The sequence below is a fragment of the Clostridium sp. E02 genome, from assembly GCF_003833015.1.
In the GTDB taxonomy this organism is placed as follows: Bacteria; Bacillota; Clostridia; order Lachnospirales; family Lachnospiraceae; genus Lacrimispora.
Window position 1 is genome coordinate 1 of record NZ_RJLQ01000013.1, and the last position, 57,671, is coordinate 57,671.

Here is a 57,671-nt window from a genome sequence, read left to right on the forward strand (position 1 = left end):
CATAGCCGGCTAACTTACCGGAACCAAACGAAAAACAGTCTTACCGCCCTGAAGTACGGTACCAGTCTGCCCAGGTAAGGTCAAGAGCAAGACAAGTGCAAGCACTCTTGACTTTACCTGAGCGGACCGGTACTAGATGATCAAGGCGGTTAAGTTGAAATTTAATTTGCGCAAAACTATTGACAGTATCATACATTTCCTGTTCTGTTCTCAATTTTACACCTCCAATAAAACGTATTTTCATTCTACTTCTGATTTTAATCCTTTATAATGTGATTTACAATAATTTATACGTTTTTTAACTTTTTATAAATTATCTCGTCAACGACATCAAGTGGATCATACTGAATACGCCTCCTTTTAAAAACCAGTATAACAAAAGAATTAATTTGATGTTCTCTACTTGTTCTATGTGCGTTCTCTATGTATAATTTCCCCCTTTGTTTCCCATTGCTTTAATAAGTTGTAACAATAAAAGAAACCCCGAAAGTATAAGCATTTTCGGGGTTGTTGCATTTTTATTAAATATGCAATTATTATCTCTTTGAGAACTGTGGAGCACGACGAGCTGCTTTTAAGCCGTACTTCTTTCTTTCTTTCATTCTTGGATCTCTGGTTAAATAACCAGCTTTTTTAAGAATTGGACGATATTCAATATCAGCCTGAAGTAACGCTCTTGCGATACCGTGTCTGATTGCACCAGCCTGTCCGGTAAATCCACCGCCACGAACGGTAACTAATACGTCAAACTTATCAACTGTCTCTGTAGCAACAAGTGGCTGACGAACGATCACCTTTAATGTTTCAAGACCTAAGTACTGGTCAATATCTCTCTTGTTGATAGTGACTTTACCTGTACCTGGTACTAAATATACTCTAGCAATTGACTTTTTTCTTCTACCTGTTCCGTAAAATTTTACACTAGCCATGATAACTTCCTCCTTTCAGCACCTCTAATTAAAATTTGATTTCTAAAACTTCTGGTTTCTGAGCAGCGTGATTATGATCTGCACCAGCATAAACATGAAGTTTTGTTATCATGCTTCTTCCTAAAGGTCCTTTTGGAAGCATACCCTTAACTGCTAATTCCATAACTTTTTCTGGCTTTTTCGCCATCATCTCTTTTAAAGTAGTTTCTTTCATACCGCCAACATACTCAGAGTGATTATAATAGATCTTCTGATCCATCTTTTTACCTGTAACTTTGATCTTGTCCGCATTGACAATAATCACGTTATCGCCACAATCCATATGTGGTGTATAAGTTGGTTTGTTCTTACCTCTTAATACTTTAGCTATTTCTGAACCTAAGCGTCCTAATGTATATCCTGTAGCATCAACTACATACCATTTTCTCTCAATTGTTGCTGGACTAGCCATAAAAGTCTTCATTGGACATCCTCCTGTTATTTATGGTGTTATTAAGCATAACTATATTGCAAAATGCTCACTCCGGGGCATTGGATGAACATTTTCGTCTAACGTCACAGTTATACATTATATAACATTCATCCGGTTGTGTCAACCTTTTTCCCCATAAAATCAGGGTCAAAACAAGTATTTTCTGTCACTGCCCAACCAGAATTCTCCGTTGCCTTTTGAAACTTGTAAAAACCATATGACTTTCCAAAAATAAGCCTGCCCTCAACTTCTTCATCCTTTACAAAAACAGTTTTTGCTCCATTCCGGACTGCCTGATGAACCACACGAATTACAAGACGTTCGAATTCTTCATTAAGGCATCGATGTATCCGAAGCCATGCCTTTCCTTCTGTGGGAATTTGATCTTGAAAAAGGGTATAGCTCCAATACTTATTCTCCCCTTTTATCTCACTTGGCATTTCCGTTTCATAGTCAAGACTGATAAGGGTAAGCCCCTTTGCCGCTGCCTTAGGTCCCGCTGCATTCCGATTTCTTGCAGAAAGAATCTCTTCCACATGTTCCGGTGGATATCCTGCCATTCCCACCATCATCAAGGTCCCTGCTATGATACGAACCATATTATATAAAAATCCACTTCCCTGAATGCGGATTGTCACCAAGTCCCCGTCCCTTGTAACATCCAGACTGTAAATCTTCCTTACTGTATTCACTGTCTGTCCACGATCGGTACAAAAGCTCTTAAAATCATGTTCACCCACCAGGAACCTGGCACCTGCCTGCATCAATTCTACATCAAGGGGATTATAGCAAAAATGGCTATAGAGGCGTCTAATGGGTACTTCTATCTTCCTATTTAAAATCTGGTACTCATATGTTTTTACACAGTTTTGTTTTCTTGGATGAAAATCAAGAGGCACCTCTTCTGAATGAAGAACCCGTACATCGTCTGGAAGTCTATGATTCAATGCAAAACACATTTTATCCGCTGGCATGCGGTTCTCCGTATCAAACACTGCTACATTCCCCATGGCGTGAACTCCAGAATCCGTCCTGCTTGCACCGATTATGATGATCGGCTCATTTAACAATTTCGTCAGAGCCTGATTCAATACCTCCTCGATGGTAATCCCATTTTTCTGAATCTGCCATCCGCAGTAATTGGTCCCGTCGTAGGCCACGATCATCTTAACCCGTTTCATATATCCTCCTCATATCCTTCGTATCGTAAGAATTCATTATCAAATAAAGCGAAGTACTGTGATTACACCTAGGTATACAATATACACTAGATAGGTGATACAGTCCTGTTTTCTATATCGGAGAGGCTTCATCTTCGTTCTTCCTTCTCCCCCCCGGTAGCATCTGGCCTCCATCGCCATGGCAAGATCCGTTGCCCGACGAAATGCAGATATAAACAGGGGAACCAGAAGAGGGATCATATTTTTAGCTTTCTGAATTAGATTTCCTGTTTCAAAGTTAGCACCTCTTGCCATTTGGGCCTTCATAATCTTATCCGTTTCCTCCACTAAGATCGGAATAAACCGGAGCGCAATGGACATCATCATCGATACTTCATGCACAGGTACACCTACTTTATTGAACATACCCAAACTTTTTTCTAACCCATCTGTCAACTGATTTGGAGTCGTTGTCAGTGTCATAATGGTAGATCCCACCACTAGATAAATCAGCCTGATTCCCATAAATCCAGCTACTTTAATGCCTTCTTTGGTCAGCTTTAAAAAGCCAAATGAAACGATTGCCTCACCAGGCGTGAGGAATAGATTAAAACTAATGCTGATAAGTAAAAGAAATACAATTGCTTTTAAACCACGAACCATAAACCGAACTGGTACCTGGCTAAGAGCAATGGCACCAACAAGAAAACCAGTCGCGATCAAATAACCCCATATATCATTTGCAATAAATAGAGAAATAATAAAAATCATTGTCCCAAACAGCTTTGTCCTGGGGTCCAGTCTGTGCAAAACAGAATTCACCGGATAATACTGTCCTAATGTAATATCTTTTAACATGCTATCTCCCTGCCTATTTTCCCAGAAGCCGTAAAATCTCGTCTCTGGCCTCATCTATCGTTGTAATCGTGTCATCTATGGGAATTCCATGGCTTCTGAGCGTATGGACCACATAGGTGATCTGAGGCGCCGCTAGACCCATGTCTTCCAACTCCTTATAGTGTATAAATACATCTTTCGGTGTACCGTCAAATACTTTTTCTCCCTGATTCATAACAAGAATCCGGTCTACATATCTTGCGACATCCTCCATGCTGTGAGATACAAGAAGTACCGTCATGTTTCTTTCTTTATGCAGGCGCTCAATCTGATCCAATATCTCATCTCTTCCTTTGGGATCCAGACCCGCTGTAGGCTCGTCCAGAATTAAGACATCCGGATTCATTGCAAGGACTCCTGCAATTGCCACTCTACGTTTCTGACCTCCTGATAATTCAAAAGGAGAACGTTTATAATAACTTTCATCAAGTCCCACCATAGCAAGTGCTTCTTTTGCTCGATTTATCGTTTCCTCTTTGGATAGTCCTTGATTTTTGGGACCGAAACAGACATCAGTAAGAACATCTACTTCAAAAAGCTGATGCTCCGGATACTGAAACACCAGTCCAACGTGACTTCTTAATCCACGCAGATCATATCCCTCATTGTATATGTTTGTCCCATTGTATTGAATTGATCCCCCTGTTGCACGAATCAATCCGTTTAGATGCTGGATCAGCGTGGATTTCCCGGAGCCTGTATGCCCGATCAATCCAATAAACTCTCCATTTTTAATCTCTAGATTAACATCTTTTATGGCATGTTGTTCAAAAGCAGTTCCCTGTCCATAAATGTAACTTAAGTGTTCTATTTTAATTGCCATAGTTTCCTCCAGTCATACCTTTCACATTGGGATCATGCTTTGCAAATTCGGGCAGAAGATACTTCATTAATTCCTCTAGGGTCAGGATCCCATCCGGTAACTCTACGCCCCCTTTTTTTAACTCATAAGCAAGCTCTGTCACCTGTGGTACGTCCAGACGATAAGATTTTAATTCCTCCACACGGGTAAATATCTCTTTCGGTGTTCCATCCATCACCACTTTACCTGCGTCCATAACGATTACTCTATCTGCCCCCGTGACTTCTTCCATGTAGTGAGTGATTAGAATTACCGTTATTTTTTCTTTCCTATTCAATTCACGAACCGTTCTTACTACTTCCTTCCGCCCGTTGGGATCAAGCATGGCCGTTGGCTCATCAAGAATAATACATTGAGGTCTCATTGCCATTACTCCAGCGATGGCCACTCTCTGTTTCTGTCCTCCAGATAATCTATTTGGAGATTTTTGACGATAAGCCGCCATCCCAACTGCTTCAAGACTCTCATCCACCCGTCTCCATATCTCATCGGTAGGCACACCAAGGTTTTCAGGTCCAAACCCTACGTCCTCTTCTACAATATTGCCGATGATCTGGTTGTCGGGATTCTGGAAAACCATTCCAGATTTTTTACGAACTTCCCATATATTCTCTTCTATGGAGGTATCCATGCCCTGAATCCATACCGTTCCTTCGGTTGGTAAAAGTATGGCATCCAGATGCTTTGCAAAAGTAGATTTTCCCGAACCATTGTGACCAAGGACTGCCACAAATTGTCCTTTCTCTATTTCCAGACTGACATCATCAATCGCACGCTTAATTTCTTCAATATTCTGTTCCTCATCTCTTCTGATATAATCATAAATCAGCTTCGACGTTTTTATTATACCCATCGCAAACCTTTCTTCCATTGAATTTAAACATTCGTATGTCTCATAATTTTAGTTTAATATCTTCAAACAGTCAAGCATGGACAGAAATGTTTTATGATTCAGCCAATTTTTACCATGGTAATACATACCTTGTACACCAAAGTGTACCTCCTCCGGAAAGGAAAGAGATTGTCAAATCAATTCTAACGCTGACGTGCTTTCCCCAAAAAAAGTATCCGCTTGGTCATTGCTAACCATCCGGATACTTTCACTTATATATTATGATTCCCATAATCCATTGCTATTTAGCTTGTATATTCCTTCAACCGTGGTATTTGTCGCCATACTTCCATCCGCATTCAGATAATACCATTTGCCAGGCTGAGGTTGGATCCAACCAGTTGCCATATCACCGTCCGTATTAAAATAGTACCAGGTTTCTCCGATCTGCTGCCAATCTTTTTTTAGTTTAGAATCATTGCCCATGTAATACCACTTATCTAAAAGTTCAAGCCAGCCGGTAACTGCATACCCATCTTGATCAAAATAGTACCAATCTCCAGTTATCATCTTCCAACTGTTTTTGACATATTCCCCGTCTTCAGCCCGATATCTTTTTCCTTTTTCATTATTTATCCAGATCCCCTTATTGTCACCAATTTCTTGAACAACGGAATCGTCAGAAGTCATTGTGTCGCCTTCTTTTAAATAATCATCTTCAGAAGAATTTTTTACTATAGCCTTTACGGTATAATAATATTTATTTCCATCATCCAGATATTCCATCAGATCTACCGATGTAGAAGAAGTCGTCAGGCTCTTTAGCCATATTCCACCCTCTTTATAAAGAACTACCTGATAGCGCGATGCAAAAGGAACCTTTTTCCAGGATGCCTTTGTCTTCGTATTGTCACTCCAGCCTGCCCTTTCTGGACATTCCAGTTTCGCAACCGGAATATATGAAAAACGAATGACTGTTTCTCCGTTTTCTGCCCTTACTGATATCAGTTTTCCACCATAAACAGTACAGTCAGATGTTTGATAGTTCCCAGAAACTCGTATGGAACCTGTAATCTTTTTCCCAGGTTTCCATTCATCTTCGGGCTTGTTCCAATCCGGGTTTTCTTCTGAGTAATTAACAGTAACCGTTGGTGTCTGAATTCCATCTGTCCAGTCGCTTCTTCTTCCATTTTCCAAACGAATCTTTAAATCTACTGAAGCCAAAGACGACATCGCTGTCGCAAGCAATATCCCTGTACAGAGGAAAAACAACCATATTCCTTTTCCTTTCATCCATCTCATAGATTGCAGCTCCTTTTCATTCTACTTGTGCCATACCCCATTGGCATCGATCCGGAATCCGCTGATGGTTGCATTCACTGCCATGGAACCATCTCCCGGATAGAAATAGTACCAATTACTGTTTACCTGCTTCCAGCCTTCTTCCATGCCCCCGCTGGTGTCTGCATGATACCACTTATTATTATAATGAATCCAGCCAATACTCATGGCTCCCTCAATTCCAGTGGATGAAGATTGGTTCATATAATACCATTTGTTGTTAGATTTAATCCAACCAGTTACCATTGTTCCATCACCATTTAGATAATACCACACGTTATTCTTCTGCTGCCAACCACTTAGCATCGCACCATTTGTGTCAAAGAGATACCACCTTCCATTGATTTGAGACCAGTTATTTTTTAAATAACTCCCATCTGGGTATCGATAATACCAAGTATTTCCACTTTTAATCCAGCCAACATCGTTGCTCGTCACAATCACATCGTTATTTTGTCCACGACCATCCGATACTTTTTCCTTGGGTAAATACACCTCATCTGATTCGGTCCAATCACTTTTCTTCCCAAACTTATTTTCTTTCTCCGTATAGGCGACTGTGCGAACTTTAAAACTATAAGTCCCTTCCTTCGTCATATAAGGATAAAAATTATAAGAATTCGCCTTTAACTTCTCCAATTTTTTAATAATTGTATTCCCACGATATAAATACACATCATAAGCCTTCGAACCATACTCAGGAGCACTCCATCTAGCATTCCCAAATCCAGAATCCTTCCACTCAGCTTCCTCGGGTGATTCATAGGTACCCTTTACTGGCTTAAATGTAAAAGTAATATACAAAGTATCTGTCCCGGAACGGTTCGAAGATACATAATCTCCCCCCTTAATGGATACATTGCTAGAACGATATCCACCTTTAAACGCATATTCATCAGGATCTGTCGCCCTAAGAGTTACCTTCATCTTAGGTTCCGATCCAATCTTCATCTCTCTGCTGTCAGAAGTGATCCAGTCAAGATCGCTCACTTCATATCTACTATTATTACTGTAAACGTAATTTCCTCCACTATTCTTTAAATCAAAAGAATTCTCTGACGGCAATGTTTCTCCTGTAGTAATATCTTCAAGACCTACGTTAATGGTCACCGATGATATGGTTTTGGTAGTAGCTGCTAAAGATAGTATTGGTAACGTGAATCCTAGCATACTAACTACAGAGGCGACAGCCACCAACCTCTTCAAAATCTTCATTCTAATTACCTCCCATTTTCTAATTTTGCGCAAATTAACAGAATAGGAATTTTATTCTATTGATACCATTATAGACCGATTTCTAATTAATCGTCAACTTACGATATTCTTTCTTTATTCTTTCAAACCTTAATAATCGAAAGAATACGATCACAGGAAAAGACCCGGTATAGAATTATCTTCTATATCGGGTCTTATGATTATTTATTATACAAGCTCAAGAACAACTTCCATTGCTGCATCACCTTTACGAAGTCCGATCTTAACGATACGAGTATAACCGCCATTACGGGAAACGTATTTTGGTGCTACATCATCAAAAAGCTTCTTTGGCAAATCAACAGATTTTGTATTTTTCTTTCTTCCTGCAGCCTCAGTTGGAACCTCGGTTACATCGTAAAGAACCTTTAACATCTGTCTTCTTGCATGAAGTCTAGAAGGAAGATCTTTCTTGATTTCCTTTTCCACTTCATCATAAACAGTAACCTTCTTACCGTTTACAACTTCTTTGACTCTCTTGCCTTCTTTATCTTTTCGAGCAACTTTAGCTGTAACCTTTACAGTTTCGAAGTTATCCTTCTCTTTTACTGCTAAAGCAATCAGACCTTCCGCAACTTTGCGAATTTCTTTTGCCCTTGCTTCCGTTGTCACGATTTTGCCATTGTAAATCAATGCAGTTACCTGGCTTCTAATTAATGCTTTTCTCTGACTGGAAGTTCTTCCAAGTTTTCTATATCCTGCCATTTTCATATTCCTCCATTTGCGGAACACGGATACATGCTTCTTCGGTCTTACTGTACCCGCGCTTAATCTCATTGCATTGAACACTTGACGTCAACATCCAGACGCAAGTGTCATAATTCAAGCATTCCAATTAAGCATTAGAATCATCGCTTGGGTTAAGCTGTAAGCCTAACTCTTTTAATTTTGCCAACACTTCTTCTAAAGACTTGCGGCCAAGGTTACGAACCTTCATCATATCTTCGGACGTTCTGTTACACAGTTCTTCCACAGTATTGATGCCAGCTCTCTTGAGACAATTATAGGAACGGACAGAAAGCTCCAATTCATCAATATTCATCTCCAGAACCTTTTCTTTTTCATTGTCTTCTTTTTCTACCATAACTTCTGCAGTTTTGGCATTCTCTGATAGATCAATGAAGAGATTCAAATGTTCACTTAACACTTTTGCGGCAAGGCTAACTGCCTCATCCGGCGCCAAGGTTCCGTTTGTAAATACATCTAATGTCAGCTTATCATAATCGGTAACCTGACCTACTCGGGTGTTTTCTACCGCCATGTTGACGCGTTCTACTGGTGTATAAATAGAATCAACGGCAATCACGCCAATCGGTAAATCTTCACTTTTATTCTTGTCTGCACTTACGTAGCCACGACCTTTGGTAATGGTAAGCTCCATATAAAACTTACTGTCTGTGCCGCCACTAAGCGTAGCGAGTACCTGATCCGGGTTCGTGATCTCAATATCAGGATCTGCCTGGATATCCGCAGCTGTTACCACACCTTCGCCTTCAAACTCGATGTATGCAACTTTTGCTTCATTGGTATCGCTGTTATTCTTAATAGATAAGCTCTTGATGTTCATAATGATTTCAGTCACGTCTTCCTTAACTCCCGGAATCGAACTAAATTCATGCAAAACGCCGTCGATTTTTACCTGACTGACTGCAGCGCCCGGTAAGGAAGAAAGCATGATTCTTCTCAAGGAATTACCCAAAGTCGTTCCATAACCTCTTTCAAGCGGTTCAACTACAAATTTGCCATATTTTTTGTCTTCTGAGATTTCAGCAATCTCAATGTTTGGTTTTTCAAAATCGAACACTAATAGCCCCTCCTTTTGGGTGTATTGTATCGAGGCTCTTATACTCAAACCTTGCCCGGAAGCAAAATACTCCCGGGCGAAAGCCGGCTTCTATCAACAGACTTTCAATTATTTGGAGTACAACTCGACGATAAGCATTTCATTCACTGGAACGTCAATCTCATCTCTTGTTGGTAACTCTTTAACAGTACCACGTAAATTCTCAAGGTCAACATCTTGCCATGCTGGAACCATACGCCCAGCAGAAGCTTCCTGAACACCCTTAAATCTTGCATTGGTTTTGCATTTTTCTTTCACTTCAATTACATCACCTGCTTTAACAAGGTAGGAAGGAATGTTTACGCATTTACCATTTACAAGGATGCTCTTATGATCAACAATCTGTCTGGTTTCTCTTCTTGTTCTTCCAAATCCCATACGGAATACTACATTGTCAAGTCTTCTCTCCAGAAGGATCATCAGGTTTTCACCTACAAGTCCCTTCATCTTTTCAGCTTTTGCATAGTAGTTACGGAATGGTTTCTCAAGTACACCATAGATGAACTTTGCCTTCTGCTTTTCTCTTAACTGAAGACCATATTCACTCATCTTTCTGTTGGATCTTTTTATTTCTCTCTTTGATTTTTTATCTATTCCTAAATAGATCGGATCAAGACCAAGGGATCTACATCTTTTAAGAACAGGAACTCTATCAACTGCCACTGTAATTACCTCCTAATTAGACTCTTCTACGCTTTGGTGGACGACAACCGTTATGTGGAACTGGTGTTACATCCTTAATACTGGTTACTTCTAATCCGCATGCCTGAAGTGCGCGAATAGCTGCTTCACGGCCTGAACCAGGACCTTTAACCATAACGTCTACTGATTTTAAACCATGTACAAGAGCTGCCTTAGTAGCAGTTTCTGCCGCCATCTGAGCTGCATATGGAGTAGATTTCCTTGAACCTCTAAATCCCAGACCACCAGCACTTGCCCAGGATAATGCATTTCCCTGTGTATCCGTTAATGTCACGATTGTGTTATTAAAAGATGACTGGATATGTGCTTGTCCGCGTTCAACGTTTTTCTTTACGCGCTTTTTTGTCACTTTTTTAGTAGTGGACATTTTCTTAGCCATTTTAAACTAACCTACTTTCTTTTTACTTGCTCCGCCCTGCAATATTGACAAGGTACGAATATTCGAATCCTGTTATTCCTGTTTTTAAAACATGTAACGTGATTCTGTGTTGTTAGTTGTGAAGATGCTCTTCACTTTGTTCAGGGTATCCGCTTTCTCACTAAACTCGGTAAACCTCGTTAAGTGTTCAATGCGAATCCCTATTTCTTCTTGTTTGCTACAGTCTTTCTAGGACCCTTACGTGTTCTTGCATTGGTTTTAGTTTTCTGACCACGAACCGGAAGACTCTTTCTATGACGGATTCCACGGTAGCAACCGATCTCCTGTAATCTCTTGATGTTCATAGCGATTTCTCTACGTAAATCACCTTCTACAGTCTGAGATTCTGTAATAACTTCTAAAATTCTTTTTACTTCATCGTCTGTTAAGTCCTTGACACGAGTGTCAGGATTTACGCCAGCTTTTGTAAGAATGCGATTAGAACTAGTTCTACCAATACCGTAGATATAAGTTAAACCGATCTCAACACGTTTTTCTCTTGGTAAATCAACACCTGAAATACGAGCCATGTGTGTAGTACACCTCCATTATTTTTTTTAACCTTGTCTCTGCTTATGCTTAGGATTTTCACAGATTACTCTGATACTGCCTTTTCTTTTAATGATTTTGCATTTTTCGCAAATCGGTTTGACTGATGATCTAACCTTCACAGCAATTCTCCTTTCCTTTATGCGCTCTTTCTCATAAGCACAAAATGCCTGTTAGACAGACGTTCTTGTGCAAAAGCCCTCCCCGGCACCTAGTGAAAAACCTCACTATTTTGGTGACGATGAAGTCTCTTTCTGCAAAGAGCTTTCTGAGTATACCCGCAGTGTGTTTTATCTTAAAACCAGTGCTGTCCCTATGGACATAATACACCCAGTATTTCAACAAAGTCGCTATAGCATTATAACACTGATTATAATATAATGCAAGCGATTTTACCCATATATTTATTAACCCTTTGCCCTGGTGTGTCGCACTCTGAAAAAAGAGACTTCTACAATTCGAAGCTCTTATTTATCTCTCCAGATGATTCTTCCCTTTGTTAAATCATAAGGTGACATCTCGATCGTAACTTTATCGCCTGGTAAAATACGAATGTAGTGTAAGCGAAGCTTTCCGCTTATATGTGCCAACACCTGATGACCATTTTCTAATTCAACCTGGAACATAGCATTGGGGAGCTTCTCCACAACGACCCCTTCAATTTCAATAACATCTGCTTTTGACATAAATCTTACCTCCTAACAACCTGATTTTCTCTTTTGAAACATCTGATAAACTGTTTGATCTCTTCATCGGTGACCTTTTTATATTCCCGGATTTTGATTCCAGGGGATTGTTTCTCCCAATCAAGGGCAATTACATGCTTTTTCTTTTTCTTCTTCGGGCAGTCGAGACGTTTTATTTTTCCGTCCACCAGATATATATATTCGCCTTCTTCATATAATATGAAGAAAAAGCTATTTTTATCGTGTCCTGCCGTTGATTTTACAAATGTTCCGGCTTTAAGCATCCTTTTCTCTTTCCATCGGCTTTTATAAAACCAGACTCAGTATTTCGGGCTCGCCTTCTGTAATCAGTACTGTATTCTCATAATGAGCGGAAAGACTACCATCTTCCGTTACTACGGTCCAGTCGTCATCAAGCCACTCAACTTCAAGGGAACCTTCGTTGATCATTGGCTCGATGGCAAGCGTCATACCCGGCCTTAACTTAATCCCACGCCTTTTTGTTGCGAAATTAGGAATCTCCGGATCTTCGTGAAGACGGGTCCCAATCCCGTGACCGACCAGATCGCGGACTACACCGAAGCCATAGGTTTCTGCATGTTTTTGGATGGCTGCAGATATATCACCTAAATGATTGCCAGATTTTGCAAATTTAATCCCTTCAAAGAAACATTGTTTTGTCACTTCTATAAGTTGCCCCGCCGAAGGAGTGATTTCTCCGATTCCATAAGTTCTTGCTGCATCGGAGTGATATCCTTTATAAATAACACCGGCATCCAGGCTTACGATATCTCCTTCTCTTAAAATACGTTTTTTATCTGGAATCCCATGAACCACCTCATCATTGACAGATACACAGATGGAGGCAGGATAGCCATTGTAATTTAAGAAGGATGGCGTACAGCCGTAACTCCTTATGATGCTTTCTCCCAGATGATCAATATCCCAGGTTGTCATACCCGGCTTCAAAGCTTTTTTTAATTCTTCGTGAGTGTTACAAAGAATTCTTCCAGCCTCTCTCATAAGTTCTATCTCTCTTGCAGATTTAATCGTAACTGACATAGACTAAGCTCCTAATATAGCAGTGATATCTGAGAACACTTTATTTAATTCCTGTGTTCCGTCCACATCTACCAGCACGCCTTCATTTTTATAGTATTCAATCAAAGGCTGGGTTTGTTCGTGATATACGGATAGACGTTTTTTCACGGTTTCCGGTTTATCATCGTCTCTTAATACAAGTTCTGAACCACACACATCGCACACTCCAGGTATCTTGCTTGGATTGTATACAATATGATATGTAGCTCCACAGGAAACGCAGGCACGTCGGCCTGACATTCTGCTGATGATTTTCTCATCCGGTACATCAACATTAATGGCAAAGTCTATTTTTTGTTCCAGCTTTATGAGCGCGTTTCTCAAACTCTCCGCCTGAGGAATGTTTCTAGGAAATCCATCCAACACATATCCCGGTTTACAGTCTTCCTTCTTAATCCGGTCCATTAACATTCCAATGGTCAGTTCATCTGGTACCAGCAAGCCCTGATCCATATATTCCTTTGCCTTTCTGCCTAGCTCCGTTCCTTTTTTTATGTTAAAACGGAAAATATCCCCGGTAGATATATGCGGAATCTGATATTCTTCAGCAATTTTTTTCGCCTGGGTACCTTTTCCGGCACCAGGGGCACCTAACATGATGATCTTCATCAACAGTCACTCCTTTTAAATATTCGGTTATATAGCATAAATTCCAAGGAAAACACGCCATAGCGTGTTTCCCTTGGTTTCTCATCTAATCGTTTAAAAAACCTTTATAATTACGCACAAGCATTTGTGATTCAATTGCCTTCAGTGTCTCTAAGACAACACTGACAATGATAATAAGAGAGGTACCTCCAAATGACAAACGGCTTACACCAAATAAACCGGATACCATAATCGGGATAATACAGACAATTGACAAACCGCACGCTCCTATAAAAACGATATAATCCAAGATGGAATTCAGATAATCACTGGTAGGCTTTCCAGGACGGATGCCTGGAATAAATCCACCTGATTTTTTCATATTATTTGCAACTTCAAGTGGGTTAAACGTGATTGATGTATAGAAATAAGCAAACACTACGATCAAAGCCACATAAACCAACATACCAATTGAATAAGCTGGCTTCTCTGCCTTGAACCAGTTGGAAGAACTCATTGCTGCTAAGATATGGCCTCCAATGCTGTCATAATTAATCTTATCCTGAAAGAACTGAGAAACCACAACTGGAGTTGACATAATAGAAGAAGCGAAAATAACCGGAATAACACCGGCTGTATTTACTTTTAACGGAATGTTGGTTGCTTGTCCTCCAACCATCTTCCGTCCCTGCATCTTTTTGGAATATTGCACAGGGATTCTTCTCTCTCCATCCTGAAGGATCACAACAAATACAACAATTGCTGAGACGATTGCTACGATAATAATAGCTGCTACTGCTGCTACTGCTACCGATTTTCCAGACATAAATCTGGTATACATAGTTAACGCATCTGACGGTAAACTGGAGATAATGTTAAATAACAGGACAATTGATATTCCGTTACCAACACCTTTTTCAGTAATTCGTTCGCCAATCCACATCAAAAGTGCACTTCCTGCTGTCATCGTAACAACAACAATCATAACACTAATGAAATTATATTCTTTTAACAGTCCCTGGCCACCGAATCCTATCGCCATAGCGATGGATTCGATTAATGCCAAACCAACTGTTACATAACGGGTGTATTCTGCAATCTTTTTTCTTCCGTCCTCACCATCCTGCTGCATCTCTTCAAGCTTTGGAATCGCTATGGTAAGCAGCTGCATGATAATGGAAGATGTAATGTAAGGGGTAATGCTCAGTGCAAGAACGGACATGTTGGTAAATGAATTACCCGTCACCGCATTGAAAAATCCAAATGCATCATTATTCTGCTGAGCAAAAAAATCTTTAAAAAAGCTTGTTTCAACTCCTGGAATTGGCAACTGAGAACCAATTCTAGTAACCACCAGCATCATGAACGTATAGAGCAGTTTTGTCCTAATGTCCTTGATCTTAAATGCATTACGGAGTGTTTTCAACATATTAGACCACCTCGCAGGTTCCACCTAAAGCCTCAATTTTGGTTTTTGCGCCTTCACTGAAAGCATCTACCTGTACTGTAAGCTTTTTGGTTAATTCTCCATTTCCAAGGATCTTAACACCGTCACGCGGATTCTTAACGATTCCACTCTCTAATAAAGTCTCAACAGTTACAACTGTACCGTTGTCGAATGCTTCTAAAGCGCTTACATTAATGCCGATAATAACCTTTGAATTTCTGTTTGTAAAGCCTCTTTTCGGAATACGTCTGTATAAAGGCATCTGACCGCCTTCAAATCCTGGTCTTGTAGCACCAGAACGGGCTTTTTGTCCTTTATGACCTTTACCTGCTGTTTTTCCGTTTCCTGAACCATGTCCACGGCCTCTTCTAAAATTATCGCTGTGTTTGGAACCTAAAGCAGGCTGTAAATTTGATAAATCCATCGTTTGCACCTCCTTACTCTATTCTCTTAAATCTCTTCAACTTTTACCAAATGACGCACATTAGCGATCATGCCTCTGATTGCTTCATTATTCGGCATTTCAACTGTTTTGTGAAGCTTCTTTAAACCTAAAGCTAAAACAGTTGCCTTATGCTTCGGAATTGCACCAATCGGGGATTTCACCAATGTGATTTTTAATTTATCTGCCATTTTCATATCCTCCTTAGCCTAAAATCTCTTCAACAGATTTTCCGCGAAGCTTTGCAACTTCCTCAGGAGTTTTTAACTGAGTTAATCCCTTGATTGTAGCTAAAACTACATTGGTTTTATTATTGGAACCTAAGGATTTTGTACGGATGTTCTTGATACCTGCAAGTTCTACTACCGCACGAACAGGACCTCCTGCAATAACTCCTGTACCTTCAGATGCTCTCTTAAGAAGTACAGAAGCACTTCCAAATATACCTGTGAGATCATGAGGAATACTGTTGTTATCATCCATAGGGATGGTAACCAAATTTTTAACGGCAGCCTCTTTTCCTTTACGGATTGCTTCTGGAACTTCTCCAGCTTTGCCAAGACCAGCACCTACATGACCATTACCATCGCCCACGACTACTAAAGCAGAGAATCTCATGGTACGTCCACCTTTAACGGTTTTAGATACACGTTTGATAGCAACTACTCTGTCGTTTAATTCAAATTGACCTGCATCAATAATTGTACGTTTCACGCTGTCATTCTCCTCTCTACTAGAATTCCAGACCAGCTTCTCTTGCTGCGTCTGCTAATGCTTGAACTTTACCCTGATATATAAATCCGCCTCTATCAAAGACAACTTCTTTAATTCCTTTTTCCATAGCTCTTTTTGCAACTACGGTACCTACATATGCTGCAGCATCAACGACGTTAGTTTTCTCTAATTCTGCCTTTACATCTTTTTCCACTGTAGAAGCAGCGACTAAAGTCTTACCAACTGTATCGTCAATAATTTGAGCATACATATGATTATTACTTCTAAATACAGCTAAACGTGGTCTTTCTGCAGTGCCTGCAAAACGATTACGTAATCTGTTGTGTTTTTTAACACGAACTTCGCTTCTTGACTGTTTGCTAACCATCTTTACACTCTCCTTAATTATTTCTTACCAGTTTTACCAACTTTACGTCTGATTACTTCGTCAGCATACTTGATTCCCTTACCCTTATATGGTTCAGGTCTTCTCTTATCTCTGATTTCAGCAGCGTACTGGCCAACTTTTTCTTTATCGATACCTTTAATGATGATGACGTTCTGGCCTTCCATGGTAGATTCGATTCCTTCTGGATCTTCCATCTCTACCGGGTGGGAGTAACCAAGAGAAAGAACCAGTTTCTTACCCTGTTTCAGAGCTCTGTAACCAACACCATTGATTTCTAATTTTTTCTCATAACCGCTGGTAACACCTACGACCATGTTATTTACTAATGTTCTTGTAAGACCGTGCAGTGATTTCATTTTCTTTAAATCATTTGGTCTTGTAACAAGGATATGACCATCTTCTTCTTTGATTGTCATTTCAACTGGTAACTCTTTTACAAGAGTTCCCTTCGGACCTTTTACAGTCACTTTGTTCTTTTCTGCGATTGAGACAGTAACTTCTGCCGGAATCGCGATAGGCATTCTTCCTATACGTGACATGCCGTTTACCTCCTTAAATTTTCGGAAGGAACCTTTGTTCCCTCTGTTTTCAGATGAATTGTCCCTGCGTCCCACTAGGTTTCACTGGGTGTTCAATGCCTACCAAACAAATGCTAATACTTCTCCGCCAACACCTACATTGCGTGCAGCCTTATCGGTAATAACGCCCTGATTCGTTGAGATGATTGCTGTTCCCAATCCTCCAAGTACTCTTGGCAACTCTTCCTTGTTTGCATATACACGCAAACCTGGCTTAGAGATTTTCTTAATACCTGTAATAATTTTTTCATTTTTATCTTTACCGTATTTTAAGGTGATACGAATTGTCTTGAATGCACCATCTTCTACGATATCATATTTTTTAACGTAACCTTCTTTTACAAGGATATCAGCAATAGCTAATTTCATCCTGGATGAAGGTACATCTACTGTGTCATGTTTAGCAGTATTTGCATTACGAATTCTTGTAAGCATATCTGCAATTGGATCGCTCATTGTCATTTTGAATTTGCCTCCTTCCTTATTTTACCAGCTTGCTTTTCTAACGCCTGGGATCTGACCTTTGTATGCTAATTCACGGAAGCAAATTCTGCAAATTCCGTATTTTCTTAAATAAGCATGTGGACGACCACAGATTCTGCAACGATTATATTCTCTTGAAGAGAATTTTGCAGGTCTCTGCTGTTTGATCTTCATTGAAGTCTTAGCCATGAATATTTCCTCCTACTATTTTGCAAATGGCATATTGAATAATGTCAAAAGTTCACGGGCTTCTTCGTCTGTTTTCGCGGTAGTAACGAAAATAACGTCCATACCTCGTACTTTGTCAACTTTATCGTACTCAATTTCAGGGAAAATAAGCTGTTCCTTAATTCCAAGTGCGAAGTTTCCTCTGCCATCAAATGCATTAGGATTTACACCTCTAAAGTCACGTACACGAGGAAGTGCAAGGTTGATCAGACGATCTGCAAATTCATACATTCTCTCACCACGTAATGTAACTTTGCATCCGATTGGCATACCTTCTCTAAGTTTAAAGTTAGCAATTGATTTCTTCGCCTTTGTTAAGACTGCTTTCTGACCGGAGATGATTTCTAAATCTCTGACTGCAGAGTCTAAAACCTTGGCATTTTCCTTTGCTTCACCAATACCCATATTAATGACAATCTTATTCAGCTTAGGTACTTCCATGGCGTTTTTATAACCAAATTTTTTTACCATAGCTTCTACGATCTCTGTCTTATACGTTTCTTTTAATCTAGCCAATTTTTATTCCTCCTCTCCGAATTAGTCAATTACTTTACCGGTTGCTTTTGCAACACGAACTTTTTTACCGTCTTTTAGTTCAAATTTAACTCTGGTAGCTTTTCCGCCAACAAGAAGCATTACATTGGAAATATCAAGTGCTGCTTCTTTCTGAACGATACCACCCTGTGGGTTACCCTGGCCCGGTTTCACATGTTTTGTTACCATGTTCACACCTTCTACAACCACTTTACTATTCTTCATATCTACATGAAGAACTTTACCCTGTTTATCTTTATCTTTACCTGTAATCACTTTTACAAGATCTTCTCTTTTTATTTTATGCACAGTCCGACACCTCCTTATAATACTTCTGGAGCTAAGGAAACAATCTTCATGAAATGTTTCTCTCTTAACTCTCTGGCAACCGGTCCAAAGATACGAGTACCTTTTGGAGTCTTGTCATCTTTGATAATAACGGCAGCGTTCTCATCGAACTTGATATAGGATCCGTCTTTACGACGTGCGCCCTTTACAGTGCGTACAACAACGGCCTTTACAACGTCGCCCTTCTTAACAACACCACCAGGTGTTGCATCCTTAATGGTGGCAACGATAACATCACCAATGCTAGCATATCTTCTTGTAGATCCGCCCAACACTCGGATACAAAGTATTTCTTTTGCACCAGTATTGTCGGCAACCTTTAATCTGGTTTCCTGCTGAATCATGCCTGTTACTCCTTCCTAGAAATAAATTATTTCGCTCTTACGAGAACTTCAACAAGTCTCCATCTTTTGTCTTTAGACAATGGTCTTGTCTCCATAACTTTTACTGTATCGCCCATGTTGCAATCATTTTTCTCATCATGAGCTTTTAATTTATACGTTCTTTTTACGATCTTGCCGTATAAAGGATGTTCTACATGGTCTACAATGGCTACAACGATGGTCTTATCCATCTTGTTGCTCACAACCTTACCAGTACGGGTTTTTCTAAGATTTCTTTCCACGTTCGGTGTTCTCCTTTCAAGTTTGGCCTTATCGGCCCTATCTATAAGTTTACACACACTCGTGTGTGTCATGCTTTTTAAAAAATAAGCTGGAACCTAAGCTAATTTAGCCTTCTCAGTTATAACAGTCTGAATTCTGGCAATGTTTTTGCGAACATCTTTGATTCGGCTTGTGTTATCAAGCTGATTGGTTGCATTCTGAAATCTTAAGTTAAAAAGTTCTTTCTTTGCAGCTACTAATTCTTCATTCAGTTCAGCAGCTGATTTTCCTTTTAATTCTTCAACATACTTATTCATTTTCACTGTCATTCACCGCCTTCTAAATCTGCTTTAGCAGCAATTTTACATCTGCATGGTAACTTATGCATAGCAAGACGTAAAGCTTCACGTGCTGTTTCTTCAGGTACTCCAGCGATTTCGAATAATACACGGCCTGGCTTTACGACTGCTACCCAGTACTCCAGAGCGCCCTTACCGGAACCCATACGGGTCTCTGCTGGCTTTGCTGTTACGGGTTTATCTGGGAAAATCTTAATCCAGACTTTACCACCACGCTTAATATAACGAGTCATGGCAACACGTGCTGCCTCGATCTGATTAGATTTGATCCAACATGGGTCTAAAGCGACTAAACCGAACTCACCGTTGCTGATCTTATTGCCTCTTAACGCTTTACCAGCCATGGATCCACGGAACTGTTTACGACGCTTAACTCTTTTAGGCATTAACATTATTTATCGCTCCCTTCCTTTTTTCCTTTAGTTGGAAGTACTTCGCCATTGTAGATCCATACCTTAACGCCAACTTTACCGAAGGTAGTATCTGCTTCTGCGAAACCATAGTCAATATCTGCTCTGAGTGTCTGTAACGGAATCGTTCCTTCGCTGTAGAACTCAGTACGAGCCATATCAGCACCGCCAAGACGTCCTGCAACTGCAGTCTTAATTCCCTTAATCCCAGATTTCATGGAACGACCCATAGTAGATTTCATAGCACGACGGAAGGAAATACGATTCACTAACTGCTGTGCAATGGATTCAGCTACTAATTGAGCATCTTTGTCTGGTCTTTTGATTTCTTTGATATCAACGAATAATCTTTTATCTGTAAGCTTCTGAACTTCTTTCTTTAATTTCTCAATCTCAGATCCGCCTTTGCCGATAACAACGCCAGGTTTAGCTGTGTGAATGATAAGTTTAATACGTTCAGATGCTCTTTCAATTTCAATATTAGAAATGCCGGCGCTGTATAATCTCTTTTTCAGGAATTTTCTGATTGCATAATCTTCTACCAGGTTATCTGCGAAATCAGCTTCAGCATACCATTTTGAGTCCCAGTCTTTAATAACACCGACTCTTAAGCCGTGTGGATTAACTTTCTGTCCCATTATTTGCCTCCTTATTTTTCATTAAGCACGATGGAAATATGGCTCATTCTCTTTTCGATTCTATAAGCGCGACCCTGTGCTCTTGGTTTTACTCTTTTCATTGTCGGTCCCTTGTTCGCAAAACATTCTTCAACATAAAGTTTCGCAGGGTCCATACCATTGTTATTCTCAGCGTTTGCAATTGCTGATTTTAATAATTTCTCTATTAAAGTAGAAGCATATCTGGGATTGTAAATCACAATACCAAGTGCACTTGTCACGTCTTTGCCTCTGATGGCATCTAATACGAAGCATGCTTTCTGAACGGAAACCCTAGCGTAAGATAACTTTGCTGTTGGTCTAGTGTCCTTCACGGCATTTCTTTCTCTCTTAATCTGGCTTCTATGTCCTTTAGCCATGGTGAATCCTCCTTTCAACTTAACGCCCTTTGGGAATCTCTAAAAACGCCCGAAGGGTGTCTGTCTCTTTATTACTTACGGCCTGACTTCTTCTCGTCCTTGCCGTGTCCTCTGTAGGTTCTAGTAGCAACAAATTCACCCAGTTTATGTCCAACCATATCTTCTGAAACATATACCGGAACGTGTTTTCTGCCATCGTGAACTGCAATTGTATGTCCAACCATCTGCGGGAAGATTGTAGAACGGCGGGACCAGGTCTTAATTACCTGTTTTTTTCCTGCTTCGTTCATAGCATCTACTTTTTTTAGTAAATGAGCATCTGCAAATGGTCCTTTTTTAAGTGAGCGAGCCATAGATTCTAACCTCCTTCAATTATTTAACGGTCTTTCCATCTCTGCTTCTAACGATTAATTTGTTAGACTGCTTGTGTTTCTTTCTGGTCTTTAAACCAAGTGCTGGTTTGCCCCATGGTGTACATGGACCTGGACGTCCAATACCAGTCTTACCTTCACCACCACCGTGTGGATGGTCATTCGGGTTCATAACAGAACCACGTACTGTAGGACGGAATCCCATATGACGTTTTCTACCAGCTTTACCGATATTGATCAGGTTGTGATCTCCGTTGCCTACTACACCAATGGTAGCTCTGCAGTTGATCGGAACCATTCTCATCTCACCGGAAGGAAGACGAAGGGTTGCATATTTGCCTTCTTTCGCCATTAGCTGTGCACCGTTTCCTGCCGAACGAACTAACTGTCCGCCTTTACCAGGATAAAGTTCAATGTTGTGAACCTGTGTACCTACTGGAATCTTGCCTAATGCCATACAGTTTCCAACCTTAGGTTCAGCAGTATCACCGCTCATAATTTTCATTCCGTCTTTCAAGCCAGCCGGTGCAAGAATATAAGCCTTTGTTCCATCTGCATAGCTAAGCAATGCGATATTAGCAGTTCTGTTTGGATCGTACTCAACACCAACAACAGTTGCTGGAATACCATCCTTGCTGTTTCTCTTAAAATCGATGATTCTATATTTTCGTTTAACTCCGCCTCCGCGATGTCTAACTGTAATTTTACCCTGATTGTTACGACCAGCTGTCTTTTTAATGGTCTTGCCGATCAGTGACTTCTCTGGAGTTGATTTTGTAATTTCAGCAAAATCAGAACCAGTCATTTGTCTTCTGGAAGGGGTATATGGGTTATACTTTTTAATTCCCATGAATATTTCTCCTTTCTGCTTTTTCGTCCAGGCTTTCTGGACATAAAGTGAGGCACTAAGGCTCTCTGCTTTTTGTCCACACTTTCCGAACATAAAAGTATGTCAGTAAGGTGTATCAACGCCGCCTGGCGTATCTTATTGTCGTGATATAATGTTCATCACATAGTTGGCTAATGGTTTCGCTCCACTGCCTAGCGATTCAATCTTACAGACCTTCAAAAATTTCGATATCTTTGCTTTCAGCGGTTAACTGTACAATCGCTTTTTTTGTCTTAGCTGTTCTACCAAAAGTCGTACCTCTTCTTTTGATTTTACCATCTAAGTTCATCGTATTTACACGAGCCACGATTGTTCCTGGGAACATTTTCTCAACGGCTTCTTTGATCATAGTCTTATTCGCTTCCGTGTGCACCATGAATGTGTACTTCTTGGATGCCATCGCGTTCATACTTTTCTCTGTTACGACTGGTTTTTGAATTACATCATAATATTTAATATCTGCCATTATGCGTACACCTCCTCGATTGCTGCAACAGCAGTCTTGGTAGCAACGACTGTGTTATACTTTAAGATATCGTATACATTGATTGTGTTCACAAATGCAGTCTTTACAGCAGTAATATTTCTTGCACTCATTGTTGCATTTGCGCTGTCATCGCCAACAACGACCAAAGCTTTGGATACCTTTAAATTATCTAATACAGCCTGGAATTTCTTTGTTTTGATCTCATCAAATTTCAACTCATCAACAACAATGAACTTGTTCTCATTCACTCTGCTTGTTAAAGCGGACTTTAAAGCAAGTCTTCTTTCTTTCTTGTTGAGTCTAATTGTATAATCTCTTGGAGCGGGAGCAAAAACAACTCCACCGCCTGTCCACTGCGGAGATCTAGTAGATCCCTGTCTTGCATGACCGGTTCCTTTTTGCTTCCAGGGTTTTCTTCCGCCACCGGAAACTTCAGCACGTGTCTTTGCCTTCTGTGTTCCCTGACGCTTATTTGCAAGCTGGCTTACGACTGCCATGTGTACGAGATGTTCATTAACATCTACGCCAAACACTGCATCGTTTAACTCTAATGTGCCAACTTCTTTACCTTCCATATTGTAAACAGATACGTTTGCCATCTGTGTGATCCTCCTTTCTGATAAAAGCATTAGTTCGATGCTTTTACTGTTTCCTTAATTGTTACTAAGGACTTTTTCGGTCCTGGTACAGCACCTTTAACCAGAATCAGGTTAGTTTCTGCATCTACCCTAACGATTTCAAGATTCTGAATCGTAATCCGCTTATTTCCCATGTGTCCTGGCATTTTCTTGCCCTTGAATACTTTACTGGGATCAGAAGCGGAACCATTGGATCCTGCATGGCGATGAAACTTAGAACCATGAGCCATAGGTCCTCTGGACTGACCGTGTCTCTTAATAGCACCTTGGAAACCTTTACCTTTGGAGATTGCGGTTACATCAATCTTATCGCCTGCGGCGAAGACATCTGCTTTGATTTCATCTTTTACCGAATACTGGTCAGCATTCTCTAATTTAAATTCTCTTACGTATCTTTTATAAGATACACCAGCCTTATCAAAATGGCCCTTTATCGGTTTGCTTACAAGTTTTTCTCTCTTGTCAACAAAACCAATCTGTACTGCACTGTAACCATCGTTCTCAGTGGTCTTAATCTGTGTCACTACACAAGGACCAGCCTGAAGAACGGTTACTGGAGTTAATGCTCCGTTCTCATTGAAGATTTGTGTCATTCCGACTTTGGTAGCTAAAATACCCTTCTTCATGTTTTTTACCTCCTGTTTGTTAATTCTACAGCGGATTGCTTTCGCAATCATCCTAGAACAGCCCAATATACGTGGAACACTATGACTCCGCCTAGCGAAGATGTTGATTCCTTACAGGAAAAAGTGTTGCTTCTATATTAAAACCCTTCAGGATATGCATTGACCACTTCATATCTGTCTTTTAGACGCTTATGTGTAAAAGCTTTTCTCAACCATGAGACCATACATAAGCTTAGTGACAATGAAACTTCCATTCGATTGTAGATGAAGATTATTTATTCTTCATCTTGATATCAATGTAAACACCAGCCGGCATTTCCAGTCTTGATAATGCATCAACTGTTTTCTGACTTGGTGTAATGATATCGATGAGTCTCTTATGGGTTCTCTGCTCGAACTGTTCTCTGGAATCTTTGTATTTATGAACCGCTCTTAAGATAGTTACCACTTCTTTCTTAGTTGGTAACGGCACCGGCCCACTCACTTTAGATCCTGTCTTTTTTACAGTGTCGATGATTTTGCCCGCAGACTGATCAACTAACTGATGATCATACGCCTTTAATGTGATTCTCATTACTTGACTTGCCATAAAAAAAGTCGCCTCCTTTTCGCACTTAATAGAAGTACGACAAGCGGTGACTGTACACGTTCCCGTGTGTGTCTTCATAGACTCACACGAACCTTCTGTTTAATCAAACAAAATTTTAAATTTGTACAGTGACTTGTCGCCAGTTTCCTAACTTGACATTCGCTCCACGGAAAACTTGCTTCTTCAGCAACAACCTCTCGCTTCACAGCTATCATGCCACAGCCTTAGTATAATACCATATATTTTTTTACATTGCAAGTATTTTATTCAAAAAAAAATGCAAAATCTGAATTATACAGTTTTTGCACCTTTTTTATTCTTACCAAGTCGGTTCTACTGGCTCTCTTCCTACGTTTCCAGAAACTGAATCACCATCGACCGCCAACAATTTCCCACTGTTCGTAGTCGTATATTTGATTCCATCCGCATCTTTGACGGTGTGCCCTTTTGCTACCCTGCCACTTGCATTTACCACATAAGTAGTCGCGCTGCTGCCAGTTGGCAGATCTATCGCTTCATATTTCATACCACCTTCTGCACACTGAAGTTTTCCTTGATAATATAGGTAACCGTCTTTTACTCCAGTATATCCACGACCACTTCCACTAAAGTAATAGGTACATTCATCTCCGTCCCCTTCTGTTACCTTAACTTTTCCCGTCTGCATGGTACTTGTTTTTTTGTCTCCAAAATAGACTGCTGTATACTCAGTACTACTTCCTATCTTAAGCTTCTGCAACCCATAGACTGGATTGCCTAATTCATTAAACAAATAGTTCTTTCCATTGATTTTTTTCAGATCCGATGTACTTGCTTCCTCTTTCTTCGGTCCAGATTTTGGAACTCCTGAACTGGAAAAATAAAACCATTCTACATTCTCTTCATATCCTACTATATCTTGAGGGGGTTCTACGGAATACCAGCCCACTCTAAGTTTACCGTTGCTATCGTAGTATTTGTAATTCTCAATCTCGTTATCCGCATTCTGACTTCCTACATTCCTCCAGCCAGTCTGTAGTGCACCTTCAGAGTCAAAACAATAAGAGATCCCATCAATCTTATAGGAATCATAGTCTCCTGACATATCCTTAGGAATGTATTTTTTCCCATTCTCATAGAAATAATACCAATGTTTTCCATCATCGTTATCTCCTGGAGTTACTCGATCTGGATCATAGTCACTATCGGGGGGAAACAGTTTCTGCCAACCGGTACGCATTGCTCCATCTGTACCGCTGTAATAAAGATCATCCTGTATCCAACCAGTCTGCATCTCTCCGTTGCCATCAAAATAATACCATTTGTTGTTAATCTTTGACCAGTTATCCATAATGGCCTTTCCGCTACTACCGAAATAGTACCATTTATACTGGGAACTACCAGAATCTTGGAATTTCATCCATTTATCCGTAACGAGAATTCCGTTGGCATCTACATAATACGTATTCTCAACCCAGGTATTAATTGCCATTTTCCCATCGCTGTCCAAATACCGCCATAAGTTGTCCGCACCTTTCTTCCAGGTGTTGGTCATCCGATTCCCATTGGTATCGGTATAGATCCATGTGTTTTCTGACTGTTTCTGTTCCCACTCAGCATGTGCATTTATAGTAACAGCACCAAGCGTTAATAAAGCAGTTGTAGCCAGTACAATGAGGCCTTTTCTTTTCATATCTCCACTCCTTACAGGGATTTCCTTTTCTGTAATTTATTTTAACAATTAATCTAAGAATATTCAACTGTTTTAATCTTTCATTTCTATTACGAATTTATTTCCGTAAAAAAAGTACTATTAATCAAGTAAGCGGACCCAACGCATTCGGCCCGCTTTTATTTATAATTAATCTACAGAAAACTTTCACCTGCAGCAGTTTCTTCTTCTGCAACAGTTGTTGCCGCACATCCGAAACCCGCAGTTTACACAACCGCAGGAACGGTTGTAACACCGTTGATTGCAAATCCAACCACAATAATTTGGTCCCCTCCATCTACACCAGCAATTTAAGCCACCGCAGCCAATGGAAAAGCCAAGTCGATAACAGCCCATAAGTTTTACCCCTCTTTTTTTGATATACTATATTATATCAGACATTCAGACAAGGTGTGAATCACCTTGACGCTCATGGTTCTATCCAGTATAATCATAGAATCATGAAATGAATGAGTAAATAGAAAGGCGGCACGAATTATGTGGATTGCAGACGGCTGGAGCGATTATGAAGTGATAGACTGTTCAGAAGGAGAGAAATTGGAGCGTTGGGGAAAGTATCTTCTGATACGTCCAGACCCTCAAGTCATCTGGTCCACCAAAAAAAAGGACCCAGGCTGGTTAAAGAAAAATGGACATTATCACCGAAGCCCAAAAGGCGGCGGAGAATGGGAGTTTTTTAACCTGCCAGAGCAATGGACCGTTAACTATAAAAATTTAACCTTTCAATTAAAACCTTTCAGTTTTAAACACACTGGACTTTTCCCAGAACAGGCAGCTAACTGGGACTGGTTTGGGGATAAAATCAGGAAAGCAAACCGGCCTATCAAGGTTTTAAACCTGTTTGCCTATACAGGTGGCGCAACTCTCGCCGCAGCTGAGGCAGGTGCTATGGTTACCCATGTAGATGCCTCAAAAGGAATGGTAAGCTGGGCGAAGGAAAATGCCAAGTCATCGGGACTAGAATCCACTTCCATCCGTTGGATCGTAGATGATTGTGTGAAATTTGTAGAACGGGAAATTCGAAGGGGCAACCATTATGATGCGATTATTATGGACCCTCCTTCCTATGGAAGAGGCCCCAAAGGTGAGATCTGGAAAATCGAAGAAGCGATTCATCCTTTGGTTAAGCTATGCGCTCAACTTTTATCGGATTCGCCCTTATTTTTCTTGATTAACTCATATACCACTGGACTTGCTCCTTCCGTACTTTCTTATCTGATTTCCGTTGAGGTGTTCGCAAAATTCGGAGGTAACGTTCAGTCTGACGAAGTTGGACTCCCAGTTAAAAACGGGCTGGTTCTGCCCTGTGGTGCGTCTGGAAGATGGTCATCTGACCGTTGATGACTCAATCATCTCCCACCATTTAAATAATTCCAAACAGCTGGAATATATGCCCTTAGAAATCGGCTGATTTGATAACTGACACAAACACAGATTACTGGCATAGTTAGATATAGAATAAACGGTATTGCCGGTACTGGCGGGAGCAGCAAAGCTCCCGCTTTATTTATGAAACGAACCATGGAAAAATGAGTGGCATACAAAAAAAAGTTTTGTTTCATCCAATCCTTTGGCTTCTTTAAATAGTTCCCCGGTATGACAAGCCACAAACCTGCGGGAAATAAAAGACGGTAACATACCGTTGAAACTGCAAGCTCTCCCCTAATATCTCCCGGAAAGTCCACTTTTCGAATCAGTAAGGCCGACACGAGCGTAATAATTCCCACGACCAGATATTTTCTTTGAAACGATTTCTCAACTATATGTTTTCCATGAACTGCAGCAAATGCTCCGGCTGTATAATAAAAAAGAGCATCTAGATTTAAGAATGAAAGTCCAAATCCCATATAGATCGTTGCAAAAACCCCTCCCAGAAATAAACCTCCGTACAATTTCTTTTTCACAATCAGATAGATCAAAGGTGCAAGTATAATTAATAGAATAAGCTGATTCAAATACCAGAATACATAATTATACCGATACTGAAGAATCGCGTTGACCGACTCAAAAAAAGTAAAGGGTACTTTTCCTTTCCCGATCACCTGAGAGAGAAAGGGAAGACGGCTTCCTATTACATAACCAAAGTAGTAAAGAAAATTCCAGCTGACATAAGGCACCACAACACTTTTGATCCTGGATTTATATTTCACCCAGGTCCTATCCAAAGAAAACCCTCGAAAAAAAAGATAAGAAGAGATTAAGAAAAAACCTGGAACTGCAATCTGAGCCATCGTGTCACCCAAAAATCGTTCCAGCCAGTCAATCTGGTAAGCACTGCTTGTCTTACCAAGGAACAGGACTGCATTATAGGAATGGACCCAGATTACCAGAAGGCTGTAAAGAAATGTAAACCAGATGATCTTATTTTTGAAGTATTTCTCTTCCATTCGGGTCCTCCTTCTTTCTTTATTAACACATCTTATCCAAAACCGATGCGGAAGCTTTTTCGTTATTTCGCTTACACGTCTCGTAATATCTTCTATAATATTCCGTATATAACAAATCTATGAGAAATAACTGACTGATTTCAGAGGATGTGGAACCTCCCTGAAGAGGGCCTTCGTTGGAACCACACAAAAGTGTTATATCGGAAAAGACTGTAAGAGGAGATTTAACGAACCTAGTAATACAAATGACAACAGCTCCTGCCTTTTTCGCCAGTTCTGCCGCATGGATGGTGTCTTTTGTCGCACCGGAATAAGAAAATAAAACCGCAGCATCTCCTTTTTGCAACATAGTTGCAGCCATTGCCTGCATATGGGAATCCTGCACACAGGAAACCTTAGGTTCAATTCTTAGGAACTTATTAAATGCCTTTAAAGCTGATATCATACTGGTCCCTACTCCAAAAAAACTGATTCTATTCGCCTGGTATAGAGATTCAACTGCCAAGTGAAAAGAATCTTCATTTAATAAAGAATACGTTTCTTCCAGTGCTCTCATATTGGTGTTTAACACTTTCCTTGATATCTCTTGAAAGGAGTCGGACAGGGAGATATCTCCTTCCAACCGTCCTTGTTCATTCTCATCTTCATGTAGACTCAAAGACAGCATCATCTTAAACTCCTGATATCCTTTTAATTCTAAGGTCTTGCAGAAACGAAATACACTAGTATCCCCCACCTCACATGCATCTGCCAAATCGGTTATCGACATAAACAACACATCTCTGGTGTTTTGTAAAATGTAATCAGCTACTTTCTTTTCAGCCCTGGTAAATTGGTTGTATTCTGTCCGAATTCTGGTCAAAAAATCTAACTGCATTAATTTCACACTCCTTTCTATTCCTTCTTTAGTTTGTTTTCCTGCATCCAGACCCATCTATAAAATATCCAGTTATTTCTCTGGGTCTTGTAATCGCAGTGCCCACTACGGCTGCAAACGCACCGGCCTGAAAGGCTAATTTCAATTGTTGGGGTGACATAATACCCCCCTCTGCAATTACGGGTTCGCTTACTGCCTTTGAGAGACTTTCTACCAGCTTTACGTCAGGCAGTCTGATGTGTATGGTATCTTGCGTATATCCTCGTAACGTTGTCCCAATCAGATCAAATCCCAGCTTTGCAGCTATAATCCCCTCTTCATAATTCGAGCAATCAGCCATGAATAGCTGGTTTGGATATTGTTCTTTGACCACCCTCCAAAAATCAGCCAGACTTTGACCATTCGGGCGAAGCCTTCCGGTTCCATCCATAGCAATAATTTCTACGCCACTAGAAATCAGCTTTTGAACTTCCTCCATTGTTGGAGTGATAAAAACTTCACTGTCTTTATATTCCTTTTTAATCAATCCAATGACAGGAACAGAAACGCTCTTTTTTATCTCCAAAATATCTGCAACTGAGTTGGCACGAATTCCCACTGCGCCTCCCTGCACCGCCGCAACGGCCATACGTGACATTATATAAGAACTGTAAAGAGGCTCTGATTCCAGTGCCTGACAAGAAACAATCAGACCACCTTTTAATCTGCTAAGCACCTTCTGTTTCATGCTGTATATCCTTTCCACGTTCATTTCTTTCATCATATCACATCTGAAAAAATTATCCTATACTGGTTTTTTATAGTTTAATAGTAATATCTGTAAAATTAATGAATTATTTACATATTTTTCAAGTACTTCGCGTAGGGATTATGGTATAATGAATAAAATCTTATGGATCCAACGATTATAAAGGAGAATAAATCATGAATAAGAGAGTTCGTGCTGTTTGCCTTTCTTTGGCAGTTCTTTTTATAGGAATGTATTTATGCAACAGCCAAGTCAACCAAATAGACAAAATGGAATCAAATGATCAAAAGATACATATATTTTCCTCTAACTTAAGACAAGCCCCCCTTCATACCATGGCACTTGGACCTGGTCTTATTAATCTATCCCCTGCGGATCAGTTTTCCACCTATCAATGGGGTCTGAAAAACGATGGAGAACTCCGTCTTGTGGAAATGGTATCAAAATTCAAAGCTGTAGATGATCTATATTCTGGACCATCTTCGTTTGGGGGCGGCCACACACAACAACCTGGTCCCAATGATTATGAATCAAAAGTAACAAAAGCAGTCCCGGGGATTGATATTAACATACAGCCTGCCTGGGAATTATACGACAAACAGTCTGAGAAACGAAGCGTAATTGTAGCTATTATCGATACAGGGATTGATATTAACCACAGGGAGTTAAAACATGCCATCTGGACCAATCCTGGTGAAATTGACGGAGATGGGATCGACGATGACGAGAATGGTTATATTGATGATATTCATGGATGGAACTTCTACTCTGGTAACAATCAAGTTTTTACTGGGGAGGAGGACAGTCACGGCACCCATGCTGCTGGTACTGTCAGTGCAGCAAGGGGTAATTATGGCATAGCCGGCATTACAGACAACCATTATGTTAAGATCATGCCAATAAAAGCATTAGGCGGATCGGAAGGGATCGGTTCTCCCTCTAAAGTCATAGAGGCGATCCGTTATGCAGAAGCCAATGGGGCATCTATCTGCAATCTGAGCATGGGGACTACGGCATATAGCAAAGAACTGGCTGATACGATTCACAATTCTAACATGTTATTTGTTGTATCTTGTGGAAATGGTGGAGTCTCAGGCCTTGGCTATGATACAGATGAACATCCCGTGTATCCAGCTTCTCTTCCCTATGACAATGTCATTTCCGTCGCTAACCTCCTGTTTGATGGAACGTTAAGCGAGGATTCTAATTATGGAGCAAAAAGTGTTGACCTTGCAGCACCGGGAACTTATATACTCAGTACCATTCCAGATAATTCTTATGGTTTTATGAGTGGCACCTCCATGGCCGCCCCAATGGTAACCGGGGTTGCTGCTATGCTTTACTCCTATCGTAAGGATCTTTCTCTACTTGAAGTGAAATCTATATTAATAAGCTCTAGTAAAAAAACAGATGCACTGGCAGGAAAAACAGTCAGCGGTGGTTTGTTGGATGCGTACGGCGCATTGACCTGGGGACAATAAAAGACAGGGCAGAAAGAAATAACTTCTTCTGCCCTGTCTTTTATTGATTTTCTGCTTGTGCTTATATCATTTCTTATTCTCTTGATATTCCCATCGGAAATTGGGAATCACATCAGACCAGTTATCAATTCCGATTATAGATTTCGCAAATTCAGAAGATTCTAATGTGTATTTTTTCTTATCAATATCACGGAACACCTGCCATATCTTACGACGTCTTGTTGCTACAATATCATCGCCCCGATCCATCCTACATTCCCAAAGTCCAAAAGATAATCCACTTCGAACTTCGGATGGTGCATCCACCTGTCGACTTAAAATATAAGCATCAATATAAGGATTGCTGTCAACCATATAATAGGAATAAGCATACGCAGCCGCCTGAACCTGAGGAATCTTCCCTCTTGACTGACTGGTAGCAGTAAATCCCTGTTCTGTCAATATAATGTGGCGAACGTTCCCACTTGGAGATTTTAAGCTATCCTGAGCCATATAATCCGTTAGTGTGTTTAGATTCTTGAAATTAATAACAGGAGAATTAAAATCATTAGTGATCAAACCTGTCTTATCATCATCCCAGAATTCCGGCTCTGTCATGGGACATGGGTATGGATGGTAGGATAATCCCCAATCCATCTGCCCCTGTTCATTCGCAAGAGCGTTGAAATGATCTACAATATCTTTTCCACCGTATTTTTGTTTGTTGTCAATCTCGTTCTTCCAGTTATAATCAAGGGAATAATAAACCCGATCATTAGCACTGGTACTTTTAATGGCAGTATAAAAAACCCGAAATACATCCTGATATGCTTTCACATAGCGGTTGATTTCCATATCTCCTACATAATTCCATTGCTGATTGTTGATTTCATTCCCTACAATCCAGTTGGAAATCTTACCAGCGTTTGGATTGGAGCCATTATAACGTTCTGCCAGAAATGAAGCGATAGCTTTAGTTTGGTCTAATCCCTTGGGAGTTGCTACGTTAAACATGTAATAAAAAGCTTTTGAATTCTTTTTCGTTCCAGGATAAACCAGATCTGGTGCTGCTTCATTCCAGCCATTTAAAATAATTGCAGTTACTGTCATCCCTTTTCCTGACAATGCACTAATGGTCTCATCATAACTTTTGATGGCATTCTCATCAAAATGATAGGTCTTTCCATCATACTGGTATTCAATTCCCTGTCCTAAAATCTGGTGAAAGGATATGTTGGTCGCTACATGCTTTACTCCCAAATCGAAGGCATCTCCCAGCATGTTAAGCTGAATATTTAATCCCTTCTTCGTCAAAGGATCACTGAATTTTTCTTGATTTTCCGCTACAATCTCAGGGTTGGTAATGTAATGTGGTTTGCTGATTTCAATGTATTTTGTTCCATCCCAGACAGCTACCACAAATTTACTGTATAATCTGTCGCTAGCCGTATTGCGAGCCAATGGAAACGTGAAGGTTACTGAACTTCCGGGAGCTGATGATGCTAAATAATCGGTTCTTCCATCCAGATTATCCTGGTAGGGTTGAAGTTCTACAAGATACAATACACCATCTGTACCCTCCACCGGCGCTTGATTGGACACCTTTAATGTTACAGTATTCTTATCCGTACCGATCAGACAGGATTGGATCACGGCCTGTGTATCCATAAATACTTGTTCCGGTTCTACCTGTTGATTTGTATTCTCATCTGCCAGTGATAGAAAGGCAGTAAAACAGCATAACATCGCAGCAGTTAGAAATCCAGTTAAGGCCCTGCCTAATATTTTTACTTTCATTTTCCGATTCCTCCATGTAAAGGTAATTAGATACCATACCATAATAACCAATTTCCCTTATATTTACAATAACGTTTTTATTACTTATTTGTAAGGAATCTGTAATTGATTCAAGTTTGAGGTTAGTGCTTAATTGGCATAACCACATATTTACCGCCACTTAAAATTCGGCTTTTTAATTTAATTATCCAACGATAGTAGCAACTCTTCTTAAGAGCGTTTGTAAGCCCTTGAAAGCAGTGTTTCTAATCGTTTTTATGATGTTTTTATCGAAAGTTTGTTCTATTTGCAATGCCTGATTTTGTAGTACCATTTTATAAAAGAAAACACCCATCTTTCGACAGGTTCTATGATCTATATGGATAATACAAAGTGAATTAACAAGTCTACATATTAAAGTTACATAAGTTTATATTAAACCATTGAAATGAATCATACGATATGATATATTAGAACTACAAAGAGTAACCGCCACACAAAGTGGAAGCTCCCAGAAAAAGCAAATGTCCTAATGGACACCGCCTATCCTGTTCGCAGCAGGGTAGGCTATTTTTTTAACTTATCTATGTAAGTCAGCAATGCCAAGATAAAAGTTGCAAATAAAAGCACGTCTGCAAAAGAAAACATATCCGACACCACCTCCCATCTCGTTATGACGTAAAGACATAAAAGCTGGAAGGTTCCACCCTGTATTCGGTTACTCCTGAAATCATATTACCATATAATTCCAAGGTCCACAATATTTATTTGACCTTTACAATCGGTGAGGGATAAACGTCCTTTTCGTCATGAGGTACGAAAATCTCCGGCCATCGCCCAAAGCAGTTATGAGCTCGTCCTCTGGTAGGAACGGAAAATCTCAAGCTCTCCTAATCTGTTGCGACCGTCGCAACTCCTCCAGAAATTCGATTCCTTATAATAGTACCATTTTAGTCCCACAAAACAAAGAAAAAGCCGAAACCCTCATAAACAAAGGGCTCGGCTTTTAAATTTAATTATTCAACGATAGTAGCAACTCTTCCTGAACCTACAGTACGTCCACCTTCACGGATAGCGAAACGAAGACCCTGCTCCATAGCGATTGGATGAATTAACTCTACAGTCATTTCAACGTTGTCACCAGGCATACACATTTCTGTGCCTTCTGGTAAATCACATACACCAGTTACGTCAGTTGTTCTGAAGTAAAACTGAGGTCTGTAGTTGTTGAAGAAAGGAGTATGACGTCCACCTTCATCTTTTGTTAAAACATAAACCTGAGCGGTAAATTTCTTATGACAAGTAATTGAACTAGGTTTGCAAAGACACTGTCCTCTTTCGATTTCTTCTCTCTGAACACCACGAAGTAATGCACCGATGTTATCACCAGCCTGAGCTTCGTCCAGTAACTTACGGAACATCTCAATACCAGTTACAACAACTTTACGTGTTTCTTCGTGAATACCAACGATTTCAACTTCGTCAGATACGTGTAATGTTCCACGCTCTACTCTACCAGTTGCAACTGTACCACGGCCTGTAATAGAGAAAACATCCTCTACTGGCATTAAGAATGGCTTATCAGTTTCACGAACTGGATCAGGAATGAATTCATCAACTGATTTCATTAATTCAAGGATTTTATCTCCCCAATTGCTGGAAGGATCTTCAAGAGCCTTTAATGCAGAACCCTGGATGATTGGTGTATCATCGCCTGGGAATTCGTACTCATCTAAGAGCTCACGGATCTCCATGTCTACTAATTCAAGTAATTCTTCATCATCAACCATATCACATTTGTTCATGAATACAACGATGTAAGGAACACCTACCTGACGAGAAAGCAGGATATGCTCTCTTGTCTGAGCCATAACACCATCAGTAGCAGCTACAACTAAAATAGCTCCATCCATCTGAGCAGCACCAGTAATCATGTTCTTAACGTAATCAGCATGTCCTGGGCAGTCAACGTGTGCATAATGTCTTGTCTCTGTCTCATACTCTACGTGAGAAGTTGAAATTGTGATACCACGCTCTCTCTCCTCTGGTGCCTTATCGATATTCTCGAAGCTTACTGATTCACCAGTACCTAATCTCTCATGAAGAGTCTTTGTGATAGCAGCTGTTAAAGTAGTTTTACCATGATCAACGTGTCCGATGGTACCAATGTTACAATGGGTTTTGTTTCTTTCAAACTTAGCTTTAGCCATTTTATAACGTCCTCCTTAATATATGCTCTTTCCAGAGCGTTGTTTTAATGTTAGGCTGTTTTTTATTATATGCTATTTATGCACTATTTTCAACCTTATTTAACGGATTCCAGGACGGACTTATCCGCCCGAAATCCAGTAGAACCTATTCGGTATTAATTACCCTTTTTCTCTGAAAGTACTTTTTCCTGTACACTCTTCGGTACCTGCTCATATTTCTCAAAGAACATAGAGAAGTTACCACGGCCTTGAGTTCTGGACCGTAAATCAGTAGAGTAGCCAAACATTTCGGAAAGCGGTACATATGCTTTGATCATCTTACCACCGCCGATGTCTTCCATACCTTCGATACGGCCACGGCGGGAGTTAATATCTCCGATAACGTCACCCATGTAATCTTCCGGCATAGTTACTTCTACTTTCATGATTGGTTCAAGAAGAATGGATCCACCCTTGTTCATCGCATCTTTAAATGCCATGGAACCAGCAATGTGGAATGCCATCTCACTGGAATCGACATCATGATAAGAACCATCATATACAGTAGCCTTTACACCAACCACTGGGAATCCACCCAGTATACCAGCTTTGGTCGCTTCCTCAATACCTTCCCCAACTGCAGGAATGTACTCTTTTGGAATTGATCCGCCGACTACCGCTGACTCAAACTTAAACAGTTCTTCGCCATTGGCATCCATTGGTTCAAAGCGAACCTTACAGTGTCCATATTGTCCACGTCCACCAGACTGTTTCGCATACTTACTATCGATTTCAACGGTCTTTGTAAAGGATTCCTTGTATGCAACCTGAGGAGCACCTACGTTTGCTTCAACGTTAAATTCACGAAGCAGACGATCTACGATGATTTCCAGATGAAGTTCACCCATTCCGGAGATGATAACCTGACCAGTTTCCTGATTGGTCTTCGCACGGAAAGTAGGATCTTCTTCTGAAAGTTTAGCCAATGCTTCACCCATCTTGCCCTGACCAGCTTTGGTCTTAGGCTCGATTGCGATATCGATAACTGGCTCTGGGAATTCCATGGATTCAAGAATTACCGGATGCTGTTCATCACAGATCGTATCACCAGTGGATGTTACTTTAAATCCAACAGCTGCTGCGATATCACCGGAATACACTCTGTCTAACTCTGATCTCTTGTTCGCATGCATCTGCAAGATACGGCCAACACGTTCTTTTTTGCCTTTGGTTGCATTCAGTACATAAGAACCGGAATTCATAACACCGGAATATACACGGAAGAATGCAAGCTTACCAACGAACGGATCCGTCATGATCTTAAATGCAAGAGCTGCAAATGGTTCATCGTCAGATGAATGTCTCTCGATCTCATTCCCGTCCATATCAACACCCTTAATCGAAGCGATGTCAGTAGGAGCTGGCATAAATTCAAGAATTGCATCAAGAAGTTTCTGTACTCCTTTGTTTCTATATGCACTTCCGCAACATACTGGGATAGCAGTACAGTTACAGGTAGCTATTCTTAACACTTTCTTTAAATCTTCGTTTGAAGGCTCTTCCCCTTCTAAATACTGCATCATCAGATCATCGTCTAATTCACAGATTTTCTCTACTAATTCTGCACGATAAAGTTCTGCATCATCTTTCATATCCTCTGGGATATCAGCAACTGTGATGTCATCACCTTTGTCATCGTTGTAGATATAAGCCTTCATCTCAAACAAATCAATGATTCCTGCAAAATCATCTTCTGCTCCGATGGGAAGCTGAATACAGATCGTGTTCTTGCCTAAACGACTCTTGATCTGATCTACAGCTCCGTAAAAATTCGCACCCATGATATCCATCTTATTGATGAATGCCATACGGGGTACGTTGTAGGTATCAGCCTGACGCCATACATTCTCGGACTGCGGTTCAACACCGCCCTTGGCACAGAAAACGCCAACAGCGCCATCTAATACACGCAGGGAACGTTCTACTTCCACGGTAAAGTCAACGTGTCCTGGAGTATCGATAATGTTAATACGATGTTCCAGCGCACCTGGCTTTTCTTTGGTCATTTCGCGCATTGTCCAATGACAGGTCGTAGCAGCTGAAGTAATTGTGATTCCTCTTTCCTGTTCCTGTTCCATCCAATCCATGGTAGCAGTACCTTCATGAGTATCACCAATTTTGTAATTTACACCAGAATAATAGAGGATACGCTCCGTCAATGTAGTCTTACCTGCATCGATATGGGCCATAATACCAATATTTCTAGTTCTTTCCAATGGATATTCTCTTCCAGCCAAAGCCTTGTCCTCCTATTAGAATCTGTAATGAGCAAATGCCTTGTTTGCTTCAGCCATCTTGTGCATATCTTCTTTCTTCTTTACAGAAGCACCAGTGTTGTTAGCTGCATCCAAGATCTCATTTGCAAGTCTTTCTTCCTGAGTCTTTTCGCCTCTCTTACGAGAGTACAGAGTAATCCATCTCAGGCCTAAAGTCTGTCTTCTCTCTGTTCTTACTTCGATCGGTACCTGGTAAGTAGCTCCACCGATACGTTTTGCCTTTACTTCAAGTACAGGCATAATGTTGTTCATTGCTTCTTCAAATACTTCAACAGCTGTTTTACCTGTTTTTTCTTCGACACGGCCAAATGCGCCGTATACAATTTTCTGAGCAACACCCCTTTTACCATCTAGCATAATGTTGTTAATTAACTTCGTAACAACCTTGCTGTTGTAAATCGGATCTGCTAATACGTCTCTTTTTTGAGTATGTCCTTTACGTGGCACGTTACTTCCCTCCTTAATATCGCCGTCTTTCCTTACGGATAAACAGCTATTCATTAGATCCTCGGTACTCACAAACATTGAAGTTGCGTTCGCGCTCGGTTTCTATATATAATCCTGCAACCTACAGGTTCAATATCAAAAGTCCGGCACTAGTTTTCAAATGTGTGGTATTATTTCTTGTCTTTTGGTCTCTTCGCACCGTACTTGGAACGAGCCTGTCTTCTGTTGGCTACTCCTGCAGTATCGAGAGTACCTCTTACGATATGGTATCTTGTACCTGGTAAGTCTTTTACTCTACCGCCGCGGATTAATACAACGCTATGCTCCTGAAGGTTATGACCTTCACCTGGGATGTAACTTGTTACTTCGATCCCGTTAGAAAGACGAACTCTTGCGATCTTTCTAAGAGCGGAGTTAGGTTTTTTAGGGGTTGCAGTCTTAACTGCGGTACAAACGCCTCTTTTTTGAGGAGCAGAAACATTAGTCGCCTTCTTCTGCAAAGAGTTATAACCCTTCTGCAAAGCTGGTGCTGTGGATTTCTTAACGCCTGTCTGTCTTCCCTTTTTTACTAACTGGTTAAATGTTGGCATTCCATTCACCTCCTGTGATATTGTCTGTGGTTGCTGTTATCTTCAGCTCAATTTACGCACAAAAACATGACGCGTCTATGCACGCCTAATCATTATATCCATTTTGTATTTTTCTGTCAAGTTTTTTTTTACTATTGTCAATTCTCAATTTAGAATATGTCTGGCAAGTTAGACTCTAAAGCAGACGCGCTGTCCATATCGTAATATATTCTTAAGCTTCATGCGCATTCTGCCCGAAGAGCTTTTTATCACATAGGACTTGATTTCCTATGTGATAAAAGACGCCCTGACAGCAAATAAGTCAGGGCATCTTTTGCTTTATTCTTCTATTTCACTTTCACTAATGGCTAAAATCTCTTCTGCTTCCTCAAATCCATCTTCGGAAAGCAGGATCTCATCTTCATCTAGGAGGATTTCATCCTCTTTTTCATACTCTGCATCTGTGCTTAAAGTAATGTCACGGTAACGTCTCATACCAGTACCCGCCGGAATCGGTTTACCAATAATTACATTTTCCTTCAACCCGATCAGATGATCGACTTTTCCATTAATCGCTGCTTCTGTTAGCACCTTTGTGGTCTCCTGGAATGAAGCGGCAGATAAGAATGAATCTGTAGCCAGAGATGCTTTTGTGATACCAAGCATAACCTGTTTTCCATCCGCAGGTTCTTTTCCTTCTTTAATAAGTGCTTCATTTAAGTCATTATAATCAAGAACATCCATAGAAGTTCCAGGTAGAACTGTGCTGTCTCCACCTTCTTCGATTTTGATTTTCTTAAGCATCTGTCTTACAATCATCTCCACATGCTTATCATTAATCTCAACACCCTGAAGACGATACACGCGCTGTACTTCTTGAATCATATAATCCTGAACCGCACGAACTCCCTTAATTTTCAGGATATCATGTGGATTAACACTACCTTCCGTCAACTCATCACCAGCCTCAAGCACCTGTCCGTCCTGGACCTTAATTCTCGAACCGTAAGGGATCAGATAGGTCTTTGAATTTCCAGTCTCATTATCTGTAATGATGATTTCACGTTTTTTCTTCGTATCCTTAATCACCATAACGCCGCCGAACTCTGCAATGATTGCAAGACCCTTGGGCTTACGTGCCTCAAAAAGTTCCTCGACACGAGGAAGACCCTGTGTGATATCTCCACCAGCAACACCGCCTGTATGGAAGGTACGCATGGTCAACTGGGTTCCTGGCTCTCCGATAGACTGTGCAGCTATGATTCCAACTGCTTCACCTACCTGAACCGGCTGTCCGGTTGCCATATTGGCTCCGTAACACTTCGCACAAACTCCGTGATGGGCTTTACAGGTTAAAACGGTACGGATCTTAACCGAATCCCGTCCCAACTTATTTAGAACTTTCATAACTGCAGCCGCACGCTTCGGCGTACACATGTGATTTTCTCGAGCTATAATCTCTCCCGTATCCGGATCTGTAATGGTTTCAGCGATAAACCGTCCAGTTAGACGTTCTTCCAATCCCTCAATAACTTCCTCACCATCTGTAAATGCCTTGATTTCCATAAATGGATATTCATCGCCTTCCCCGCAATCAATATCCCGGATAATCATATCCTGAGATACGTCTACCAGACGTCTGGTTAAATAACCGGAATCGGCAGTACGAAGTGCGGTATCGGAAAGTCCTTTTCGGGCTCCATGAGCAGAGATAAAGTACTCCAATACATCAAGACCCTCACGGAAGTTGGATTTAATTGGAAGTTCAATGGTGTGACCGGTTGTATCTGCCATAAGTCCACGCATACCTGCAAGCTGTTTGATCTGCTTGTCAGAACCACGAGCTCCGGAATCCGCCATCATATAAATATTGTTGTATTTATCCAGTCCGGTCAACAGATCATGGGTCAGCTGATCATCGGTGGTTTTCCATGTGTCAATTACTTCTTTGTAACGCTCTTCTTCTGTAATCAAACCACGTCTGTAATTCTTTGCGATCTGATCAACCGTTGCCTGAGCCTCTGCAATCAGTTTCGGTTTGCTCTCTGGTACAGTCATATCAGAAATGGATACCGTCATAGCTGCCTTTGTCGAATATTTATAACCAATGGCTTTAATGTCATCTAGAGTTTCCGCTGTCTGAACTGCTCCATGAACGTTAATGACTTTCTCAAGAATCTGCTTACACTGCTTCTTGCCTACATGGAAATCCACTTCCATCAAAAGTTCATTCTCTGGATTGGTACGGTCTACAAACCCAAGATCCTGAGGAACAATCTCATTGAAGATGAAGCGCCCTACCGTCGATTCTACAACTCCAGTTTTCACCGTTCCATCGGGCATCTTTTTGCTGACTCTTGCCTTAATTCTGGAATGAAGGGTAACAGCCTGGTTTTCATAAGCTAAAATGGCTTCATTTACACTTTTAAAGACCATTCCTTCCCCTTTTGCTCCTGGACGTTCCTGTGTCAGATAGTAAATACCAAGAACCATATCCTGAGAGGGAACTGCCACAGGACCACCGTCAGATGGTTTCAGCAGGTTATTCGGAGATAACAGCAGGAATCGGCATTCTGCCTGTGCTTCTACGGAAAGAGGCAGATGAACCGCCATCTGATCCCCATCAAAGTCGGCATTAAATGCGGTACAAACAAGAGGGTGGAGTTTTATCGCTTTTCCTTCTACCAGAATCGGCTCAAACGCCTGGATTCCCAGTCTATGAAGAGTAGGTGCACGGTTCAACATAACCGGATGCTCTTTGATTACATCTTCCAGAACATCCCATACCTCTGTCTGAAGACGTTCCACCATCTTCTTCGCATTCTTAATATTATGTGCGGTTCCGTTGGATACCAATTCTTTCATAACGAAAGGCTTGAACAACTCGATTGCCATCTCCTTCGGAAGACCACACTGATAAATCTTAAGTTCTGGTCCTACTACGATAACAGAACGTCCAGAATAATCAACACGCTTTCCTAACAGGTTCTGGCGGAAACGTCCCTGTTTTCCCTTTAACATATCAGACAGGGATTTTAAGGCACGGTTTCCTGGACCAGTAACGGGTCTTCCCCGTCTTCCGTTGTCAATCAGGGCATCTACTGCTTCTTGAAGCATACGTTTCTCGTTTCGAACAATGATATCTGGAGCACCAAGTTCGAGTAAACGAGCCAAACGGTTGTTGCGGTTAATGATTCTTCTATATAGATCATTAAGATCAGAAGTAGCGAACCGACCACCATCAAGCTGAACCATAGGGCGAATATCTGGAGGGATAACTGGAACTGCTGTCATAATCATCCATTCCGGCAGGTTTCCGGAGTTGCGGAATGCTTCCACAACTTCCAGTCTTTTGATTATCCTGGCACGTTTCTGTCCGGTTGCTTCTTTTAAACCATTCTTCAGTTCTTCCGAATCCTTTTCAAGATTAATGGAACGAAGCAATTCTAATACCGCTTCCGCCCCCATACCAACGCGGAAAGAACCATAACCATATTTGTCGCTTTCTTCCCGATACTCTTTTTCAGATAACACCTGTTTATACTGAAGTCCGGTATTTCCCGCATCCAATACCACATAAGATGCAAAGTAAAGCACCTTCTCCAAAGTTCTTGGAGAGATATCAAGGATCAATCCCATACGGCTGGGAATTCCCTTAAAATACCAGATATGAGAAACAGGAGCAGCAAGTTTGATATGACCCATACGCTCTCTGCGGACACTGGCCTTTGTTACTTCAACACCACATCGGTCACAGATAACGCCTTTGTACCGAATTTTTTTATATTTACCACAATGGCATTCCCAGTCCTTACTCGGTCCAAAGATTCGTTCGCAGAACAAACCATCTTTTTCTGGCTTTAAAGTCCTATAGTTAATTGTCTCTGGCTTCTTCACCTCGCCATGGGACCATTCCAGTATCTTTTCCGGAGATGCCAGACCAATCTTGATGGCATCAAATGTCATTGGGTGGTAAGTTTCGTTATTCTCAGGCATAAGCGGTTCTCCCTTCTATTATTCTTCGTCTGAATCGTCAAAATCTACGTCATCGTTCTCTACTAAAGAATTTTCGACACCCACTGCAACCACTTTTTCTTCGACATCGACATTGACCAGTTCATTGTTTTTGAATTCCTGTTTCTGGAAACCAAGGTTTCCAAAGGATTCTTCGTTTCGATACTGTTTGTCGCCTTCGATGATAGATCTTAAATCTGTTTCTTCGTATTCTGTACTTTCTGAAATCTGAACTTCTGTATTGTCATCGCGAAGCACCCTTACATCCAGTGCCAGGGACTGAAGCTCTTTTAAAAGTACCTTAAAGGATTCTGGAATACCCGGTTCTGGGATATTCTCTCCTTTTATGATTGCTTCATAAGTCTTCACACGTCCAACCACATCATCGGATTTCACTGTCATGATCTCCTGTAAGGTATAGGAAGCACCATAAGCCTCCAGTGCCCAAACCTCCATCTCTCCGAAACGCTGACCACCAAATTGCGCTTTACCACCTAATGGCTGCTGAGTAACTAGAGAATATGGTCCAGTAGAACGGGCATGAATCTTATCATCAACCAAATGGTGAAGTTTCAGATAATGCATGTGTCCGATGGTAACTGAACTGTCGAAGAATTCTCCAGTCCTGCCATCCCGCAAGCGTACTTTACCATCACGGTTAATCGGTACTCCCTTCCAGAGTTCTCTATGATCTAGGTGTTCGCCCAGATAATCAATCACTTTGGATTCTAAAGTTCCTTTATATTTCTCCTGAAAGTCTTCCCATGTTAAATTAACATAGTCATTGGCTACATCCAGGGTATCCATAATGTCATTCTCGTTTGCCCCGTCAAATACCGGAGTTGATATATTAAATCCAAGTGCTCTGGCTGCAAGGCTTAAATGAATCTCAAGTACCTGCCCGATGTTCATACGAGATGGTACACCAAGTGGGTTTAATACGATATCCAGAGGACGACCATTTGGTAAGAATGGCATATCTTCTACAGGAAGCACGCGGGATACAACACCCTTGTTCCCATGACGTCCAGCCATCTTATCACCAACAGAGATTTTCCTCTTTTGTGCAATGTAAATACGCACTGTCTGGTTTACTCCTGGGGAAAGCTCATCCCCATTTTCTCTTGTAAACACTTTTGCATCTACGACAATTCCATAAGCTCCATGAGGTACCTTCAAAGATGTATCACGCACTTCTCTGGCTTTTTCACCGAATATAGCGCGAAGCAATCTTTCCTCAGCCGTCAGTTCTGTTTCCCCTTTCGGAGTCACTTTCCCAACCAGAATATCACCTGCCCGAACTTCCGCTCCGATTCGAATAATGCCTCTTTCATCCAAATCTTTTAAGGCTTCTTCTCCTACTCCTGGTACATCTCGGGTAATTTCTTCCGGCCCCAGCTTGGTATCACGAGCCTCTGCCTCATATTCCTCAATGTGAACCGAGGTATAAACATCTTCCTGAACCAGTCTTTCACTTAGAAGAACCGCATCTTCGTAATTATAACCTTCCCAAGTCATGAATCCGATCAACGGATTCTTACCAAGTGCAATCTCACCATTTTGGGTGGAAGGACCATCTGCAATCACATCGCCAGTTTCCACATGTTCATTCTTATAGACAATGGGTTTCTGGTTATAACAGTTTGATTGGTTGCTTCTCTTAAATTTTGTCAGACGATATACATCTTTCCCACCGTCTGAGTCTCTCTTTATAATAATTTCATTGGAAGCAGAGCGTTCTACTACCCCTGGATTTTTAGCAACCATACAAACACCGGAATCGACGGCAGCCTTAGTTTCCATTCCTGTACCTACCGCTGGAGCATCGGTTGTAAGAAGTGGAACCGCCTGACGCTGCATGTTTGATCCCATAAGCGCACGGTTCGCATCATCGTTCTCAAGGAAAGGAATCATTGCTGTTGCTACAGAAAACACCATCTTAGGCGATACGTCCATCAGATCAATGTTCTTTCTCTGGAACTCAGAAGTTTCTTCCCGATAACGTCCAGAAATATTTTTATGAACAAAATGTCCATTCTCATCGATTGGCTCATTCGCCTGAGCAACCACAAAGTTATCTTCTTCATCTGCAGTCAGATAAATCACTTCATCGGTTACTACCGGATTGTCAATATCACTTTTATTTACAACTCGATAAGGTGCTTCTACAAATCCGTACTGATTCACTCTTGCATAGGTTGCCAGAGAGTTGATCAGACCGATATTTGGACCTTCAGGAGTCTCAATTGGGCACATACGACCATAATGGGTGTAATGAACATCTCGTACCTCGAATCCGGCACGGTCTCTGGAAAGACCTCCAGGTCCCAAGGCAGAAAGACGTCTCTTATGGGTAAGCTCTGCAAGTGGGTTGTTCTGATCCATAAACTGGGACAACTGAGAACTTCCAAAGAATTCTTTCACTGCCGCAGTAACTGGCTTAATGTTAATCAAGGACTGTGGTGTTATACCATCCATATCTTGAGTAGTCATACGTTCGCGAACCACTCGTTCCATTCTGGAAAGACCAATCCGGTACTGGTTCTGTAACAATTCACCAACCGCACGGATTCTTCTGTTTCCTAAATGATCAATATCATCTGCGTTGCCAACTTCTTCCTCTAAATGAATATTGTAATTAACGGAAGCAAGAATATCTTCTTTTGTAACATGCTTTGGAATCAATTCATTGACATTGCGATGAACCGCTTTTTTTAATGCTTCTATATCTTCATTTCCAACTTCTGACAGGATTTTTTCTAGCACAGGGTAGAATACTAATTCTGAAATCCCTGCTTCTTTTGGATCAAAATCCACATAAGAAGCCAGATCCACCATTAAGTTAGAAAGTACTTTCTGTTTCCGTTCTACACCCTCTAACCAAACAAAAGGAACAGCCGCATTCTGGATGTCCGTTGCAAGCTGCTTGTCTACTGTCGTTCCTGCCTCAGCTAAAATTTCGCCGGTAGTCGTATCCACTACATCCTCTGCGAGTATGTGACCGGTAATGCGATTTTTAAAATGAAGCTTTTTATTGAATTTATAGCGTCCTACCTTAGCCAGATCATACCGTCTTGAGTCGAAGAACATACTATTTAATAAACTTTCCGCACTATCAACAGACAAAGGCTCACCTGGGCGTATCTTTTTATATAACTCCAAAAGTCCATCCTGATAATTATCTGATGTATCTTTACCAATGCTGGCTAATAATTTAGGTTCTTCACCAAAGAGTTCTAAAATCTCAGCATTGGTGCCATAACCAAGCGCGCGGATCAACACGGTTACAGGAACTTTTCTGGTTCTATCAACACGCACGTAGAAAATATCATTGGAGTCCGTCTCATACTCCAGCCATGCACCACGATTCGGAATCACCGTACAGGTATAAAGTTCTTTTCCTACTTTATCGTGTGAGATACCATAATATATACCTGGGGAACGTACCAACTGGCTTACAATAACTCGCTCGGCGCCGTTAATTACGAAAGAACCGGTACTTGTCATAAGCGGAAGATCACCCATGAAGATCTCATGTTCATTAATTTCATCTTTATCTTTATTGCAAAGTCTTACTTTTACCTTTAAAGGCGCTGCATAAGTAGCATCTCTTTCTTTGCATTCTTCTATTGTGTACTTGATGTCATCTTTACATAATGTAAAATCAACAAATTCAAGACTTAAGTGTCCCGCAAAGTCTGCAATCGGCGAGATGTCTTCAAAGACTTCCTTCAATCCTTCATCAAGGAACCACTGATAGGAATTCTTTTGAATCTCAATCAGGTTTGGCATCTCAAGCACTTCTTTTTGTCTTGAGAAACTCATTCTCAGGCTCTTACCGGTTGGAACCGGACGCATTCTGCTTTTTTCCATTGACGTTTCACCCCTGTTTTCTTTCTAAAATTTCTGTTTTGGGCATAAATGTCCCTTTAAGGCACACAAAGCCACAATAGTGCACATTCCATAATATCATAGCACTGTCAAGGTGTCAAGCATTTTTTACTTGTATTTCCAATAAAAGCGTGCTATACTATAAAAGATAGGCCCAATTTATAAAACGAACTATTGGAGGTATTCCCGGTGAACACATTTTTAAACGTATTATTAGTGATTCTTTTCATCGTAGTTGTGGTTCTGGCAGTCCTTTATTTTCTCGGAAAAAAGCTGGAAAAGCGTCAAGTAGAACAGCAGCAGGCTATGGAAGCTGCCGCACAGACCGTATCTATGCTGGTAATCGATAAAAAGAAATTGAAACTAAAGGATGCTGGGCTTCCCAAGCTTGTGTATGAACAGACACCAAAGTATATGCGCCGTACCAAACTGCCCATTGTAAAGGCAAAGGTTGGTCCAAAGGTGATGACACTGATTGCTGATGCAAAAGTTTTTGATGTCCTTCCCATTAAGACAGAAGCTAAGGTTGTGGTAAGTGGTATTTACATAACCGAGATCAAAAACATTCGGGGCAAAGCTGTCCCACAGGCGCCAAAAAAGAAACCGTTTTGGGACAGGTTTAAAAAGAGCGGTAAATAGAAAAGTGATATCTATCACCGGAAAATTACGTGTAGAATGCCTATAGAGCGAGTCAATTCGCCTATAGGCATTTTTTTGTTTTTCTTTTTTTATAAATGCAATAAAATATCAGACAAATCTCTTGACAAGTGCATAATCTATGCTATAATGAAGTTACAACAAGTTAGTTATCACTAACCAATGATCAAATCATAACTCTTATATAAATAAATGAATGGATATGAAAGGAGAACTACTATGTTTCAACAAATACAATTACCATATGACTATAAAGCTTTAGAACCTTATATTGATGCCCTTACCATGGAAACTCATTACTCAAAGCATCACGCAGCCTACACAAAAAATCTAAATGATGCTGCAAAAAAAGCAGGTGTGGAAGATAAGGAAATTACTTCTCTCCTCTCCTCCCTAGATCGTGTCTCTGACGAAGCATTAAGAAAATCCATACGAAACAATGGAGGTGGATTTTATAATCACAATTTATACTTTGGAATCATGAGCCCTCAAGGAGGAGGCGAACCAACTGGTGATTTAAAAACTTCCATTGACCAGGCTTTCGGAAGCTTTGGTAATTTTAAAGATAAGATAAGCGCACTGTCGGCTGGACAATTTGGATCTGGATGGGGTTGGTTGTCTACCGATCGAAGCGGGAATCTCCATCTCTCATCAAGTGCGAACCAGGATAATCCGTTGATGGATGGCAGTGGGGTGATTCCTATTCTTGGAATTGACGTTTGGGAACATGCCTATTACCTCAAATACAAGAATCTGAGAGCGGATTACATCAAAGCGTTCTTTGAAGTTGTGGACTGGAAAGCAGTGGCTGCTAACTATAGCAATGCGACTCGAGGGTAATCAAAAAAGAGGGTTCATTTAATTTAAAAAGAAGGCATACTTCCAATTGGCAGTATGCCTTCTTCTTAGTTCAACAAATGAATATCTGCGGTTGCTCTAGAGCGAACTTCCAGTACAATGTTGCACTCTGACATATGCTGATAATTGATATCAAGAGAATATGCCACTTGTACTTTTAAATTATCCTCATCTTCCTCTACCAAAATATCATTGGTATTAACTCCTATCATCAATTCTCCGTAAGGAGTTGCATAACAGGATAGATTCTTTTTTTCTTTTTCAAATGTCATATGGACACTAGATCCTCCATGTTTGATGATATCAAGACCGGATTTTTGGACCTTAATGGTGTTTTTAATGACACCCTCTAATCCTTCCTGTACCTCATCGTATAGAATGTAGTGAATGTCATTTTTATAAAAATAGTCCCCTGCCGTGATCATCTCAACCTCTTGATCATCTTTCTCTGCAATCTGCATCCCTTTGATGCTGATCAGAACGTCTCTAGTCATCGCTAACTCCTTTAGTAATCCTCAATATTGATTTGCCTGGACTCTCTCACCTGACCAGGTAGAATCGATGTTGCAAAATCAGTAAATTTATCTGCCAGATCACTGACATAAAACTGATATTTGTCTGATAGTCCCTGATCCTGTTCGCACAAAAGCCTGTTCTGCGTCAAAATCTGTTTTAATTCCAATGCAGTCTCGTAAGCTGGATTCACAAGTGTCACTTCTGGTCCCATCAATCTTGCAATTGTGGAACGAAGCAGCGGATAGTGGGTACACCCTAGTATGAGGGTATCAATATATTTGCCTTTTAATTCACTTAGATAACGAGATGCAATCTCGTCTGTCACGGAATCATGAATTAACCCTTCTTCCACCAAGGGGACAAGCAATGGGCAAGGTTTTCCAATCACTTCAACCTCTTTTTTCATCTGATTCATAACCCGGGTATACACTCCGCTTCTTATGGTTCCTTCTGTTCCTATGATTCCGACCTTTCCATTTATCGTCGCATCCAGTGCTGTCTTCGCCCCTGCATGAATCACACCAATAATCGGGATATCTAGTTCCTTTTCCACCGCCTCAAGGGCGTATGCAGTGGCTGTATTGCAGGCAATGACGATTGCTTTGACATCTTGCGTCATAAGAAAACGAATGATTTGTCTGGTAAACCGGATTACAGTATTACAAGATTTATTGCCGTACGGGACTCTTGCCGTATCTCCGAAGTAAACAATTTTTTCTTCCGGCATCTGGCGCATAATCTCCCGTGCCACCGTAAGTCCGCCGACTCCCGAATCAAAGACTCCTATGGGAGAATTTCTATCTGCCATCGTATCTTCTCCTCTTTATCTAAACTCTGTTCATTCCAAGCTCCAACAACGAATCAACCAGTTCCTCTTTCTTGATTCCAGCTTCCTCCCATAACATGGGATACATACTGATTCCAGTAAAACCAGGCATGGTATTAATCTCGTTAAATACGATAGTTCCATCTTCTTTCACAAAGAAATCCACTCTTGACAGTCCATAACCATCGACCGCCCGAAAAATGGATTCTGCTGTTTTGCGGATACCCTCTGCTGTACCTTCTAAAAGGTCCGGGTTAAGGACGGTTTTGGAACTGGAATCATGATACTTGGCATCAAAATCGTAAAATTCAGCTGTCGCTAAAATTTCTCCTACGCCAGAGGTTCTTACAGGAGTATTCCCTCCCCCCAATACCGCACATTCAATCTCCCTGCCTACAATCATTTCTTCTACTAGAATCTTCTGATCATATTTAGAAGCCTCTTGTAACGCCTTTATAAGTGCCTCTCTGTCTCCAGCACGACTGACTCCTTTGGAAGAGCCGGCGTTGGAGGGTTTTACAAAGACTGGATAGTGAAACTTCTCTTCCACTTTCTTAATAATCGGATCTATCTTCTCTAATTCATAACCATAAACTGGTATGTAATCGGCCTGTGTTACGCCCAGATGGTCTGCAATAATTTTTGTATATAGTTTATCCATAGAAATCGCAGAAGCCAATACACCGCAGCCTACATATGGGATTTTTGATAATTCCAAAAGCCCTTGTACGGTACCGTCCTCTCCTAAAAGCCCGTGCAATACCGGAAATACTACATCTACATGAATCATCTCCGCTTTCTCTCCATGCAACAGTACAACCGACTTCATGGAGGCATCTGGGGATAAAATAGCGGTTACATTCCCATTCTTCCAAGTCCCATCTTTGATTTGATTCACAGAATCTGTCTTAATCCAATGCCCTTCTTCGGTGATTCCTATGAGGAGTAAATCATATTTCTCCTGATCGATATGGTCAATTACATTGATGACAGACATGCAGGAGACCACATGCTCCGATGACTGTCCGCCATACAATACAACGACTGTGTTTTTCTTCATTCCGATCTCCTTACCAATTTCTTTTTTTTATAGCGTTTATATTATAACACATATGGTTACAATTACAAATAGATTCCAAAAAGGAGAAACCTAGAATGAAAATTAAACGCGATCTATTCTTATGTATTACATGCCTATTTCTTGCATTTATACTAACTCTTACCAATGAAAGAACCAATGACGAAGCACTTGCCGCACGAATCGCACCTGATATTCTGCGTTTTCATGTCCTTGCAAACAGTAACACCAGTGAAGACCAGAGTTTAAAATTAAAGGTACGCACCATGCTGCTCAATACCATTTATGAGGATATGGGAGAGCATGCTTCCCTAGAAGAGACAAAAGATTTCGTCCGTTCTCATCAATACATACTAGAAAAAAAAGCAGAACGCTTTATGGAACGATTTGGATACAATTATCATGCAAACCTAGAATTAACTACCTGTTATTTTCCCACCAAAACGTATGGAGATATGGTGTTTCCATGTGGAACCTACGAAGCCGTCCGGGTAATCATAGGCAAAGGAAAAGGACACAACTGGTGGTGTGTCCTCTATCCTCCCCTATGTTTTGTTGATTCATCCTATGCAGTGGTCCCCGATTCATCAAAGCAGATATTAAAACAATCCATTGATGCTGCTGATTATCAAAAGCTTAAGATGGAGAAACCAAAAATCCACATTCGAATCAAATTACTGGATCTTATTACTGAAAAAAAGATTCCTATTGATTCCCGGAAACAATAATCCCTTTGATTCCCCATTGATAGGTGTCATAGGCTTGAAACATGGTGTTATAAGCACTCTCTTTTTCCCCACGGGCCTGTAGATATGTCATCTGTGCTTGTAAATATTGAATGTTCGATATTAATTCCGACTTGGAACGCTCTGCCTTTTCCATCTCAAGTCTTGCTTTTTCAAATGCAGTACAGGACGCATCATAGGAAGACTTTGCCTGCATCAATGCCTGATAATAGGATTGCATGGTTATGATAATGTTTTGTTCTGCTTCTGAGACACTGGAATCCCGATTCTTCATTCCAGTGGATGTGTGATTGGACCCGCTGTGACGGAGGGAAATTAAGTCATAATTATTCCCGATTGCTTTTTTTGTATCCGCTTCCAGATCAATCGCTTCTAATATTTTGTCATCAATGTTTGGCAGATCTCCGATTGTGGGAGCCGCGTCTTCTGAATACCCTGTCATAAGGCAAAGAGATTGGCGCAGATTATCTACCGTACTGTTTATTTTCAAACGCGCACCATTGGCTGACAATAAATCCTTATGAGCAGACAACACATCTGCTTCCGTTGCCATACCAAGTCCCTGACTTAACTTCTGCGCTTCATATGCTGCATTGCTTAATTCTACCATTTTTTCAATCATCGCCTGATTGGCAATCGCACTCTGATAACCAATCATAATCTGATTCGCAAAATAAGTGTAGTTTTTTGCCGCAAAGACAAGATTCGATTTGAGGGAAGAATCGGAGCGGTTCATATATTCTAGTTGCCTTCCCATCTTGTAAGCATTGCTTTTTAAATCTTTCACCGTCATATTCAAGATCATGTACTGTTCCATTCCATCTTTTGTGTTTATCGCATCAGAGTCTTTTAAGTTATCCGCATCTATCTGCAGATCTCGAATCTGATTCCGCATACGTTCTTCCTGATATTTTAAGTCTCCCAGAGAATCGTTTATAGTATCTGAGGTATTCTTCATATTGGGATTAAAATAAGCAATCAGATCCGGAAGCTCATCAAATTCAATGGTTTGATCGTTGAGCCGATTCCACTGTTCCTGTGAAACACCTTCTGGAATGGGGTTTTTCTCTTCACCTGGTCCGGCGGCATAGGCTGTAATGCTTGTAAGCATTGTAAGTACAACACCCAGTGTAAATCCTTTCATCCATTTCTTTTTCATCTTATCAGCCTCCTGTTGAAGCCAGCCCATTTACCGCATTCTCATAGGTTTGGACAGCCTGTAATAAATCGAGTTCTGCAGTCTTTACAGCAATGGATTTTGTGATATAAGCATTTTGTTGTTTCTTATGGTCCAGTGGACTGATGTTTCCAACTTGAAGTTTTAGATCTGCTGTAGCCATGTTTTTGCTTTCCAAAGTATCTTCTGCAACAGCCTGCTCATAGGTTGCTTTTGCCTGTAAAACTGCCTGATATTCTTTTGCCACATCTGCGTTTATATTCTGCTCATTGCTTGCAATCGTACGATTCAATGTCTGAATTGTAAGGTCTGCAGTGGCATTCTTCCGTTTCTGTTTGTTAATCTTAAGAGTAAAGTTGTTATTTAGCGCCGTTTCCTTATCCGTATCAGGATTCATGGATTCCAGTCGTGCCATATCCACTTCGGGTACTTGTTTGATCTCAGGCGAAGCGTTGTACTTCCAACCTAACATCACACAGAGCTTCTGTTTTGTCTCCTCTATTGTGGATTTCAGTTTATCTATGGACGTCTGTGTATTCTGCATACTCTCTTGAGCACCCAATACATCAATCTGAGTTGCCGTCCCTGCGGCTTGTCTCGCCAATGTTGCCTGATAGACTGCTTGTTGCAGCTCCAAACTATTCTTTGCAGATTCTAGTTCATACGATTTTTGAAAGTAAGAGATCAAAAGGTTCTGTGCTGAAGCCACCAAATTTGCCTCTTCCTGCTGGTGAGTCAACTGGTAAACCGTAATATCTTGTACGTTTTTATCTGCCATTTCATCTGCTTGTTTCGCACTCACTGCACTTTGGGCATCCGCGATAGGATTGTCCCCCGAGATATTATTTCTAGTATCAAAGGCCGCGTCCCGGTATTGTTGGGCATAATCATCACTGGTTATCAGATCATCCTTTTTCTTATCATTAATATCTAGCTGATTTTTCTGTACCGTCACATTATATTCGTGAATCAAATCAGCTAGTTCGTCATACTCCATTACATTATCTCTAAGCTTGGCCCATACTTCCGGAGTCCGTGCAAATTCAGGACTCCCCGCCCATGCTGTGATCCCCGGTCCAGAAGCCGAAAGTACCGTCGCGATCATACAGATTCCCATCCGTTTCCATTGTCTCATTCCTAATCCTCCTTCACCGAATCCTTACTTCACTATCTATTTATTCATTTTACCATATCTGTCATAGAAATACAAAACCACATTCCTCCAAATGGGGGATCCTATAAAAGGATCCCACTTGGGTTAATCTGGCAATTCCGCTTTATCTAGCTTTCCACTCATCAAAGAATAATAAATTGGAAGCATCAATAAAGAAAGTATAGTGGAAGCGGTCAAACCGCCTACATTGACAAGCGCAAGCCCCTGCATCGTCTCTCCATTGCTTCCAATCGCCATCGCCATTGGAATCATAGCAACTACGGTGGTAAGTGTTGTCATAAGGATCGGACGAAGTCGGGTGACTCCAGCCTCAATCAGTGCAGTACGTTTATCCATAGTCTCTCGATATTGATTTACTGTATCTACATATAAAATACCTGCATTTACCACGGTACCAACCAGCATTAGAAATCCCAGCATTGTGGGCATACTGATGGCAACTCCTGCGGCCGCTAAAAATCCAAAGGAACCGATCAAACTAAACGGTATGGTAGACATAACCATAAAGGAAAACTTAGGAGATTCGAACTGGGCTGCCATAACTATAAATATCAAAAAGATTGCTGTGAGAATTGCTTTTAACAAATTCCCCAGTTCTTCTGCCATGGATTGATCTTCACTATTTTTTAATTTTGAAATCGTTCCATTTAAGTGCTTGCTTATTACCTGTTCATTAATATCCTCAATAACTTTCTTTCCTTCTGCTTTATTTTTAACTATATCAGTAAAGGATCCTGTTATGGTAACCATGTATTGTTTGTTTTTTCTTGCAATGGCAGATGGACTGTCTTCATATCCAATATCTGCGATATCAGTAAGAGCCGTATATCCGCCTGACGCTTTGGGAATGGTGATCCCCTCTACCTTATCGAGGGTATCGTAGGTATCGTCCGGATATTCCACTAATACATCTACATTTTCCCCTTTTACGTCCATAGTTGTCGCCTTAACACCACTTAGCATCTGGTTAAGCATTCCACCGACACTGGCTGGTGCAATTCCCTCCGCTGCCGCTTTGATCGGATCCACCCGAACTTTAATGACAGGTGCCGCATTTTCAATATCAGAATGCACTTTAATCAAGTCATCCCGTCCCGACAGCTCTTTTACAATCTCTGCTGACGTTTCTTTTAATTTATCTAATTGGGCACTTTGAAGAATCACTTCATAATCATGGCTTGAATTGCTGCCACTCATACTAGAACTGGAAGAGGACTGGACCGTAACATTACAATCCGGAAGCTGATTCATCTCTTTCTTCCATTTGTCTACAATCTCTTTGGTACTAAGTGTTCTCCCATCCTTTAAATAAGCAGTCAAGGAACCTTTGGCGCCTCCACTAAAGCTTAAGCCACTGCTTCCATAACTTATTTGATATGATTTTAGATCTTCCTCACTCGTCACAATTTTTTCGACTCGTTTTAAAATCGTATCTGCCTCTTCTACTTTAAGGCCTGGTCTCATCTCAACACTTACGCTAACAGTTCCTTCATCTACACTTGGCATCAACTCAAAACCAAGTTTACCAGCTAATAGAAAAGAGGCTATCAGTAAAAGCACAGAAAAAACCATAACCAGTGCTCGTCTGTCCAGGAGTTTATCAATAATATTACGATAACCATTCTGCAATATTTTTACGATCCCACTCATTGGAGAATTGTTTTTCTCTACGGGGCGGAACCGACTGTAACACAATGGAACGATGGTGATAGCAGAAAGGAAAGAAGCAAGCAAACAGAATACAATGGTGTATCCCAACGGCTTAAACATCTGACCCGTCAATCCCTCTAACAATGCCAGGGGAATAAAAACAACGCAAGTGGTTATGGTACCGCCCATTATGGATTGTAACACGGTTTTTGTTCCATCTAGTGCTGCCTCAATGTATTCCCTAAATCCCGTCCCTTTTTGTGCCCGAAAGCAGCTTTCTAGTACAACAATGGAGTTATCCACCATCATGCCTACTCCAAGAACGATACTGCTCATTGTGATTATGTTCAATGAAAAGCCCATAACTGACATAAAGATTAACGATACCAGGATCGATACAGGGATCGAACTTCCTACAATCAGGGAAGCCTTAATGTCACCAAAGAACAGGAAGATGATAATCATAGAAACAATGATAGCCATAATCATCGTTTTCGTAACACTCCCTAGTGCCGATGTAATTTGATTGCTGTTGTCATCAACCACAATCACATCAAGCCCTGGATGTTCTGTTTTTAGGGTTTTAATGGTTTTATTAACCGCCTTAGAAACGTCCACAGCACTTACTTTCTGCTGTTTATTAATGGAAAGTGTAATGGTATCTTCCCCATTATAACGGCCAATGTTTTTCTTTTCTTTCGAAGCTTCTGTAATATCAGCAATATCTTCCAGATAGATGGTCTTCCCACTTCCGGCTACGACTGGTATCTTCTTTAAGTTCTCAACCGTTTTTACATCAACACCGGTACTTACAGATAAATCTCTTTTCCCTACTCCCGTGCTTCCAGCTGGATACGTAAAATCTGCCGCTTTTACTGCCTGAGCAATAGAGTCCATGGTCAGATGATACTGATTTAACTTTTCAGGAATGAGACGAACTCTGATATATCCTTCCTGTCCACCGCTTACATTAACACTTGCAACGGAAGATATTTTTTCAAACTCTGGTACAATCTTGTCATTCACATAATTATAAAGGTTATCCTGAGTTGAATCATTCACAGACAAGGTAACGGAAGGCATCTCGTTTAAGTTAAATTCCATTACAGTTGGGGCATCCACATCATCCGGCAGTTTTATATTATCCATTTTCTTTTTCAAATCCGAATAAGCCTTATTCATGTCAGAGCCATATTGGTATTCCAGCATAACGATGGATACATTTTCCTGAGAACTAGTTTGAACATTTTTTATTCCAGAAAGTGTTCCAACGGAATCTTCAATGGGTTTCGTAACCAGTTCATTTACATCTTCCGGACTTGCACCAGCATAGGTACTACTGATTAAAAGCATCGGATAATTCATTTCTGGAATCAGTTCCATCTTAGAAGACAAAACGGAAGATAAACCAAAAACCAATAGACACAAAACAGCCAAAACAGCGGTTACGGGTCTTTTTAAAACAAATTTAGTAATTCCCATATTGCTGCCTCCTTATTGTGCTGGCTCAGATGTTTCTTCTGTGGTTTCTTCTGTGGTTTCTTTTGCAGAATCTTCTGTGGCTTTATTCGATACATTTACTTTGGATCCATCGTATAATTCACTGGACCATGTTGTAACGATTTCATCGTCAGCCACAATCCCTTCTTTTACCTCACAGTATGCTTCATCTGACAAGCCTACTGTCACAGCGTTTTCATGAACGGTTCCATCTTTATAAGAGTAAATATAGGGGATTCCGCCTTCGTAGTAAACAC

Annotated in this window: 63 protein-coding genes (1 of these 63 running past the window's edge); 5 read left to right on the top strand and 58 right to left on the bottom strand. The window is 40.7% G+C overall.

All coding sequences use genetic code 11. The features are described 5' to 3' along the window. Positions 1-536: 536 nt before the first annotated feature. From rpsI to EFT72_RS11150, 41 genes are all read right to left on the bottom strand, one after another. Positions 537-929 carry a 30S ribosomal protein S9 gene (rpsI, locus tag EFT72_RS10950; protein WP_124066960.1) on the bottom strand — a complete coding sequence of 131 codons (393 nt, stop codon included), beginning with the start codon at positions 927-929 and terminating at the stop codon, positions 537-539. Positions 930-957: 28 nt separating this feature from the next. Beyond that, the gene (gene rplM, locus EFT72_RS10955; protein ID WP_124066961.1) at positions 958-1,392 is read right to left on the bottom strand and encodes a 50S ribosomal protein L13; all 435 of its coding nucleotides are present in this window, start codon (positions 1,390-1,392) and stop codon (positions 958-960) included. 116 nt (positions 1,393-1,508) lie between these two features. Next, positions 1,509-2,582: a tRNA pseudouridine(38-40) synthase TruA gene (gene truA / locus EFT72_RS10960; RefSeq protein WP_124066962.1), complete on the bottom strand. Its 1,074-nt coding sequence runs from the start codon at positions 2,580-2,582 to the stop codon at positions 1,509-1,511. A 39-nt stretch (positions 2,583-2,621) separates the two neighbouring features. Continuing rightward, positions 2,622-3,419: an energy-coupling factor transporter transmembrane component T gene (locus EFT72_RS10965; protein WP_124066963.1), complete on the bottom strand. Its 798-nt coding sequence runs from the start codon at positions 3,417-3,419 to the stop codon at positions 2,622-2,624. 13 nt (positions 3,420-3,432) lie between these two features. After that, complete coding sequence (locus EFT72_RS10970) at positions 3,433-4,281, bottom strand: energy-coupling factor transporter ATPase (RefSeq protein WP_124066964.1); 849 nt, start codon at positions 4,279-4,281, stop codon at positions 3,433-3,435. Beyond that, entirely contained in the window at positions 4,271-5,173 is a 903-nt protein-coding gene (locus tag EFT72_RS10975; RefSeq protein WP_124066965.1) for an energy-coupling factor transporter ATPase, read from the bottom strand. The genes EFT72_RS10970 and EFT72_RS10975 overlap by 11 nt, the downstream gene beginning before the upstream one ends. 258 nt (positions 5,174-5,431) lie before the next feature. Next, the gene (locus tag EFT72_RS10980) at positions 5,432-6,454 is read right to left on the bottom strand and encodes an N-acetylmuramoyl-L-alanine amidase family protein (protein WP_124066966.1); all 1,023 of its coding nucleotides are present in this window, start codon (positions 6,452-6,454) and stop codon (positions 5,432-5,434) included. Positions 6,455-6,475: 21 nt separating this feature from the next. Beyond that, positions 6,476-7,708, bottom strand: coding sequence for an N-acetylmuramoyl-L-alanine amidase family protein (locus EFT72_RS10985; RefSeq protein WP_124066967.1), 1,233 nt, complete (start codon positions 7,706-7,708; stop codon positions 6,476-6,478). 207 nt (positions 7,709-7,915) lie between these two features. Next, a complete protein-coding gene (locus EFT72_RS10990) occupies positions 7,916-8,452 on the bottom strand; it encodes a L17 family ribosomal protein (protein WP_124066968.1) in 537 nt (178 codons plus the stop codon). Between the two features lie 130 nt (positions 8,453-8,582). Then, positions 8,583-9,551, bottom strand: coding sequence for a DNA-directed RNA polymerase subunit alpha (locus EFT72_RS10995; protein ID WP_124067084.1), 969 nt, complete (start codon positions 9,549-9,551; stop codon positions 8,583-8,585). Positions 9,552-9,659: 108 nt separating this feature from the next. Then, complete coding sequence (gene rpsD, locus EFT72_RS11000; protein ID WP_124066969.1) at positions 9,660-10,253, bottom strand: 30S ribosomal protein S4; 594 nt, start codon at positions 10,251-10,253, stop codon at positions 9,660-9,662. Between the two features lie 16 nt (positions 10,254-10,269). After that, positions 10,270-10,671, bottom strand: coding sequence for a 30S ribosomal protein S11 (rpsK, locus tag EFT72_RS11005; RefSeq protein WP_024348298.1), 402 nt, complete (start codon positions 10,669-10,671; stop codon positions 10,270-10,272). Positions 10,672-10,871: 200 nt separating this feature from the next. After that, positions 10,872-11,240 carry a 30S ribosomal protein S13 gene (gene rpsM, locus EFT72_RS11010; RefSeq protein WP_124066970.1) on the bottom strand — a complete coding sequence of 123 codons (369 nt, stop codon included), beginning with the start codon at positions 11,238-11,240 and terminating at the stop codon, positions 10,872-10,874. A 27-nt stretch (positions 11,241-11,267) separates the two neighbouring features. Beyond that, entirely contained in the window at positions 11,268-11,381 is a 114-nt protein-coding gene (gene rpmJ, locus EFT72_RS11015) for a 50S ribosomal protein L36 (RefSeq protein WP_003497809.1), read from the bottom strand. A 345-nt stretch (positions 11,382-11,726) separates the two neighbouring features. Next, on the bottom strand, positions 11,727-11,945 hold the full coding sequence (gene infA, locus EFT72_RS11020; protein ID WP_124066971.1) for a translation initiation factor IF-1: 219 nt from the start codon (positions 11,943-11,945) through the stop codon (positions 11,727-11,729). A gap of 5 nt (positions 11,946-11,950) precedes the next feature. Continuing rightward, positions 11,951-12,229 carry a hypothetical protein gene (locus EFT72_RS11025; RefSeq protein ID WP_124066972.1) on the bottom strand — a complete coding sequence of 93 codons (279 nt, stop codon included), beginning with the start codon at positions 12,227-12,229 and terminating at the stop codon, positions 11,951-11,953. A 22-nt stretch (positions 12,230-12,251) separates the two neighbouring features. Further along, a complete protein-coding gene (map, locus tag EFT72_RS11030; RefSeq protein ID WP_124066973.1) occupies positions 12,252-13,007 on the bottom strand; it encodes a type I methionyl aminopeptidase in 756 nt (251 codons plus the stop codon). Between the two features lie 3 nt (positions 13,008-13,010). Further along, a complete protein-coding gene (locus EFT72_RS11035; protein ID WP_124066974.1) occupies positions 13,011-13,655 on the bottom strand; it encodes an adenylate kinase in 645 nt (214 codons plus the stop codon). Positions 13,656-13,740: 85 nt separating this feature from the next. Then, a complete protein-coding gene (secY, locus tag EFT72_RS11040; RefSeq protein ID WP_124066975.1) occupies positions 13,741-15,063 on the bottom strand; it encodes a preprotein translocase subunit SecY in 1,323 nt (440 codons plus the stop codon). Position 15,064: 1 nt separating this feature from the next. Further along, positions 15,065-15,505 (bottom strand): 50S ribosomal protein L15, encoded by a 441-nt coding sequence (gene rplO / locus EFT72_RS11045; protein WP_124066976.1) that lies wholly within the window; start codon positions 15,503-15,505, stop codon positions 15,065-15,067. 26 nt (positions 15,506-15,531) lie between these two features. Then, positions 15,532-15,714 carry a 50S ribosomal protein L30 gene (gene rpmD / locus EFT72_RS11050; RefSeq protein ID WP_124066977.1) on the bottom strand — a complete coding sequence of 61 codons (183 nt, stop codon included), beginning with the start codon at positions 15,712-15,714 and terminating at the stop codon, positions 15,532-15,534. A 13-nt stretch (positions 15,715-15,727) separates the two neighbouring features. Then, entirely contained in the window at positions 15,728-16,237 is a 510-nt protein-coding gene (rpsE, locus tag EFT72_RS11055; RefSeq protein WP_124066978.1) for a 30S ribosomal protein S5, read from the bottom strand. Between the two features lie 19 nt (positions 16,238-16,256). After that, the gene (gene rplR / locus EFT72_RS11060) at positions 16,257-16,625 is read right to left on the bottom strand and encodes a 50S ribosomal protein L18 (RefSeq protein ID WP_124066979.1); all 369 of its coding nucleotides are present in this window, start codon (positions 16,623-16,625) and stop codon (positions 16,257-16,259) included. Between the two features lie 17 nt (positions 16,626-16,642). After that, a complete protein-coding gene (gene rplF, locus EFT72_RS11065) occupies positions 16,643-17,185 on the bottom strand; it encodes a 50S ribosomal protein L6 (protein ID WP_124066980.1) in 543 nt (180 codons plus the stop codon). A gap of 99 nt (positions 17,186-17,284) precedes the next feature. Beyond that, positions 17,285-17,686 carry a 30S ribosomal protein S8 gene (rpsH, locus tag EFT72_RS11070; RefSeq protein ID WP_124066981.1) on the bottom strand — a complete coding sequence of 134 codons (402 nt, stop codon included), beginning with the start codon at positions 17,684-17,686 and terminating at the stop codon, positions 17,285-17,287. A gap of 24 nt (positions 17,687-17,710) precedes the next feature. Continuing rightward, positions 17,711-17,896, bottom strand: a complete 186-nt coding sequence (locus tag EFT72_RS11075; protein ID WP_124066982.1) for a type Z 30S ribosomal protein S14 — start codon at positions 17,894-17,896, stop codon at positions 17,711-17,713. A 15-nt stretch (positions 17,897-17,911) separates the two neighbouring features. Next, positions 17,912-18,451: a 50S ribosomal protein L5 gene (gene rplE / locus EFT72_RS11080; RefSeq protein ID WP_124066983.1), complete on the bottom strand. Its 540-nt coding sequence runs from the start codon at positions 18,449-18,451 to the stop codon at positions 17,912-17,914. A gap of 21 nt (positions 18,452-18,472) precedes the next feature. Further along, positions 18,473-18,778 carry a 50S ribosomal protein L24 gene (gene rplX, locus EFT72_RS11085; protein ID WP_124066984.1) on the bottom strand — a complete coding sequence of 102 codons (306 nt, stop codon included), beginning with the start codon at positions 18,776-18,778 and terminating at the stop codon, positions 18,473-18,475. 14 nt (positions 18,779-18,792) lie between these two features. Then, positions 18,793-19,161 carry a 50S ribosomal protein L14 gene (gene rplN, locus EFT72_RS11090; protein WP_124066985.1) on the bottom strand — a complete coding sequence of 123 codons (369 nt, stop codon included), beginning with the start codon at positions 19,159-19,161 and terminating at the stop codon, positions 18,793-18,795. A 26-nt stretch (positions 19,162-19,187) separates the two neighbouring features. Then, the gene (rpsQ, locus tag EFT72_RS19675) at positions 19,188-19,442 is read right to left on the bottom strand and encodes a 30S ribosomal protein S17 (RefSeq protein WP_124066986.1); all 255 of its coding nucleotides are present in this window, start codon (positions 19,440-19,442) and stop codon (positions 19,188-19,190) included. 96 nt (positions 19,443-19,538) lie between these two features. After that, the gene (rpmC, locus tag EFT72_RS11100; RefSeq protein WP_124067085.1) at positions 19,539-19,745 is read right to left on the bottom strand and encodes a 50S ribosomal protein L29; all 207 of its coding nucleotides are present in this window, start codon (positions 19,743-19,745) and stop codon (positions 19,539-19,541) included. 2 nt (positions 19,746-19,747) lie between these two features. Next, the gene (gene rplP, locus EFT72_RS11105) at positions 19,748-20,173 is read right to left on the bottom strand and encodes a 50S ribosomal protein L16 (protein ID WP_124066987.1); all 426 of its coding nucleotides are present in this window, start codon (positions 20,171-20,173) and stop codon (positions 19,748-19,750) included. Next, positions 20,173-20,829: a 30S ribosomal protein S3 gene (rpsC, locus tag EFT72_RS11110; RefSeq protein ID WP_124066988.1), complete on the bottom strand. Its 657-nt coding sequence runs from the start codon at positions 20,827-20,829 to the stop codon at positions 20,173-20,175. Before rpsC ends, rplP begins: the two co-directional genes overlap by 1 nt. 11 nt (positions 20,830-20,840) lie before the next feature. Beyond that, entirely contained in the window at positions 20,841-21,227 is a 387-nt protein-coding gene (gene rplV, locus EFT72_RS11115; RefSeq protein ID WP_124066989.1) for a 50S ribosomal protein L22, read from the bottom strand. Positions 21,228-21,298: 71 nt separating this feature from the next. Then, on the bottom strand, positions 21,299-21,580 hold the full coding sequence (gene rpsS / locus EFT72_RS11120; protein WP_124066990.1) for a 30S ribosomal protein S19: 282 nt from the start codon (positions 21,578-21,580) through the stop codon (positions 21,299-21,301). Between the two features lie 19 nt (positions 21,581-21,599). Next, positions 21,600-22,448 carry a 50S ribosomal protein L2 gene (gene rplB, locus EFT72_RS11125; RefSeq protein WP_124066991.1) on the bottom strand — a complete coding sequence of 283 codons (849 nt, stop codon included), beginning with the start codon at positions 22,446-22,448 and terminating at the stop codon, positions 21,600-21,602. 205 nt (positions 22,449-22,653) lie between these two features. Next, the gene (gene rplW, locus EFT72_RS11130; RefSeq protein WP_124066992.1) at positions 22,654-22,953 is read right to left on the bottom strand and encodes a 50S ribosomal protein L23; all 300 of its coding nucleotides are present in this window, start codon (positions 22,951-22,953) and stop codon (positions 22,654-22,656) included. Continuing rightward, positions 22,953-23,573, bottom strand: a complete 621-nt coding sequence (rplD, locus tag EFT72_RS11135; protein ID WP_124066993.1) for a 50S ribosomal protein L4 — start codon at positions 23,571-23,573, stop codon at positions 22,953-22,955. The genes rplW and rplD overlap by 1 nt, the downstream gene beginning before the upstream one ends. 29 nt (positions 23,574-23,602) lie before the next feature. Next, complete coding sequence (gene rplC / locus EFT72_RS11140; RefSeq protein WP_124066994.1) at positions 23,603-24,238, bottom strand: 50S ribosomal protein L3; 636 nt, start codon at positions 24,236-24,238, stop codon at positions 23,603-23,605. 271 nt (positions 24,239-24,509) lie between these two features. Further along, entirely contained in the window at positions 24,510-24,827 is a 318-nt protein-coding gene (rpsJ, locus tag EFT72_RS11145; protein WP_013274341.1) for a 30S ribosomal protein S10, read from the bottom strand. Between the two features lie 319 nt (positions 24,828-25,146). Continuing rightward, the gene (locus tag EFT72_RS11150; protein ID WP_124066995.1) at positions 25,147-26,499 is read right to left on the bottom strand and encodes a cell wall-binding protein; all 1,353 of its coding nucleotides are present in this window, start codon (positions 26,497-26,499) and stop codon (positions 25,147-25,149) included. 516 nt (positions 26,500-27,015) lie between these two features. Here EFT72_RS11150 and EFT72_RS11155 point away from each other — a divergent pair. Beyond that, positions 27,016-27,879, top strand: coding sequence for a class I SAM-dependent methyltransferase (locus EFT72_RS11155; RefSeq protein ID WP_124066996.1), 864 nt, complete (start codon positions 27,016-27,018; stop codon positions 27,877-27,879). 8 nt (positions 27,880-27,887) lie between these two features. Here EFT72_RS11155 and EFT72_RS11160 read toward each other — a convergent pair whose 3' ends face one another. Genes EFT72_RS11160 through EFT72_RS11170 form a run of 3 tightly spaced genes read right to left on the bottom strand, consistent with a single transcriptional unit; the run spans position 27,888 to position 30,529 of the window. Then, positions 27,888-28,925, bottom strand: a complete 1,038-nt coding sequence (locus EFT72_RS11160; protein ID WP_124066997.1) for an acyltransferase family protein — start codon at positions 28,923-28,925, stop codon at positions 27,888-27,890. 22 nt (positions 28,926-28,947) lie between these two features. Then, positions 28,948-29,802, bottom strand: a complete 855-nt coding sequence (locus EFT72_RS11165; protein WP_124066998.1) for a MurR/RpiR family transcriptional regulator — start codon at positions 29,800-29,802, stop codon at positions 28,948-28,950. A gap of 28 nt (positions 29,803-29,830) precedes the next feature. Next, on the bottom strand, positions 29,831-30,529 hold the full coding sequence (locus EFT72_RS11170) for an N-acetylmannosamine-6-phosphate 2-epimerase (RefSeq protein ID WP_124066999.1): 699 nt from the start codon (positions 30,527-30,529) through the stop codon (positions 29,831-29,833). A gap of 197 nt (positions 30,530-30,726) precedes the next feature. On the opposite strand from EFT72_RS11170, the gene EFT72_RS11175 reads away from it, so the two are divergent. Then, positions 30,727-32,031, top strand: a complete 1,305-nt coding sequence (locus tag EFT72_RS11175) for a S8 family peptidase (protein ID WP_164473136.1) — start codon at positions 30,727-30,729, stop codon at positions 32,029-32,031. Between the two features lie 66 nt (positions 32,032-32,097). Here the strand turns inward: EFT72_RS11175 and EFT72_RS11180 are convergent, their stop codons facing one another. The 7 genes from EFT72_RS11180 to EFT72_RS11210 all read right to left on the bottom strand — a co-directional run bounded on the left by EFT72_RS11180 (position 32,098) and on the right by EFT72_RS11210 (position 47,214). Continuing rightward, positions 32,098-33,807, bottom strand: a complete 1,710-nt coding sequence (locus EFT72_RS11180) for a DUF5722 domain-containing protein (RefSeq protein WP_124067000.1) — start codon at positions 33,805-33,807, stop codon at positions 32,098-32,100. 995 nt (positions 33,808-34,802) lie between these two features. After that, positions 34,803-35,996 (bottom strand): elongation factor Tu, encoded by a 1,194-nt coding sequence (gene tuf, locus EFT72_RS11185; RefSeq protein ID WP_124067001.1) that lies wholly within the window; start codon positions 35,994-35,996, stop codon positions 34,803-34,805. A 155-nt stretch (positions 35,997-36,151) separates the two neighbouring features. Next, complete coding sequence (gene fusA / locus EFT72_RS11190) at positions 36,152-38,272, bottom strand: elongation factor G (protein WP_124067002.1); 2,121 nt, start codon at positions 38,270-38,272, stop codon at positions 36,152-36,154. 15 nt (positions 38,273-38,287) lie between these two features. Further along, entirely contained in the window at positions 38,288-38,758 is a 471-nt protein-coding gene (rpsG, locus tag EFT72_RS11195; RefSeq protein WP_124067003.1) for a 30S ribosomal protein S7, read from the bottom strand. A gap of 170 nt (positions 38,759-38,928) precedes the next feature. Further along, complete coding sequence (gene rpsL / locus EFT72_RS11200; RefSeq protein WP_124067004.1) at positions 38,929-39,348, bottom strand: 30S ribosomal protein S12; 420 nt, start codon at positions 39,346-39,348, stop codon at positions 38,929-38,931. Between the two features lie 318 nt (positions 39,349-39,666). Continuing rightward, the gene (rpoC, locus tag EFT72_RS11205) at positions 39,667-43,323 is read right to left on the bottom strand and encodes a DNA-directed RNA polymerase subunit beta' (protein ID WP_124067005.1); all 3,657 of its coding nucleotides are present in this window, start codon (positions 43,321-43,323) and stop codon (positions 39,667-39,669) included. 18 nt (positions 43,324-43,341) lie between these two features. Next, positions 43,342-47,214 (bottom strand): DNA-directed RNA polymerase subunit beta, encoded by a 3,873-nt coding sequence (locus tag EFT72_RS11210; protein ID WP_124067006.1) that lies wholly within the window; start codon positions 47,212-47,214, stop codon positions 43,342-43,344. Between the two features lie 207 nt (positions 47,215-47,421). On the opposite strand from EFT72_RS11210, the gene EFT72_RS11215 reads away from it, so the two are divergent. Together EFT72_RS11215 and EFT72_RS11220 are read left to right on the top strand one after the other, a co-directional pair. Continuing rightward, positions 47,422-47,871 (top strand): hypothetical protein, encoded by a 450-nt coding sequence (locus tag EFT72_RS11215; RefSeq protein WP_124067007.1) that lies wholly within the window; start codon positions 47,422-47,424, stop codon positions 47,869-47,871. Between the two features lie 237 nt (positions 47,872-48,108). Then, entirely contained in the window at positions 48,109-48,729 is a 621-nt protein-coding gene (locus tag EFT72_RS11220; RefSeq protein ID WP_124067008.1) for a superoxide dismutase, read from the top strand. Between the two features lie 65 nt (positions 48,730-48,794). Here EFT72_RS11220 and EFT72_RS11225 read toward each other — a convergent pair whose 3' ends face one another. From EFT72_RS11225 to EFT72_RS11235, 3 genes are read right to left on the bottom strand one after another with little or no spacing between them, the layout of a single operon-like run. Further along, on the bottom strand, positions 48,795-49,241 hold the full coding sequence (locus EFT72_RS11225) for a DUF1934 domain-containing protein (RefSeq protein WP_124067009.1): 447 nt from the start codon (positions 49,239-49,241) through the stop codon (positions 48,795-48,797). Between the two features lie 11 nt (positions 49,242-49,252). After that, the gene (murI, locus tag EFT72_RS11230) at positions 49,253-50,071 is read right to left on the bottom strand and encodes a glutamate racemase (RefSeq protein ID WP_124067010.1); all 819 of its coding nucleotides are present in this window, start codon (positions 50,069-50,071) and stop codon (positions 49,253-49,255) included. 19 nt (positions 50,072-50,090) lie between these two features. Then, positions 50,091-51,149, bottom strand: coding sequence for a D-alanine--D-alanine ligase family protein (locus EFT72_RS11235; RefSeq protein ID WP_124067011.1), 1,059 nt, complete (start codon positions 51,147-51,149; stop codon positions 50,091-50,093). Between the two features lie 95 nt (positions 51,150-51,244). Here EFT72_RS11235 and spoIIR point away from each other — a divergent pair, with 95 nt between their 5' ends. Further along, positions 51,245-51,895, top strand: a complete 651-nt coding sequence (gene spoIIR / locus EFT72_RS11240; protein WP_124067012.1) for a stage II sporulation protein R — start codon at positions 51,245-51,247, stop codon at positions 51,893-51,895. Here the strand turns inward: spoIIR and EFT72_RS11245 are convergent. The 4 genes from EFT72_RS11245 to EFT72_RS11260 all read right to left on the bottom strand — a co-directional run. Next, on the bottom strand, positions 51,873-53,072 hold the full coding sequence (locus EFT72_RS11245; RefSeq protein ID WP_124067013.1) for a TolC family protein: 1,200 nt from the start codon (positions 53,070-53,072) through the stop codon (positions 51,873-51,875). The two genes, spoIIR and EFT72_RS11245, sit on opposite strands and share 23 nt — an antisense overlap. 4 nt (positions 53,073-53,076) lie before the next feature. Continuing rightward, positions 53,077-54,225 (bottom strand): TolC family protein, encoded by a 1,149-nt coding sequence (locus tag EFT72_RS11250; RefSeq protein WP_124067014.1) that lies wholly within the window; start codon positions 54,223-54,225, stop codon positions 53,077-53,079. 123 nt (positions 54,226-54,348) lie between these two features. Continuing rightward, positions 54,349-57,396: an efflux RND transporter permease subunit gene (locus tag EFT72_RS11255; RefSeq protein WP_124067015.1), complete on the bottom strand. Its 3,048-nt coding sequence runs from the start codon at positions 57,394-57,396 to the stop codon at positions 54,349-54,351. 12 nt (positions 57,397-57,408) lie between these two features. Then, a protein-coding gene (locus tag EFT72_RS11260; protein WP_124067016.1) for an efflux RND transporter periplasmic adaptor subunit crosses the window boundary here: on the bottom strand, positions 57,409-57,671 show its 3' portion. Its footprint extends 868 nt past the window's final position; the window shows 263 of its 1,131 coding nt (coding positions 869-1,131); the start codon falls outside the window, past its right edge — the gene reads right to left on this strand; the stop codon is at positions 57,409-57,411.

Bases quoted from the DNA above. Each gene is read 5' to 3' on its own strand.
- EFT72_RS11170 (WP_124066999.1), bottom strand. From the start codon at position 30,529: ATGAAACAGAAGGTGCTTAGCAGATTAAAAGGTGGTCTGATTGTTTCT.
- rplV (WP_124066989.1), bottom strand. From the start codon at position 21,227: ATGGCTAAAGGACATAGAAGCCAGATTAAGAGAGAAAGAAATGCCGTG.
- rpsJ (WP_013274341.1), bottom strand. From the start codon at position 24,827: ATGGCAAGTCAAGTAATGAGAATCACATTAAAGGCGTATGATCATCAG.
- secY (WP_124066975.1), bottom strand. From the start codon at position 15,063: ATGTTGAAAACACTCCGTAATGCATTTAAGATCAAGGACATTAGGACA.
- rplN (WP_124066985.1), bottom strand. From the start codon at position 19,161: ATGATTCAGCAGGAAACCAGATTAAAGGTTGCCGACAATACTGGTGCA.
- rplR (WP_124066979.1), bottom strand. From the start codon at position 16,625: ATGGTTAGCAAACAGTCAAGAAGCGAAGTTCGTGTTAAAAAACACAAC.
- EFT72_RS10980 (WP_124066966.1), bottom strand. From the start codon at position 6,454: ATGAGATGGATGAAAGGAAAAGGAATATGGTTGTTTTTCCTCTGTACA.
- EFT72_RS11035 (WP_124066974.1), bottom strand. From the start codon at position 13,655: ATGAAGATCATCATGTTAGGTGCCCCTGGTGCCGGAAAAGGTACCCAG.
- map (WP_124066973.1), bottom strand. From the start codon at position 13,007: ATGTCAGTTACGATTAAATCTGCAAGAGAGATAGAACTTATGAGAGAG.
- EFT72_RS10965 (WP_124066963.1), bottom strand. From the start codon at position 3,419: ATGTTAAAAGATATTACATTAGGACAGTATTATCCGGTGAATTCTGTT.
- EFT72_RS11165 (WP_124066998.1), bottom strand. From the start codon at position 29,802: ATGCAGTTAGATTTTTTGACCAGAATTCGGACAGAATACAACCAATTT.
- rpsK (WP_024348298.1), bottom strand. From the start codon at position 10,671: ATGGCTAAGAAAATGTCCACTACTAAAAAAGTGACAAAAAAGCGCGTA.
- EFT72_RS11225 (WP_124067009.1), bottom strand. From the start codon at position 49,241: ATGACTAGAGACGTTCTGATCAGCATCAAAGGGATGCAGATTGCAGAG.
- EFT72_RS11025 (WP_124066972.1), bottom strand. From the start codon at position 12,229: ATGCTTAAAGCCGGAACATTTGTAAAATCAACGGCAGGACACGATAAA.
- EFT72_RS11255 (WP_124067015.1), bottom strand. From the start codon at position 57,396: ATGGGAATTACTAAATTTGTTTTAAAAAGACCCGTAACCGCTGTTTTG.
- EFT72_RS10975 (WP_124066965.1), bottom strand. From the start codon at position 5,173: ATGGGTATAATAAAAACGTCGAAGCTGATTTATGATTATATCAGAAGA.
- rpsM (WP_124066970.1), bottom strand. From the start codon at position 11,240: ATGGCTCGTATTTCAGGTGTTGATTTACCAAGAGAAAAACGTGTTGAG.
- rplO (WP_124066976.1), bottom strand. From the start codon at position 15,505: ATGGATTTATCAAATTTACAGCCTGCTTTAGGTTCCAAACACAGCGAT.
- truA (WP_124066962.1), bottom strand. From the start codon at position 2,582: ATGAAACGGGTTAAGATGATCGTGGCCTACGACGGGACCAATTACTGC.
- EFT72_RS11220 (WP_124067008.1), top strand. From the start codon at position 48,109: ATGTTTCAACAAATACAATTACCATATGACTATAAAGCTTTAGAACCT.
- rpsS (WP_124066990.1), bottom strand. From the start codon at position 21,580: ATGGCTCGCTCACTTAAAAAAGGACCATTTGCAGATGCTCATTTACTA.
- rplW (WP_124066992.1), bottom strand. From the start codon at position 22,953: ATGGCAGATATTAAATATTATGATGTAATTCAAAAACCAGTCGTAACA.
- rplB (WP_124066991.1), bottom strand. From the start codon at position 22,448: ATGGGAATTAAAAAGTATAACCCATATACCCCTTCCAGAAGACAAATG.
- EFT72_RS11235 (WP_124067011.1), bottom strand. From the start codon at position 51,149: ATGAAGAAAAACACAGTCGTTGTATTGTATGGCGGACAGTCATCGGAG.
- spoIIR (WP_124067012.1), top strand. From the start codon at position 51,245: ATGAAAATTAAACGCGATCTATTCTTATGTATTACATGCCTATTTCTT.
- EFT72_RS11180 (WP_124067000.1), bottom strand. From the start codon at position 33,807: ATGAAAGTAAAAATATTAGGCAGGGCCTTAACTGGATTTCTAACTGCT.
- EFT72_RS11150 (WP_124066995.1), bottom strand. From the start codon at position 26,499: ATGAAAAGAAAAGGCCTCATTGTACTGGCTACAACTGCTTTATTAACG.
- EFT72_RS11245 (WP_124067013.1), bottom strand. From the start codon at position 53,072: ATGAAAAAGAAATGGATGAAAGGATTTACACTGGGTGTTGTACTTACA.
- rpsI (WP_124066960.1), bottom strand. From the start codon at position 929: ATGGCTAGTGTAAAATTTTACGGAACAGGTAGAAGAAAAAAGTCAATT.
- rpsL (WP_124067004.1), bottom strand. From the start codon at position 39,348: ATGCCAACATTTAACCAGTTAGTAAAAAAGGGAAGACAGACAGGCGTT.
- rpmD (WP_124066977.1), bottom strand. From the start codon at position 15,714: ATGGCAGATAAATTAAAAATCACATTGGTGAAATCCCCGATTGGTGCA.
- EFT72_RS11175 (WP_164473136.1), top strand. From the start codon at position 30,727: ATGAATAAGAGAGTTCGTGCTGTTTGCCTTTCTTTGGCAGTTCTTTTT.
- infA (WP_124066971.1), bottom strand. From the start codon at position 11,945: ATGTCAAAAGCAGATGTTATTGAAATTGAAGGGGTCGTTGTGGAGAAG.
- EFT72_RS10990 (WP_124066968.1), bottom strand. From the start codon at position 8,452: ATGGCAGGATATAGAAAACTTGGAAGAACTTCCAGTCAGAGAAAAGCA.
- rplM (WP_124066961.1), bottom strand. From the start codon at position 1,392: ATGAAGACTTTTATGGCTAGTCCAGCAACAATTGAGAGAAAATGGTAT.
- rpsH (WP_124066981.1), bottom strand. From the start codon at position 17,686: ATGACAATGAGCGATCCAATTGCAGATATGCTTACAAGAATTCGTAAT.
- rplC (WP_124066994.1), bottom strand. From the start codon at position 24,238: ATGAAGAAGGGTATTTTAGCTACCAAAGTCGGAATGACACAAATCTTC.
- EFT72_RS11210 (WP_124067006.1), bottom strand. From the start codon at position 47,214: ATGGAAAAAAGCAGAATGCGTCCGGTTCCAACCGGTAAGAGCCTGAGA.
- rpsC (WP_124066988.1), bottom strand. From the start codon at position 20,829: ATGGGACAGAAAGTTAATCCACACGGCTTAAGAGTCGGTGTTATTAAA.
- rplF (WP_124066980.1), bottom strand. From the start codon at position 17,185: ATGTCACGTATAGGAAGAATGCCTATCGCGATTCCGGCAGAAGTTACT.
- EFT72_RS11155 (WP_124066996.1), top strand. From the start codon at position 27,016: ATGTGGATTGCAGACGGCTGGAGCGATTATGAAGTGATAGACTGTTCA.
- EFT72_RS11250 (WP_124067014.1), bottom strand. From the start codon at position 54,225: ATGAGACAATGGAAACGGATGGGAATCTGTATGATCGCGACGGTACTT.
- EFT72_RS11075 (WP_124066982.1), bottom strand. From the start codon at position 17,896: ATGGCTAAGACTTCAATGAAGATCAAACAGCAGAGACCTGCAAAATTC.
- tuf (WP_124067001.1), bottom strand. From the start codon at position 35,996: ATGGCTAAAGCTAAGTTTGAAAGAAACAAAACCCATTGTAACATTGGT.
- murI (WP_124067010.1), bottom strand. From the start codon at position 50,071: ATGGCAGATAGAAATTCTCCCATAGGAGTCTTTGATTCGGGAGTCGGC.
- rpoC (WP_124067005.1), bottom strand. From the start codon at position 43,323: ATGCCTGAGAATAACGAAACTTACCACCCAATGACATTTGATGCCATC.
- rplP (WP_124066987.1), bottom strand. From the start codon at position 20,173: ATGTTAATGCCTAAAAGAGTTAAGCGTCGTAAACAGTTCCGTGGATCC.
- EFT72_RS11160 (WP_124066997.1), bottom strand. From the start codon at position 28,925: ATGGAAGAGAAATACTTCAAAAATAAGATCATCTGGTTTACATTTCTT.
- EFT72_RS10985 (WP_124066967.1), bottom strand. From the start codon at position 7,708: ATGAAGATTTTGAAGAGGTTGGTGGCTGTCGCCTCTGTAGTTAGTATG.
- EFT72_RS10970 (WP_124066964.1), bottom strand. From the start codon at position 4,281: ATGGCAATTAAAATAGAACACTTAAGTTACATTTATGGACAGGGAACT.
- rplD (WP_124066993.1), bottom strand. From the start codon at position 23,573: ATGGCAAACGTATCTGTTTACAATATGGAAGGTAAAGAAGTTGGCACA.